The sequence below is a fragment of the Streptomyces sp. NPDC043878 genome (assembly GCF_056435735.1).
This window is the reverse complement of sequence record NZ_JBWKDW010000001.1, coordinates 325769-381273: the sequence shown is the minus strand read 5'-3', so window position 1 is coordinate 381273 and position 55505 is coordinate 325769. Positions and strand designations below refer to the sequence as shown.

Sequence of the window (55505 nt, the reverse complement as noted above, 5' to 3'; positions counted from 1 at the left end):
CGCACCCGGCACCTACACCTTCGTGACAGACAACGCCGGCAGGGTCACGCACGCCCTGTCCGTCGACGGGCCCGGTGTGCGGGACGCCAGGACCAGGAACATCCAGGGCGGCCAGACGGCGACGCTGACAGTGACCCTCAAGAAGGGCACGTACGACGTGTACTGTCCGGTCGACGGTCACCAGCAGCTCGGCATGGACCAGCACATCAGGGTCGGCTGAGACAACGCCGGTGTCCTGTGGCGCACTTCGCCGGGTTTGCCGGGCGCGGGTTGAGAGGAAGCTGAGAGATTCCTGTGTCAGGCTGACGCGCCCCACCGGCCGCCACGGCGAGACCGTGCGCGCGTCGGCTTCGCGCGGTCGCTTCCTGGAGGAAACACCCGATGAGCCTCACCGTGGTCGACGGTCTGCCCGCACACGTCCTGATCGTGCACTTCGTCGTCGTACTCGTTCCCCTGTGCGCACTGGCGGTCGTGGTCGCCGCGGTGTGGCCGAGTGCCGCCCGGCGCATGGGAGTGGTGCTGCCGCTGCTGGCCCTGGTGACGCTGGCGAGCGTGCCGCTGGCCTCGCACGCCGGGGAGTGGCTGGAGGAGCACGTGGCCGGCACCGCCCTGGTGCGCAGGCACGCCGAACTGGGCGACGGACTGCTCCCGTGGGCCGCGGGCCTGTTCCTGCTGGCGACCGTGGTCTGGTGGACGGCCCGCAGGCCGGCCGCGGCGGAGGCCGGTTCGGGAGAGCGGGCCGGAGGTGTCGCGTCCCGGCCCGCGTCGGTCGTCCGGGTCGCGGCGGCGGTGCTGTGTGTCGGGGTGGCGGCGGGCGCCGTCGTGGACGTGTACCGGATAGGGGACTCCGGGGCGAAGGCCGCCTGGCAGAACGGCTACTCGAAGACCGCCCGGGGCGACCGGAACGGCAACGGCTGACAGCCGCCCCCTCTCTCGGTCGCTCCCGGGAGAGGCCCCGCGCGGGGCACCCGAACCACCGGCCCACGCCGCCCGCCCCGGCACCCGGCGGCCCTTCACCCAGGCTGTGATCGTCCGTCCCGGCCGGGTTCCCGCGCGGGGGGCGCCGTCGGTTCGGCGCGGGCCCGAGCGGGGTGCGTGAGGAACAGGTCGGGCAGCGACCAGGCCAGGACGCACACCCATATGCCCAGCCAGCCGATGCTCAGCAGCCAGCCGCCGATCACGTCGGTGAACCAGTGCACCCCGAGATAGACGCGGGTCAGGCCGACCAGTACGGCCCAGCAGCCCGCGACGACGGCGAACAGGGTTCTTCCGCGCGGGGCGCGCAGGAGTATCGCCAGGATCAGCAGCCCGGCGGTGAGGGCCGCAGTGGTGGTGTGCCCGGAGGGGAAGGCCCAGCCGGAGGCGTGCACCTCCCAGTCCGCGCGGGGCGGGCGGGCCCGTGCGACCAGCGTCATCATGCCGTAGCGCACGGCCTGTCCCGAGGCCAGGCACAAGACGGCGAGGCCGGCGGCGAGCACGCGGTGGCGGGTGGCGTGAACCGCGAGGACGCCGGCCAGCAGGGCGAGGACGTACGGCACGGGGCCTGTCCCGGTGGCGGTGACGGCGCGGGCCAGTGCCACGGCCACGCCGGGGCGGTGGGCCACGGACCAGGCGTGCAGCCCGTGATCGGCGGGCAGCGGGCTTCCGTCGCCGACCAGGAACAGGGTCAGCACGCAGAAGCCCATCAGCGCTCCGACGCCGACGCTTCCCGCCAGATCTGCGACCTTGCCCCGGCTCATGACGCCACCGCCGCCGCACACGCTCGGGTGGTCATCCGCGCGCCTCCTTCTCCTTCGCCGCCCGCCGGGAGCGGTACACCTCGGCGGCCAGCGGAATCAGCGAGACGACGACGATCACCGCCACGAGGGGCAGCAGATACCGGTCCACATCGGGGATCGCGGACCCCAGCGCGTACCCGGCGAGGGTAAGGCCCAGGCTCCAGACGAGGCCGCCGGCCGTCTGCCAGACGGTGAACGTACGCACCGGCACCCGAAGGGCGCCCGCCATCGGGTTCAGCACCGTCCGCACCACCGGCACGAAACGGGCCAGCACGATCGCCTTCGCGTACCCGTACTTCTCCAGCAGTTCCTCGGCCCGCCGCGCCCCTTCGTGCAGCCGGGCCGAGGAGCTGCGGGCGAGCAGCGCGCCGCCTCCTCTTCTCCCGAGCACGTACCCGCACTGTGCGCCGGCGAGCGCACCCACGGCGGCGGCGGCCAGCAGCGGTCCCAGCGACAGCCGCACCCCGCTGTCGGCGGTGCCGGTGCACAGCAGCCCCGCAGTGAACAGCAGGGAGTCGCCGGGCAGGAAGAAGCCGATCAGCAGACCCGTCTCGGCGAAGAGCACCACACCGACGCCCAGCACCCCGAAAGCGGCCAGCAGTGAGTGCGCGTCCAGCACGTTCACAGCGAGCTGCGACGATAGGTGCATGGGTGTGTTCATCGTCGTGAGCCCCTCAGTCCGGACGCGGCGGGTGCGGCGGCACGGCACCCGGCAGATTGACTACAATCCTGTAGACGGTCTACTGAACTGTAGACGATAGCGGGGGGAGGGTCGTTCCCATGACCGACACCAACGACGAGCGGCGGCCGGCCGGCGAACTGGAGGCCGCCGTCATGGCCGCCCTCTGGGCCGCGGGTGCGCCGCTCACGCCGGGCCGCGTACAGCAGGAACTCGCGTCCGACCTGGCCCGTACGACCGTGACGACCATCCTGTCCCGGCTGCACGAGAAGGGCGTCGTCGACCGAGAGCAGCAGGGACGCGGCTACGCCTACTACCCGGTCCACGACGCCGCCGGGCTGACCGCGCGGCGCATGCACGGCGAACTCGACCGGGACGCCGACCGCGAGACCGTCCTCGCGCGGTTCGTCGCCCAGCTCAGTCCGGACGACGAAGAGGTGCTGCGCCGACTGCTGGAGGCCGACCAGGCATGATCCTTCTGCTGCTGGTTCCCCTCCTGGTGCCCCTGGCCGCGCCGCCGCTGGCGCGCCGTGCCCTCGACCGTCTGGCGCCGGTCACCGCGTTGTGGGCGCTGACCGCCGCCTGCCTCGCCCTGGCGGGGGCATGTGTGGCGGCTCTCGGGGCCGTCGTGCTGACCGCGCTGCTCAAGATCCCCGCGTTCGCCGCGCTGGGCGAACTCGTCCACCCGCTGCGCACCCCTTCGGACCTCGTCGTCGTCCCCGCGGCCGTGTCGGCGGCCGGTGTGCTGACCGTCGGCGTCTGGGCGCTCGGACGTTCGGCCGTACGACAGGTCGGCGCCTTCCGCGCCGCCCGCACCCAGGCCGACCGGCGCCCCGCCGCCGGTGACCTGTGCGTCATCGACTCGCCCCACCCCGACGCGTACGCGCTGCCGGGGCGCCCGCACCGCATCGTGGTCACCACCGCGATGCTGCGCAGCCTCGACGCGGCCGAGCGTGAAGCGCTGTTCGCCCATGAGCGCGCCCACAACGCCGGCCGCCATCACTACGCCCTCGCCGCGGCGGAACTCGCCGCCCACTGCCACCCCTCCCTGCGCGCGACCCGCGCCACCGTCCGGCTCGCCGCGGAACGCGCCGCCGACGAGGCCGCGGCCGCCGCTGTCGGAGACCGGCGCCTGACCGCCCGGGCCATCGCCCGCGCGGCCCTCGCCGGCCGGCACTCCCGCACCACCCGCCCGGCCTTCACCCCCGCCGCGACCACCGGTCCCGTCCCCCAGCGGGTCGCCGCCCTCCTCGCACCGCCCGGCTCCCGCCCGCGCGCCGCCCGCTGGACCGCCCTGCTCCTCGCCGCCTGCGCGACGCTCTCGGTCGCCACCGCGACCGCCGGCGTGCTCACCGTCCACCACGAGGTCGAGGTGGCCCAGGGCGAGGAGAGCCCCTGACGCCCACTGAAACTGCCCCCCGATCACGCCCGCCCCTCACGGCCGATCACGCCCGCCCCTCACGGCCGGTCCCGCGCGCCCCTGAGAGCCGGTCCCGCGCCCGTCCCTCACAGCCAGTCCCGCCGCTTGAAGATCACGTACAGGCTGACGCAGACCACCCCCATCAGGCCGATCGCGAACGGGTACCCGAACCGCCAGCTCAACTCGGGCATGTGGTCGAAGTTCATGCCGTAGATCGTCCCCACCAGCGTCGGCGCGAACAGGATCGCCGCCCAGGAGGAGATCTTCTTGATCTCCTCGTTCTGTTCGAACCCCGCCTCCGCCAACGCCCGCATCTCCGCGTTCTGTTGCTGGGTGACCAGGGTCGCGTTCACCGTGAGGATGTCCTGGAGGGCCTGGCGGAAGCCGTCGACGCGTTCGCTGGTGTGGGTCACGTGGTCGGCGACGTCGCGGAGGTAGCGCTGGAGTTCCTCGTCGGTGCGGTACTTCGCGAAGCCGGCCATGAGACCGTGCAGCATGCCGACGAGGGGACGCGTGGCGCGCTGGAACTCGACCATCTCGCGGGACAGTTCGTAGATGCGGCGGGAGACCTCGGGGTCGCCGCGGAACACCTCGGTCTCGATCTCGTCGATGTCGTTCTGGACGCCGGCCACGACCGGCGCGTAGCCGTCGACCACCGCGTCGAGGATCGCGTACAGCACCGCCTCCGGACCCAGGTTCAGCAGTTCCGGCGTCTCCTCCATGCGGCGGCGGACCGCCGACAGGTCGGGCGCCGCGCCGTGCCGGACCGTGATGACGAAGTCCGGACCCACGAACACGTGCAGTTCGCCGAAGTCGACCTCCTCCGGGGCGTCGAGGTAGCGGGCCGCGCGCAGGACGACGAAGAGGGTCTCGCCGTAGCGTTCCAGCTTCGGGCGCTGGTGTGCCTCCATCGCGTCCTCGACCGCGAGCGGATGCAGGTCGAACTCCGCCGCCAGCGTGAGCAGTTCGCTCTCGGTAGGGCGGGCCAGACCGATCCAGGCCATGCCGGAGGGCTGCTCGCGCAGTTCGCGGAAGGTGTCGGCGAGGGTGGCGGGGGAGGAGACCCGTACACCGTCCCGGTACAGGGCCGCCTGCACGATGCTCGGCGGTTCCGGCTCCGGTCCGGGCGCCGCGGTGCCGGCCGGCGGCGGCTCCTGGGACGGCGGGGACGGCGGGGCGAGGGCGCGGCGCCAGGCGGACTTCACGGGGTTCCTCGAGGTCGGTCGGGCGCGTCGCTCGGGCATGGCGGCTGCCTCTCGGTCTCGGTCCGGGCGCTTCGGTCGGTCGTCCCGGGGCGCGGGAGGTGCGGCACGCGCCGCACCGGTGGGGGCCCGCCGCGCCGGCGGCCGTACCCGCCGCGTCCCGCTCACCCGCTGGTCAGGCACCGCGGCCCGCTCCGGGCTGTGCGGCGGGACACGGTCTGGCCACCCTGGGCGTGATCACGGGCAGGATATACGGGATAAACGGGATCGGAGTGGTCGGCCGGGGCCGGATTCCGCCGGAGTCGCGGACAGAAGGTGTCCGCGAGCGGCACTAGCGTGCACGCATGACGAAGACGCCCGCGGCGGCTCCGCTGCTCGACGCCCGCGCGCTGAACCGCGCGACCCTGGACCGCCATTTGCTGCTGCGCCGCTCGTCGCTGTCCGCCCGGGACGCCGTGGAGCACCTCCTCGGCCTCCAGGCGCAGAACGTCAGGCCGCCCTACTACGCGCTGGCCGCCCGGCTGGACGGCTTCACCCCGGAGGAGCTGTCGGGTCTGATGGCCCGCCGGGAGATCGTCCGGATCGTCACCATGCGCTCGACGATCCACACCCACACCGCCGACGACTGCCTCACCCTGCGCCCGCTCGTACAGGCCGCGCGCGACCGGGAGCTCGGCGGCTTCCGCAAGGGCCTCGAAGGAGTCGACCTCGACCGGCTCGCCGTACTGGCCCGGGATCTCGTCGAGGACGAGCCGCGCACCATGAAGGAGTTGCGCGAGGCGCTGCTCACCGAGTGGCCGGACGCCGACCCGCAGGCCCTGGCCGTCGCCGCCCGCTGTCGGCTGCCCCTCGTGCAGGTCACCCCGCGCGGGCTGTGGGGCCGCAGCGGGCAGGTCGCCCTCACCACCGCCGAACACTGGCTCGGCCGTCCCGCGCGGCCCGCCCCGGCGCCCGACCCCACCGTGCTGCGCTACCTCGCCGCCTTCGGTCCCGCGTCCGTCAAGGACATGCAGACCTGGGCGGGCCTGACCCGGCTGCGGGACGCCTTCGAACGCCTCCGACCCCGGCTGCTCACCTTCCGCGACGAGCGGGGCGTGGAGCTCTTCGACCTGCCGGACGCGCCCCGCCCCGACCCCGCCACCCCGGCCCCGCCCCGCTTCCTGCCCGAGTTCGACAACCTGCTGCTCTCGCACGCCGACCGCACCCGGGTCGTGCCGCCCGCGTACCGGGGTCGCGCCTGGCAGGGAAACCAGGCGTACAGCACCCTCCTGGTCGACGGTTTCCTCGCCGGCGTATGGCGGCTGGAGGAGACCGCGCTCGTCGTCGAGCCGTTCGGCACACTCGGCCGGGTGCGGCGCGACGAGGTCACGGCGGAGGGGGAGCGGATGCTGCGGGTGATGCACCCCGGAGGGTCGTACGACATCCGGTTCGGGGCGGTGCTGCGACGCTGACGGCGGCCGGAACGGCGAGGCGCGGGCGCGGCACCAGGACGTGGACAGGGGGCGTTGCGGGCTGCTCGTGGTGGCTCGCAACGCCCCCTGGCTCATACCTGAGTGATACTCAGGAAACCTTCTGAGGCTATGAGTTGACCTGTGTGGTCACCAGGCTGGAGAAGGTGGTCAGCCGGGTGTAGACACCCGGGTAACCGGCCTCCGCGCAGCCCTCGCCCCAAGAAGTGATCCCTGCCAGGACGCCCCCGATGAGCAGGGGACCGCCGCTGTCGCCCTGGCAGGTGTCTACGCCACCGGATGTGTATCCGGCGCACACCATGTCGCTCGCGACGAAGTCGGAGCCGTAGGAACTGCTGCAGCTGGAGTTGGACACGATCGGCACGGTCGCGGTCCGCAGCTGGTTGGAGGAGTTGCCGCTCTCCGAGGTGGTGCCCCAGCCGATGATGCGGGCGGTGGTGCCGGCCGCGTACACGCCGGTCTGGGAGGAGGAGACGTAGGACGCCGTGGTGTACGGCATCGACGTCGACAGGGTCAGCACGGCCACGTCGTCGCCGTTGGTGGCGTCCGTGTAGTCGGGGTTGATCCAGATCCTGCTGACCCGGGAGACGGTGCCGTTCGTGCCGTTCAGGTAGGTGCGGCCGCCCACGACGCGGACGCTGCCGGTGGTCTCGCCGACCATGCAGTGGGCGGCCGTGACCACCTTGGTCGCCGACACCAGGGTGCCGCCGCAGAACTGGTTCTGCGAGGCGTCGGTGATCTGCATCATGAACGGGTACGTCGTCGTGGTGGTCGTCGAACCGCCCACGATGGGCTGGGGGGCGGCCACGGCGGTGGGGGCGCCGAGCAGTGCGGTCGCGGCGGCGGCGGCGGTCGCTGCGACGACGGCGGCGGTCCTTCTTGCGCGGGTGAGCCCGAACATGAGTCTCCTCAGTGTGGGTTGCCGGTGGGGGGACGCGCGGGTGGGGTGTGACCGGGAGTCGCGGGAACGACCCCCGTATGCCCGGGCGAGCGGCATGCCCTTACGCTAGGACCGGGTGCACCCTCGTCCCAATGAGGGAACCCCCTAAGGGAGTTGGGCAGGGTTAACCCTCGGTCGCGCTCAGTGAACCGGGGCCGGCGTCACTTCGGGTGGCGCCCCGCCGCCAGCCGGACGATGTCCACCCGGGAACGGATGCCGAGCTTGCGGTAGACCCGGGTGAGGGTCGCCTCGACCGTCTTGACGCTGATGAACAGCCGCCCCGCTATCTCCCGGTTGGTGGCGCCCTCCATGACCAGGGCCGCCACCTGACGCTCCATCGCGGCGAGACCGTCCAGCGCGTCGAGCGCGGGGGCGGGCGCCGGCGCGGGCTTCGCCGGGGCGGCCGCCGCGGCGGCCTCCACCTGGCGCAGCCAGGGCAGCGCGCGGCAGCGCCGGAACAGCCGGGCCGCCTCGTCGTACGAGGCCGGCCCGGTGCTGGTGCGCAGCGAGGCCAGCGCGAACGCGGCCCGCGCCTCCTCCAGGCCGTATCCCAGCTTGGCCAGCCGGTCCTGAACGGACGTCAGCTGCGCGACGGCGGCGTCCTCGTCACCGCGCGCGGCCCGCACGAGGGCCTCCGCCCGGTCCAGTACGGCCAGTACGCTCTCGCGTTCCAGCCGCAGCGCGTGTTCCCGTGTCACGTTGACGACGTCCTGGGCCTCGGCGAGCTCGCCGACGCGCACGAGGGCCTCGGCGAGGTCGCCGTGCCAGCGGCCGCGCGCGGGGTCGGTGATGCCGAGCGCGTGCTCCAACTCCCGTACCCGGCGCAGCGACCGGACCGTTCCCTCGGGATCCCCGGCGACCAGCTGGGCGTGGCCCAGGGCGGCGAGGGTGCGGGAGATGTACATCTGGTCGCCGTCCTCCTCGGCGTGCTCCACCGCTTCCCGGGCCAGCGCGAGGGCCCGGTCGACGTCCCCGCCGGAGGCCTCCGCGAGTGAGGTGAGCAGGGCGGAGGCCACCCGGCCGATGCCGGAGTCGCGGGCCAGGCGCAGGCTCTCGCGGGCCAGGTCGAGGGCCCGGCCGCAGTGGCCCGAGCGCAGTTCGGTCTCGGCGAGCAGGCGCAGGAAGTGCACCTCGCTCTCGACCATGCCGCGCCGGCGCACCTCGCGCAGCAGGGCGGTGACGGTGTTGCGGGCCTCGGCCAGCTGGTCGCTCATGATCAGCCAGCGGAAGCGGGTCGAGCCCGCGCCGTTGTGGTGGCACGCCACCTGCGGGTCCTGGGGTTCCTTCAGGGCCCGTTTGATGGTGGCGGGCGCGTCCGGGTGGCCCATCAGGGTCTCGGTCTGCGCCTGGAACGCGAGTGCGAGCAGTTCGGTGCGCCGGTCGCCTGCCCGGGCGGCCAGCTCCGCCGCGTGCGCGGCCTGCTCCCGCCCTTCGGCGAAGTCGCCCTCGACCACGAGTCCGCGCCAGGCGAGCTGGTAGTGGACCAGGGCGAGCAGCCGGGGATCGTCGCCGGCGTCGGCCAGGGCCTGCGGGAAGACGGCGTCCACGTCGCCGAGGGCCTGTCCGGCCGCCTCGATCACCACCATCCAGGCCCGCACCCGGTCCGCGGGGACGGTGGCCCGGCCGAGCACGTCGTGGGCGATGTCGCGGGCGAGATCGACCTCTCCCGAGGTGATGGCGTCCTCGGCGGCCTGCAACCGGCGCTCGTCCGGGGCCGGTGTGCTGTCGGCGGGGGTGTGCCGGGCGGCGAGCAGGCCCATCGAGGCGGCCACCGAGGGTGCCCCGCGGTCCCGGGCCAGGGTGGCGGCCTCGGCGAGCCGGGCGGCCACGTCGGGGTCGGTTCCGGTGGTCGCCAGGGCCAGGTGCCGGGCGCGTTCGATGGGGTCGGAGGCGGCGGTGGACAGCGCGGCGTGCGCGGCCCGCCGGTCCTGGGCGGGGGCCTCGGCGTAGAGCGCGGCGGAGATCAGCGGGTGCGCGAACCGTACGGCGGGACCCTCGGGCTCGGTCGCGAGCAGCCCGAGCTCGGCCGCCTGGGCCGTCTCGGCCTCGGCGTTGCCCCGGCCGGCCGCGTGCAGCAGGGCGACGGTGGGGCGGGCGCCCGCGCTGGCCACGAGCAGGGTGCGGCGGGCCTCGTAGGAGAGCATCTCCAGCCGGTTCAGCACCAGGGCGCGCAGCGAGGTGGGCACCGGCAGCGGCTCGCCCGGCCGGGGCGGGGTCGGGTTCTCGGCCAGCGCGCGGCCGAGTTCGAGGGCGAACAGCGGGTTGCCGCCGCTGGTGCGGTGGATGTCGCGGACGGTGGAGCGGGGCAGGCCGGTGTAGCCGCGGTCGTCGAGCAGCGCGGAGACCTGGGCGCGGGTGAGCGGGCCGAGCCGGACGGCGACGGTGTCGGGCGGGGACGCGCGTAGATGGCGGTCGTACTCCTGTCCCTCGGTCCGCACCGCGAACAGCATCTGGACGGGGGTGTCGCCGAGGCGGCGGGCGGCGAAGCCGAGCAGTTCCGCACTGGCCGGATCGAGCCACTGCAGGTCGTCGGCGACGACCAGGACGGGGCCCTTGACGGCGAGCGCGCGCAGCGCGGACAGCACGGCGAGGCGCAGCGCGAGTCCGTCGCGCTGGAGGGTGGACTCGCCGCGGCCGGTGAGCGCCGACTCCAGGGCCGTGCGCTGGGCGGCGGGGAGCTGGTCGGAGACCTCGCCGAGGCGCAGACCGAGGAGGTCGGCCAGGGCGAGGAAGGGCAGGTGGGATTCGGACTCGGTCGCCGAGCAGCGCAGCACGGTCCGCGCGGACTCGCCGTATTCCGCGGCCAATGACCGCAGGACGGTCGATTTTCCTATTCCGGCGGGGCCGTGCAGCAGCACGCTGCCACCCCGCCTGAGCTGGTCACGAGCGGCTGTGAGCAGCTCCTCCCGGCCGATGACCAGGTCGGAGTGGCACTTGGCAGACTCCTGGAAGTCCCGTCGCACGGTCACCGCTCCCCTCCCATGTCGTGTTACGGCCAAATTCTAGGCAACAACTCTTTGAAATTCGGACGGACGGCGTGGTGAGGGATATAACAAGAAGGTGAGGCATGGATAAATTCAATGAGTGTCTCAATGAATACCATCCAACTGTTGTGCTCATGCCAAATCCCTGAAGGCGCCGGAAAACCCGCCCGGCTACGGCAGCACCCCCGCCCGACGTGCGGCGACGACCGCCTCCCCGCGGGTCCGGGCCCCGAGTTTGCGCATCGCCGAGCGCAGATATCCCTTCACCGTCTCGGCCCGCACACCCAGCCGGTCCGCCGCCGCCGCGTTGGTGGCCCCCGCGGCCACGCACGCCAGGACGTCCAGCTCCCGCGGGGCCAGACCCGCCCCCGGCGCCGTCGCCGGCCCGCCCGCCAGCAGATCGCAGGCGCCCAGCAGCTCGGCCCGCAGCGCGGGGTCGGTCAGCCGGGGTGCCAGCGCCCGCAGGGCCGCATGGGCCTCCCGCACCCGCTCCAGCGCGGCCCCCGCTCCGGGAACACCGGCCGGCTCGGCCCGCGCGGCGGCCAGCACCGCCCGCGCCTCGTCGCGTACGGCCCGCGCCTCGTCCCGCAGGACCAGCGCCTGTTCCACGTCCCGCGCCGCCTGCATCGCGGCACTCAGCGTGCGGTCGCCCAGCGGCTGGGCCGTGCGCAGAGCGCCGTACAGCACACCGCGCACCCGCCGCCGTACGACCACCGGTACCGCCAGCACCGAGCGCAGCCCCTCGGTGGCGACGGCGGTGTCGTACTCGTGGCTGATCTGCCGTGAGGAGGAGTAGTCCGTCACCGCGCAGGGGCGGGCCAGGGCCACCGCCTTGCCGCCCAGGCCGTTGCCGGCGGTCACCGCGAGCGCGCTCAGCGCGGGGGTGGCCGTGCCGCACAGCTCGCTGATGCGCATCTGCGGCCGCCCGCCGTCCACCAGACCGCCGAAGGCGACCGGGAGCCCGGTCATGTGCCGCAGCCGGATCAGCGCGCCGCGGATCTCCACGGCTCCGGTTGCCCCGATCGGGTCTACTGCCACTGCCCCACCCCTTCTGTGCGGCGCACACCCCCGTACGGGGGTAGTGAGACCTGCATCACGGATTACACGATGGCAGAGAGCCGCCCGGCAATGGTCCGGCACCGAGCGGGCGTGCGGCGAGCCCCCGAGGTGGACGACCGAAGAGGAGTACAGATGACGACGGAGTCCTTCCGCAGCGCGCGGGATTTCCTGCTGGCCCACCGCGAGGACTGGACCGCGGCCTACGAGGGCTTCTCCTGGCCCCGGCCCCGGCACTTCAACTGGGCGCTCGACTGGTTCGACGTCATCGCGGCGGGAAACGAGCGGACCGCGCTGCACATCGTCGAGGAGGACGGCACCGAGACCGTGCGGTCCTTCGCCGAGATGTCCGAGCGCTCCGACCGGGTCGCGAACCGGCTGCGCGCGTGGGGGGTGCGCGCCGAGGACCGCATCCTCGTCATGCTCGGCAACCAGGCCGAGCTGTGGGAGACCGCCCTGGCCGCGATGAAACTGCGCGCCGTCGTCATCCCCGCCACCCCGCTCCTGGGACCCGCCGACCTGCGCGACCGGGTCGAGCGCGGTCACGTCCGGCACGTCCTCGCGCGCGCCGAGGACACCGGCAAGTTCGACGAGGTGCCCGGCGCCTACACCCGTACCGCGGTCGGCGGGGCTCCCGCGGGCTGGCAGGCGTACGAGGACGCGTACACGGCCCCCGCCGGCTTCACCCCCGACGGGCCGACCCTCGCCGACGACCCGCTGATGCTGTACTTCACCTCCGGCACCACCGCCCGCCCCAAGCTCGTCGAACACACCCACGCGTCCTACCCGATCGGGCACCTGGCGACCATGTACTGGATCGGCCTCAAGCCCGGTGACGTGCACCTGAACATCTCCTCGCCGGGCTGGGCCAAGCACGCCTGGTCCAACCTGTTCGCGCCGTGGAACGCGGAGGCGACCGTCTTCCTGCACAACTACACGCGTTTCGACGCCCCCCGTCTGCTGGCCGAGATGGACCGCGCCGGCGTGACCACCTTCTGCGCCCCGCCGACCGTGTGGCGCATGCTCATCCAGGCCGACCTGACCCAGCTGCGGACCCCGCCCCGCGAGGCCGTGGCGGCCGGCGAACCGCTCAACCCCGAGGTCATCGAGCAGGTCCGGCGCGCCTGGGGGGTGACCATCCGGGACGGCTTCGGCCAGACCGAGACCGCCGTCCAGGTCTCCAACAGTCCCGGACAGCTCCTGAAGACGGGCTCCATGGGCCGGCCCAGCCCGGGATACCGTGTCGAACTCCTCGACCCGGTCTCGGGCGCCCCCGGCGCCACCGAGGGCGAGATCGCCCTCGACCTCTCCGCGAAGCCGGTGGGCCTGATGACGGGCTACCACGGCGACGCCGACCGTACGGCCGAGGCGATGGCCGGCGGCTACTACCGCACCGGCGACATCGGCTCCCGGGACGCCGACGGCTACATCACCTACGTCGGCCGCGCCGACGACGTCTTCAAGGCGTCCGACTACAAGATCTCCCCCTTCGAGCTGGAGAGCGCGCTCCTGGAGCACGAGGCGGTCGCCGAGGCTGCCGTCGTCCCCGCCCCCGACGAACTGCGCCTGGCCGTACCCAAGGCGTACGTCGTGCTCGCGGAGGGCTGGGAGCCCGGCCCCGACACGGCGAAGGTGCTGTTCGACCACTCCCGGCAGGTGCTGGCCCCCTACAAACGGGTCCGCCGGCTGGAGTTCGCCCCCCTGCCCAAGACCGTGTCCGGCAAGATCCGCCGGATCGAGCTGCGTGAGGCCACGGCCGCCGGTTCGGCCGGCGAGTACCGCGAGGAGGACTTCCGGTGACCGAACTCCCGCACAGCGAGGCGCCGTTCGCCCGGCCGTCCTACGCGCACGGCACGAGCGGCACGCCGCTGCTCGGCGACACGATCGGGGCGAACCTGGACCGGGCGGTCGCGGCCTGGCCCGACCGCGAGGCCCTGGTCGACCTGCCGTCCGGCCGGCGCTGGACGTACGCGCGGTTCGCCTCGGACGTCGACCGGCTGGCCCGCGCCCTGCTGGCCGCCGGGATCGAGTCGGGCGACCGGGTGGGCATCTGGGCGGTCAACTGCCCCGAGTGGGTGCTCGTCCAGTACGCCACCGCCCGCATCGGCGCGATCATGGTGAACATCAACCCGGCCTACCGCACCCACGAGGTCGAGTACGTCCTGCGGCAGGCCGGGGTCCGTCTCCTCTTCGCGTCCCTGCGGCACAAGAGCAGCGACTACCGGGCGATGGTCGAGCAAGTGCGCCCCGGATGCCCGCAGTTGCGCGAGACGGTCTACATCGGGGACCCCGGCTGGGAGGCGTTCACCGGGCGCGGAACCCCCGACCTGGACGAGCGGCTGCGCGTGCGCGCGGGTGAACTGTCCTGCGACGACCCGATCAACATCCAGTACACCTCGGGCACCACGGGCTTCCCCAAGGGAGCGACCCTCTCCCACCACAACATCCTCAACAACGGCTATTTCGTCGGCGAGTTGATCGCCTACAGCGAGCAGGACCGGGTCTGCGTGCCGGTGCCGTTCTACCACTGCTTCGGCATGGTCATGGGGAACCTCGCCGCGACCTCGCACGGCGCCTGTCTGGTGATCCCGGCGCCGTCCTTCGACCCGGCGGCGACACTGCGCGCGGTCCAGGAGGAGCGCTGCACCTCCCTGTACGGCGTCCCCACCATGTTCATCGCGGAGTTGAACCTGACGGACTTCGCCGGCTACGACCTGAGCTCCCTGCGCACCGGCATCATGGCCGGTTCACCCTGCCCGGTGGAGGTGATGAAGCGGGTGGTCGCCGAGATGCACATGGCGGAGGTGTCGATCTGCTACGGCATGACCGAGACGTCCCCGGTGTCCCTCCAGACGCGCAGGGACGACGACCTCGAACACCGCACCGGCACCGTCGGACGCGCCCTGCCGCACATCGAGACGAAGGTCGTCGACCCGGCCACCGGAGTGACCCGACGCCGGGGCACGCCGGGCGAGTTGTGCACCCGGGGCTACAGCGTCATGCTCGGCTACTGGAACGCGCCGGAGAGGACCGCCGAGGTCGTGGACGCGGGCCGCTGGATGCACACCGGCGACCTGGCGGTGATGCGGGAGGACGGCTACGTCGAGATCGTCGGCCGCATCAAGGACATGATCATCCGGGGCGGGGAGAACATCTACCCGCGCGAGATCGAGGAGTTCCTCTACGCCCACCCCAAGATCGCTGACGTACAGGTCGTCGGCGTCCCGGACGAGCGCTACGGCGAGGAGGTCGTCGCCTGTGTCATCCCGCGCGATCCGGCCGACCCGCCGACCCTGGAGGACGTGCGCGCGTTCTGCGCGGGACGGCTGGCCCACTACAAGGTCCCGGCCGGGCTGCGCGTCCTCGACGCCTTCCCGATGACGGTCTCCGGCAAGGTGCGCAAGATCGAACTGCGGGAGGGGTACGGCCTGTAGGTCCGGCCGGTCCGCCGGTCCGCTCATGCCCGGCGGGTCACGCTCGCGCCCGGGCAGGTCACACTCGCGCCCGGGCAGGTCACGCTCGTGCCCCGCCGGTTCCGCTCACGACCGACCGGCCCCGCTCACGCCTCGCCGGGCTGACCCGGGCCCTTGGCGTCGAGTGCGCCGGCGGGGGCGTTGACGGGCCGTGGCGCACCCGTCAGATCGAGCACGAACAGGGGGATGCCGAGGGCGTCGGCGCGGGCGCGGGCATCGGCGGTGTACCCGGCGAGGCAGAAGCAGACACAGTCGACGGACTCCGTCATGGCCGCCAGCCACAGACACTCCACGTCCCTGAGCGGGACCGGGCGCACCGTCGGTTCCACCCGGGCCAGCAGGCCACGGGCGGCCAGCCCGACGCCGGACGGGGGGTACTGGCCGGCGCGGTGGACGTCCCGGTGGCCCAGCCACCGCAGGTACAGCGCGGCGGCCGTGACCGCGTCCCGCGCGGTGCGGATCGGTACGGGCCGGAAGGCGGGGCGCCGGCGCGGGGGCGGCGGGGCGCCGATGCCCGGCCCCCCGCCGGCCCTCGGTTGCCCTCCGGCCCTCGGCGGGGTGCCGGCCCTTGGTGGTCCACCGGCCCTCGGCCGGCCGCCGGTCCTCGGTGGGGTGACGATCGTCGGTGGGTCGCCGACCGGGTCCGTGTCCGGGCGGGGCCGGGCCACCGGTATGCGCAGGACCGTCCCGCACGAGCAGCCCATCTCCGGCCGGGGCCACTGGTCGCGGCGGCCGCAGGCCGTGCAGCGCACGACGACCCACTCCTCGTCCCAGGTCCGGTGGGTGACGGGTGTCGGCGGGGCGTGCCGGTCCAGCGGCGGGGCGACGGGCGTACCGCACGCGCAGGGATACGACGGTGGCGCGTAGAGCTGCTCGCGCCGACAGGCCGGGCAGCGCACCGGCACGCTCTCGGACATGGCCCCATCGTCCTCCACGCGGCCCCCGTCTGTCCGCGCTTTCCCGGCTCCGGTCCCCCTTGACGGTCCCCCTTGGCGGTGTGCCGCGGGCCTGATCCGGCAGGCGCAGCGGGCGTTCGACATCGACTTCCAGGTCAACCTGGAGTTCGAGAACCTCAACTCGCCCGAACTGGGCGTCTACGGCGTCGACCACGTCAAGGTCACCGAGGGCCTGGGCTGCAAGGCGATCCGGGTGACCGACCCGAACGAACTCGGCGCGGCCCTGGAGCAGGCCAGGAAGCTCGCCGCCGAGCACCGGGTGCCGGTCGTCGTGGAGGCGATCCTGGAGCGCGTCACCAACATCTCCATGTCGACCACCAACGACATCGGCAACGTCGTGGAGTTCGAGGAGATCGCCACCGAGCCCGGCCACGCGCCGACCTCGATCAGGACGCTGAAGGTCTGACGCCGGGGCGACCCGCGCGCCGCCACCGAGGGATGGCCGGTCCCTGACGGGACGGGCCACCCTTTCGTCGTCGTCGTCGTCGTCGCGGGGTCAGTCCGGGCCGGCGCCGCAACCGCTGCCCCGTCCGGACCGCCGCTCCCGCTCCCGTGCCCGTACGCGTACCCGTAGTTCTCGTGCGGGTCGGTGCCCTCCTCGCCGAAGCGGACGGCGGACGGCCCCACGCCATTCGCCGTCCGACGTCCGCGGGGTCCGCCCCGATGGGAGCGTGGTGGCCGGGTTCAGACGGTGTCGTGTTCGGACAGGCCCGGCCAGTCCTCCGGGCCGCCTCCCTGCCATTCGACGAAGTCGCTCTCCTCCACCTCGACGCGGTCGAGGTCGGCCATCCGGAGGATCTCGACGACGTCGTCGAGGTGGGAGGCGATGCCGAGGACCGTGTCCCCGGACGTGACCCGCCGGGAGCCGTCGAGGGCCGGTGGGTGCACCACGATGCGCGGATGCGGCGCCGAGAGTGCCATGTGTTCAGGGTGCTGCGGAGGCGGCGGTTCCGCACCCCGGGGCGTCCGCGACGCGCCCGGGCAGCGGTGAGCGCCGACACGGAACCGTCCGTGTCCGGCGCTCACCGGCCGTGCCGCTGCCGGCACGGCTTCGACCGCGGCGGCCGCGACGGGACCGGCGCCGTCCTTCCCTCAGGTCGAAGAAGGAGGCACCGGGCCCCTTCGCCACCGCACCGGCTCACGCGCCGCCGCGGTCTCATCCGGCCCGCGTCGCGCCGGCGACCACCCCGCATCCGGGTCGCACGACCCCGCGCGAGCTGCGCGTACGGCGTCCTGACCGTCCTGACCGTCCTGAGCGGACGGCCGGACGCGTACGCGGTCCGGGCCGTCACCGATCCCGCCGCCCGGGGCCGCCCCGCGGTGCGCGGGGGCTCCTCGGTGCGGGCACGGGCGGGGATCGGTGCGGTTGGTGCCGGGCGGCGCCGTCGCCTGGGCGCGACAGGACGGATGTCGGCGGCGGCGCCGCCCGGGGTCTCGGGGGTGAGGTCAGACCTGGGCGCCGGACAGGCGCTCCACGCCCCTCAGCAGGGCGGAGTGGTCGAGGCCGCCGTCGCCCTGGGCGCGCAGTCCGGCCACCAGTCGAGCGACCACGGCGCCGACGGGCAGGGCCGCGCCGACGGCACGGGCCGCGTCGGTGACGATGCCCATGTCCTTGTGGTGCAGGTCGACACGGAAGCCCGGCCTGAAGTCGCGGGTGAGGAAGTTGTCCTTCTTGCGCGCCAGCACGGTGGAGCCGGCGAGTCCGCCGCCGAGCACGTCCAGGGCCGCCTCCAGGTCCACGCCCGACTTCTCCAGGAAGACCACCGCCTCGGCGCACGCCTGGATGTTGACGGCCACGATCAGCTGGTTGGCGGCCTTCACGGTCTGGCCGGAGCCGTGCGGCCCGCACAGCACGATGGTCCTGCCCAGCGCCTCGAACAGCGGCCGGGCCTCGTCGAAGTCGGCCTGCTCGCCGCCGACCATGACGGACAGCACCGCCTCGACCGCGCCGGCCTCACCGCCGGACACCGGGGCGTCAAGGACGCGGATGCCCCGGCCGGCGGCGGCCTTCGCGAGGTCCACGGACGTCCGCGGGGTGATCGAGGACATGTCGATCAGCAGGGTGCCGGGCCGCGCGTGGGCCAGGATGCCGTCCGGGCCGTAGGCGACGGCCTCCACCTGCGGGGAGGCGGGCACCATCGTGACGACCACGTCGGCGTCCCGCACGGCCTCGGCGATCGAACCGGCCGCGGTGCCGCCGGCGGCGGTCAGCCGGTCCAGCTTGTCCTGTTCCAGGGTGTGCCCGGTGACGTCGTAGCCCGCCTTGATCAGGTTCTCCGACATGGGGGAGCCCATGATGCCGAGACCGATCCAGGCCACCTTGGGCAGGTTGTCGCTCATGAGAGTGCCTCTCTCGCTTCCGTGCCGCGGGTGACGGGGGCGGTGGGTGCCGGTGGGTGCCGCTCAGCGCGCGGCTCGGGCCTCGGCGGGCAGCCAGTCGAAGGCGTCCGCGCTCGGGCGGTCGCCCGGCCTGTACTCCAGGCCGACCCAGCCCTCGTAGCCGGCCTTCCGCAGCAGGCCGAGCAGGTCGGCCAGGGGAAGCGTGCCCGTGCCCGGGGCGCCGCGGCCGGGGTTGTCGGCGATCTGCACATGCCCGGTGACCGGCGCGTAGCGGTCGATCACCGACGGCAGGTCCTCGCCGTTCACCGCCAGGTGGTAGAGGTCCATCAGGAACCGGGCGTTGCCGAGGCCGCCGGCCCGGTTCACCTTCTCCACGACGCTTGCCGCGGCCGACGCGCTCACCAGCGGGTAGCGGGGGGACTCACGCCGGTTGAGGGCCTCGACCAGCAGAACCGCCCCGACCCGGTGGGCCGCCCGGGCCGCGAGGACCAGGTTCTCCAGCGCCGGCGCGTCCTGCTCGGCGGGGTCCACGCCCTCGACGCGGTTGCCGTACAGGGCGTTCAGCGCCGTACAGCCGAGGGAGTGCGCGAAGTCCGCGGCCACGTCGACGTTGGCGCGGAACCGCTCCGACTCCTCGCCGGGGACCGACAGGGCGCCGCGGTCGGGGCCCGGCAGTTGACCGGCGTAGAAGTTCAGGCCCGTGAGCCGGACGCCTGCGTCCTCGACGGCCGTTCTGAGCGCGTCCAGCGCCGGGCGTCCGGGCGTGGGGGAGTCGACCCAGGGCCACCACAGTTCGACCGCGGTGAAGCCGGCCGCGGCGGCGGCCGCGGGGCGCTCCAGGAGCGGGAGCTCCGTGAAGAGGACCGACAGGTTGACGCTGTAGCGCCGGTCTGCGCCTGTGCTCGATTCGGGACCTGGCATCGGGGCCGCGCTCCTTCCGTGCCGAGACGCGCTGGGCGTTCCGTGACTGCTCCGCGTTATTCCGCATTGCGGAAGTCAGCTTCTGCTTATTGGAAGATTGCCGTCGGCTGTCGGAGCTTGTCAAGAGGGGTCGGCGGAATGTGGCGGCGCGCGTTAGGTTGTGCGCGTGCGATTGAGAGTGGAGTTCACGACCGAGCCCTTCGACCTGGACGAGGCGCCCGCGCACGCGGTGGTGGCCCGTCAGGTCGTCGAGGCCGCCGAGCTGGACGCGGTGGACGTCGGCCCGTTCGGCAACACGGCCGAGGGTGGCGCCGACGCCGTGCTCGGCGCCGTGGACACGCTGCTGCGCCGGGCCCTGGAGGCGGGCGCCACCCGCATCTCGCTCCAGCTGAACGTGGTCGGCGAGGGCCCGCGGTGACCGGCGCCGCGGAGGAGCACTTCATCGCCGCCGTGAAGCCGCTGGTCGACGCCATGGGCGGGGAGCTGCTCGCGCCCGACGAGGCCGGCCCCGACGACGTGGTGCTCGCCTGGGAGGGCGCCGACGTCGTCGCCGTACGGCTGCCGCAGCTCGCCGACTCCCTCGACCACATCCTCGCCGCCATGGAGCGCAGACAGGGCAAGCCCCTGGCCGACCTGGACCGCAAGGCCAAGCAGGAGGTGGTGCGGATACTCGAGGCGCGGGGCGCCTTCTCCGTACGGCACGGTGTGGAGACCGTGGCGGGCGCGCTCGGGGTGAGCCGCTTCACCGTCTACAACTACCTGAACCGCGAGAAACAGGGCTGAGCGCGGCGGGCCGGGTTTGTTACCCGGAATTTTCAACAAACTGTTGACTCCGTGTCGCGGAGGGGCGTTAGCTGTGCGCAGCCCGTTCAGCACGAAGGCCGTTCGCGGCCACGGAGGCTCCCGTGACGTCGACTTCCACGCCCCCGGGTCTGGCCCGGTTCAACGCGCTCGGGGAGTCCGCGGCCCTGGCCGCCCTCCGCGAGGCGTGCGCCTCCACCACCTGGGCGAAGCGACTGCTCGCCGCCCGCCCCTACGCCACCACCGGGGAACTCCTCGCCGCGAGTGACAGCGCCATGACCGGGCTGAGCGACGAGGACCTGGCCGAGGCCATGGCCGGTCATCCGCCGATCGGCCGCCCCCGGCCCGGCGACCCGACCTCGGCCCGCGAACAGCGCGGCATGGCCGGAGCCTCCCCGGAACTGCGGGCGGAGATGCTCGAACTGAACCTGGCCTACCAGGAGAGATTCGGCCATGTCTTCCTCATCTGCGCCACCGGCCGGACCGGCGAGCAGATGCGCGACGCGGCCAGGGAACGGCTCGGCAGCACACCGGAGCGGGAGCGGGAGACCGTCCGCACCGAGCTGGGCCTGATCAACCGTCTCCGCCTGGCCCGACTCGTCGAGGAGGACGCCCGACCATGAGCACCGACACCACCGCCTCCGTGTCCACGCACATCCTGGACACCAGCGTCGGCCGCCCCGCCGCCGGTGTCGCCGTCCGCCTCGCGGCCCGCGCCGGCCGCGACGCCGGATGGCGGGCGCTCGGCGGCTCCGCGACCGACGCGGACGGGCGGTGCAGGGACCTGCCGGCCCCGCCGGAGGGAACGACCCACGTACGGCTCGACTTCGCCGTGGAGCCGTACTTCGACCAGAAGCAAGCCGATGCGCAGCAGGACGCCCCCGCGAATCGGGACAGGGGTGCCGACGCGGTGTTCTTCCCGGAGGTGGCGATCACCTTCGCCGTCGAGCCGGGCGAGCACTACCACGTACCGCTGCTGCTCAACCCGTTCGGCTACTCCGTATACCGAGGGAGCTAGCAGACACATGGCAGACAATTCCCGGACCGGCCGCCCCGTGATGCTGGGTCAGAACCAGTACGGCAAGGCCGAGAACCGCGTCGTGAAGATCACCCGGGACGGCGCCACCCACCACATCAAGGACCTGAACGTGTCCGTGGCGCTCAGCGGCGACATGGAGGAGGTCCACTACTCCGGCTCGAACGCCAACGTGCTGCCGACCGACACCACCAAGAACACGGTGTACGCGTTCGCCAAGGAGTACGGCATCGAGTCGGCCGAGCAGTTCGGCATCCATCTCGCCCGGCACTTCGTGACCTCGCAGGAGCCCATCAGGCGGGCCCGTATCCGGATCGAGGAGTACGCCTGGGAGCGGATCGCGACCTCGCCGACGGACGCCGGGCCCGCCCGGGGCGAGCACTCCTTCGTCCGCCAGGGCCGCGAGACCCGGGTCACGCAGGTCACCTACGACGGCTCGTCGTGGGAGGTCGTCTCCGGGCTGAAGGACCTGGTCGTGATGAACTCGACCGACTCCGAGTTCTGGGGCTACGTCAAGGACAAGTACACGACGCTCCCGGAGGCGTACGACCGCATCCTGGCCACCCGGGTCACGGCCCGCTGGCGCTTCAACTGGTCCGACGACCAGCGGGAGACGCCCGACTGGGAGGAGTCCTACGAGCGGACCCGCGAGCACCTGCTCCAGGCCTTCGCGGAGACGTACTCGCTGTCCCTCCAGCAGACCCTGTACCAGATGGGCTCGCGGATCATCGACCACCGCGACGAGATCGACGAGGTCCGCTTCTCGCTCCCCAACCAGCACCACTTCCTGGTCGACCTGGAACCGTTCGGCCTGAAGAACGACAACGAGGTGTACTTCGCAGCCGACCGGCCCTACGGCCTGATCGAGGCCACCGTCCTGCGGGACGGCTGCGAGGCGAGGATCCCGGTGGACCTCACCAACCTCTGAGGTTCCTCATTTCGGCACCCGTGGCCGCTTCGGCACCCGTGGCCGTTTCGGACCACATGGCCGTTTCGGCACCCGGGGCCGGGGGACCGGCCTCCCCGGCCACGGCACTCGAAACTCCCGGGGTCCTGCCGTGCCCTCCGCACCGAGCCCACTGAGTGAAAAGGACACATCATGGCAGCACCCCAGCGGATCGTGATCGAGAACTGTTCGATCGCGACCGTCGACGCCCACGACACCGAGTACGCCTCCGGGCATGTCGTCGTGGCCGGCAGCCGTATCGAGTCGCTCGGCGCGGGCAGGGCACCCGGGGACCTGGAGAACGTGGGACGCCGTATCGACGCCTCCGGGCACCTTCTCACCCCGGGTCTGGTCAACACCCACCACCACTACTACCAGTGGATCACCCGAGGCCTGGCCACGGACCACAACCTCTTCGACTGGCTCGTCGCGCTGTACCCGACCTGGGCGCGCATCGACGAGCAGATGGTGTACGCGGCCGCCCAGGGCTCCCTGGCGATGATGGCCCGCGGCGGCGTCACCACCGCCATGGACCACCACTACGTCTTCCCGAAGGGGGCCGGCGACCTGTCCGGCGCCGTCATCCGCGCCGCCCGCGAGATGGGCGTCCGTTTCACCCTCGCCCGCGGCTCGATGGACCGCGGCGAGAAGGACGGCGGCCTGCCGCCGGACTTCGCCGTCGAGACCCTCGACGGCGCCCTGGCCGCCACCGAGGCGACCATCGACGAGCATCACGACACCTCCTTCGACGCGATGACCCAGGTGGCCGTGGCCCCCTGCTCGCCCTTCTCCGTCTCCACCGAACTGATGCGGCAGGGCGCCGAACTGGCCCGCCGCAAGGGCGTACGGCTGCACACCCACGGCTCGGAGACCGTGGAGGAGGAGAAGTTCTGCCACGAACTGTTCGGCATGGGCCCGACCGACTACTTCGAGTCCACCGGCTGGCTCGGCGAGGACGTGTGGATGGCGCACTGCGTCCACATGAACGACTCCGACATCGACGCCTTCGCCCGGACGAGGACCGGAGTGGCCCACTGCCCGTCGTCCAACGCCCGGCTCGCGGCCGGCATCGCCCGCGTCCCCGACCTGCTCGCCGCCGGCGTGCCGGTCGGCCTCGGCGTCGACGGTACGGCCTCCAACGAGTCCGGCGAACTCCACACCGAACTGCGCAACGCGCTCCTCATCAACCGCCTCGGCGCCCACCGCGAGTCCGCGCTCACCGCCCGTCAGGCCCTGCGGCTGGGCACCTACGGCGGCGCCCAGGTGCTGGGCCGCGCCCGGGAGACCGGTTCCCTGGAGCCGGGCAAGCTCGCCGACCTGGTGCTGTGGAACCTCGGCACGCTGGCCCACTCCTCCATCGCCGACCCGGTCAGCGCGCTGGTCCTCGGCGCGGCGGCCCCGGTCACGGCCTCCTTCGTGGGCGGCCGTCAGATCGTCGAGAACAACCGTCTGCTGCACGCCGACGAGGACGCCATCGCCCGCTCCACCCGTGCGCAGGCCCGGCGGCTGGCGGAGATCGCCGCCAGCCTCTGAATCCCCCCGTCCCACCGCGCGAACTCCGCCGCACGGCAGGGCACTTGAACTCCGGTCGGGAGGGACGGCTTCCGACCGGTGGCCGTGGACCCGGACCGGGTGCGCGGCGGCCGTTGCCGGGGCGCGTGTGGACACACGCGCCCCGGGACGGTCCCGTCCCGGCGCGTCGCCGTTCTCGCGACCCCGCCTGCCCCACCTCCGTTCTCCCAGAGGTGGCCGCGGTGTACGCGGGAGTCGTCGCCCCGCCCCCGACCGTCGGGGCGGCCGTCGGCCTGACAGGCACGAACTCACCTTCCGCACCGGCGCCCGTCCGTCCACTGCCGGCCTCGCCACCTTCCTGCAGACCCTCGGGATCTGGCGGATCGGCCGAGGCGCCGCCCCTCGCGCCTCAGCCGATCGTGTAACGGTCCCCGTACACCCGCCACTCCAGCGGCGGGTCCAGGTCGAGGTTGCCCGCGGCGAGGAACACCCGCTGGGCCGTCTCGACCCGGGTCACGTCGCTGTGTGCCGCCTCCTGTCTCATCGCCCACACCCGGGCGTCGAGGAAGGCGTTCAGATACGCCGTCTCGTCGCCGCCGTCCGCCGGGGTGGCCGCGACGCCCCGGGCCCGGCGGCGGATGCCGCCGAAGCTGACGGCGTCCGTGCCGGGGCCGTGCATGACCATGGCGTCGAAGTAGGCGAACTGGCCGAGCGTCCCGAGGCCGTCCTTCTCGGCGCGGGCGACCGCCGGGTCGAAGTAGACCCGGTCCCGCAGGTCGCGCTGTGCCCGGCGGAACGCGGACGTGCCGGCGGCCTTGCGCCAGGCGGCGGGGAAACCCGGGTCCAGTCCCGCGTGGGAGTCGCTGCCGTCCACCGCGCGCAGCGCGGGCAGGAACCCGGCCAGCGCGTTGTCCGGGACGCGCTCGGTGTACAGCTCGACCAGGGCGAGCATGTCGCTCGTCCCGGAGCAGAAGCCGATGACGCCGCCGGTGTAGCCGCGGCCGTCGCCGATGTCCTCGATGTACCGGTACTGCGCCTTCCAGTCCAGCGACGAGTTCTCCGCGCTGGACACCAGCCGCATCGCGAGGTCCTTCTTGTCCGGGGCGCCGAGCCCGGCCGCGGGGGCCGCCTCGGCCGACGGCCACCGGGCGACGAGCGCGGTGGCGCCGAGGGCACCGAGGGCGGCGAGCAGGGTGCGGCGGGCTGCTCCTGCGTGCGGGATCGGCACGTCATCTCCGGTGGTTCTGGGGGCGTCGGGGTCGGCGGGATCATCTGGGTCCGGCGGCCGCGGTCACAGACCGAACAGGCTCGCGTCCGCGGCGAGTTCCTTGAACCGGCTGTGCGGGTCCGCCACCAGTCTGCGTTCGCGGAGGTCGAGCAGGCCGCCGACGGAGGTGAGCTCGGCGGCCACCGTGCCGTCCGCCTTGCGGATGCTCTGCTCGATCCGGAACGTCTTGCCGCCGGCCCAGTCGAAGACGCAGGTCACGTCCACCTCGTCACCGGCGAGCAGTTCCCGCCGGTAGCGGATGGTCGTCTCCAGGGCGACCGGGCCGACGCCCTCGGCGGCCAGCGCGGCCTGGCTGATGCCGGCCGCCCGCAGCAGCGACCAGCGGGCGTGCTCGGCGTAGTTGATGTACACGCTCTGGTTGACGTGACCCTGCACGTCGGTCTCGTATCCGCGGACGGTGATCCGCACGGAGAACGGCTCGCTCACGGTGTCCCCTTCTCGATGTCCGAGTCGATGGCGGCGGTCGGTGCCGGCGGTCGGTGCCGGCGACCGGCCCACCGATCTTGGCACGCGCGTCACGCCCGGCGCGGGGAAGCCAGCACATATCGAGCGCGCGTACGAGGGTCGGTGTGTTCGCCGGTCTGCCAGCCCGCCTTGTCCAGGGTGGCCGCGCAGGCCCGGAGCGTCTCGCCGTCCGGTCCGCGCACGGCGACGGCCTCCGGCTGCGGGGTCGCCCGCACCCGGTAGCCCTCGACGTCCCCGCCCGCGGGGAGGTGACCGGCCGCTTCCAGGGCGAGCGCGGCCGCCTGCACGAGATGCGTCCGCTCCCAGCCGCACGGCCGGTCCGTGGCACCGTCGGGGTTGGTCATCCGGCGCAGTTCGATCAGCCCCTGCCAGGCACTGTGGACCTCGCGGACCCGGGCGGGGCCCGTACCGGGAAGGTTTTCCTCGCCGCCGACGCGGGCCGTGAACACGCCGCTCGCCGCGGGCGCCGACTCGGGCGGCTGCGGGGTGTGCGCCGGCTGCTCGCGGGTCCGGTGTCCGGCCGGTGTCAGGAAGTGGTCGTGCGGCGGGCGCGGGTGCCGGAAGGCGAGCCCGTGCCGGACGAGCGCGGCGAGCTGTGCCTCGGTGCCCCGCAGACGGCCGGTGACGGGATCGGCGGCGTCGATGACACGCCGCTGCGCGGCGGTCGGCGGTCGTGTCACGGCGTGCTCCTCCCCGGCGGACCTGCCTGCTCCAAGGCCCGTCCGCGGTGCGGGGACCGGCCCTTGTCGAAGACTACGACGCCGCTGTGACATCCCCGCGGGAGCCGAGACCCACGCCTACGGTTCCGGCCGGTGGTTCCAGCCCGCGATCACCGGGCGCCCGTGCTCCGTGCCCAGCCGGCACACGGTGCCCGTCGCCAGCTGGAACAGCGCGCCCGCCGAGGGAGGCAGCCCGAGCCTTCGGGCGGTGAGGACCCGCAGGAAGTGTCCGTGCGCCACCAGCACGACAGCGCCCTCCGTGCTGCCGAGCGCCGCGTCCGCCCTGGCCAGCACCCGGTCGGCGCGCTCCCCGACCTGCTGCGGGCTCTCCCCGGGATGCTCGGGCGGCCCGGGTGTGACCCCGTCGGTGAACAGGAACCAGTCCGGCCGCTCGCGCTGGATCTCGGCGGTCGTGACGCCCTCGTACCCGCCGTAGTCCCACTCGACCAGGTCGGCGTCCACGCGGGCCTCGTGCAGTCCGACGAGCTCCGCCGTCTCGCGCGCCCGTCGCAGCGGGCTCACGAACACGGCGCCGACCTGGTGCGAGCGGATCAGCGGCACCAGCCGGCGTGCCTCCTCGCGGCCCTTCTCGGTCAGCGGGACATCGGTGGAGCCGGTGTGCCGCCCGGACCGCGACCACTCGGTCTCGCCGTGCCGGACCAGGAAGAGATCACCCATGTCTCACAGGCTACGAGGACCCTCCTGCCGGTACCCGCCGAGGAACCGCCCGATTCGTCCGATCGCCGCCTCCAGGTCGTCGGCGTGGGGCAGGGTGAGGATGCGGAAGTGGTCGGGGCTCGGCCAGTTGAAGCCGGTGCCCTGGACCACCTGGATCTTCTCCCGCAGCAGCAGGTCCAGGACGAACTTCTCGTCGTCGTGGATGCGGTGCACCTTCGGGTCCAGCCGGGGGAACGCGTACAGGGCGCCCTTCGGCTTCACGCAGGACACCCCGGGGATCTCGTTCAGCTTCTCCCACACCACGTTGCGCTGTTCGTGCAGCCTGCCGCCCGGGGCGGTGAGGTCGGTGATGGACTGGCGGCCGCCGAGCGCCGCCTGGATGGCGTACTGGGCGGGCGCGTTCGGGCACAGCCGCATGGAGGCCAGCATCGTCAGCCCCTCCAGGTAGTTGCGCGCGTGCTGCTTCGGGCCGGTGACCACCAGCCAGCCCGAGCGGAAGCCGGCGACCCGGTAGGTCTTCGACAGTCCGCAGAAGGTCAGGACCACCAGGTCGGGGGCGAGCGCGGCGGCCGAGTGGTGCACGGCGTCGTCGTACAGGATCTGGTCGTAGATCTCGTCGGCGAAGACCATCAGGCCGTGGCGGCGGGCGAGGTCGAGGATGCCCTCGACGATCTCCTTCGGGTAGACGGCGCCGGTGGGGTTGTTGGGGTTGATGATCACGACGGCCCTGGTGCGGTCGGTGATCTTCGCCGCCATGTCGTCCAGGTCCGGGTACCAGTCGGCCTGTTCGTCGCAGAGGTAGTGCACGGCCTTTCCGCCGGCCAGGGTCGTCACCGCCGTCCAGAGCGGGAAGTCGGGGGCGGGGATGAGGATTTCGTCGCCGTCCTCGATCAGCGCCTGTACGGCCATCGAGACCAGTTCGGAGACGCCGTTGCCGAGGAAGACGTCGTCGACGTCGACCTCCAGGCCCCGGTCCTGGTAGCGCTGGGCGACCGCCCGGCGGGCGGAGAGGATGCCCCGCGAGTCGGTGTAGCCGTGCGCCTGCGGGAGCATGCGGATCATGTCCTGGATGATCTCCTCGGGCGCCTCGAAGCCGAAGAGCGCGGGGTTGCCGGTGTTCAGGCGGAGCACGCTGTGGCCCGCCTCCTCCAGCGCGTTGGCGTGCTCGATCACCGGACCGCGGATCTCGTAACAGACCTCGCTGAGCTTGCTCGACTGCCGGAACTCCATGCGCTGCGCCCTCCGGTACGTGGTGTTGCTTGGTTTTACCAAGTTCGAGCTTGGAAAGTCCAACAACTTGTCTAGACTGCGCTCCATGTCACCTCGCCGAAGCTACGACCAGTACTGTTCCGCCGCCCGTGCGCTCGACGTCGTCGGTGACCGCTGGACGCTGCTCGTCGTGCGCGAACTCCTGGCCGGCCCGCGCCGCTACACGGACCTGCACGCCGACCTGCCCGGCGTGAGCACGGACGTACTCGCCTCCCGGCTGAAGGACATGGAACGCGACGGCCTCGCCACGCGCCGCCGGCTGCCCCCGCCCGGCGCGGTCTCCGTGTACGAACTCACCGCGCGCGGGCGGGACCTGCTGCCCGTGCTCCAGGCGCTGGGGGCGTGGGGGCAGCCCGAACTCGGCGAGCGCCGGCCCACGGACGCGGTGCGCGCGCACTGGTTCGCGCTGCCCCTGCTGCGGGCCCTGGAGGGCGAGGGGCTCGTCGAAGTCCGCCTAGAGGAGGGCGAGTTCCACCTCCGCGTCGGTGAGGCGGAGGGTCCCGTCTACGGCGACGGCCCCGCGCCCGCGGAGCCCGACGCCCGCCTCGTGCTGGATGTCGAGACGTGTACGGCCGTCGCCCGGGGCGAGGTGAGCGTGCGGGACGCCGTGCGCGCCGGCCGGATCGAGGTGACCGGCGACGGCACCCCGGCCAAGGCGCTGCGGGAGGCGTGAGAAGAGGCAGGAGGCCCGCCGGTGGCGGGCCTCCTGATGGGACGTCAGCTCCTGTGGAACAGGGTGCTCACGCCCCCGGTGGTACCCGGCGTGGCCGTCCCGAACCGCGGGTCAGGGCGTAGCCGCCGATTCCGGCGAGCGCGGCCAGAACGCCGCCGACGCCGGTCCACACCCAGCGGTCGGTCCACCAGCCGGACGACCAGCCGTCGTCCGGCTCGATGCTCGACAGCACCGCGGAGGACGAGTTCTTCTCCTCGGCCCCGGACCTGACCGCGACACCGGGGACCAGCGGCTCGGCCAGCGAACCGTCCACGGCCGCCGACCCGCCGATGTCCTTCGAGTCGACCCGCACCTCGGTGCCGACCGTCAGGCCCAGGTCGGACGTCGGGACGTTCACGACCGTGAGGCGGACGTAGTACGTCCCCGGCAGCGGATCGTCGGCCCACGGCTCGGACCAGGCGCGGACCGTGCGCAGGACGCACGCCAGCTCCACCGAGGACGTGCCCTCGGCGGCGGTGCGCGTCTGCGCCCCGTACTGGCAGGCCTGGCGGCGGCGCAGACCGTCGTAGACGTCGATCTGCCAGGTCTCGGCGGCGTGCGTGTCAGGCAGCTTCACCGTCGCCTTCACGGTGGGCCGCTGACCGGTGTCCGCCGGGAACGACCAGTACAGGTAGTCGCCCGCGGAACCGTTCGCCGTCGCCTTCTGCCCCTGGTCGATCTCGGTCGCCGTGCGGAACGACGTACCCGCGGCGGTCGGCGCCGAACTGTCGCCCGACGCGCTCGGCGACGGTGAGGAGTCGGCCGCCGCGGGCCCCGCGGCCAGGCCGAGCGCCAGCAGGGCCGCGCTCAACACTCGGGTGTGACGCATCAGTTGGTCCTCCAGACCGCGAACCGCCAGCGCGAGAGCCAGCCCCACAGGACACCGGCGAGGAAGCCGGTGAGGATCAGCGCGCCGAGCAGCCACCAGCCGCGGCCGAGGCCGAAGGAGGCCACGTCGCTCGCCTGGGACGGGCCGTCCACCACGTCCACGGTCAGCTCCAGCGGCAGACCCGGTGTGGTCTTCACGCCGGGCGCCGCCGAGAAGGAGTTGGTGACCTGGAGGCACACCGTCTCCGCCGCCGCGTCCTCGTCGTCGCTGTCCGCCTTCGGGTAGCGCAGACCCGTCGAGACGACGTCGGTGCGGCCGGTGCCGGCCGCCTCCCCGCGTACGATCTCCCGGCCGTGCACCGTGACCGCCCGCATAAGCACCCCGTAGTCGGGGTGGACGGCCCGGTCCGCGCCGACGCTCACCGAGGCGCGTACCTCCTGGCCCGGCTCGACGTCCACGCGGTACCAGCGCTGCTGCCCGAACTCCTCGCGGTCGGTGTACAGGCCCGACTTGAGCGTCGGCGCCTGCGCGCACGCCGTGGCCCCCTCGGTGGCCACCGGAGTCACCACCGGGTCGGCCGCCCGGTCCACCAACTGGTTGACACGGTCGGTGAGTTCGTCGGTGTGCTCGACCGAGGTGTAGGTGCCGCCGGTCGCCTCGGCGATGCAGCTGAGCTGCTTGCGCATGGTGGTGTTCGGCACCAGGCCGAGGGTGTCGATGGTGAGGCCGATGCCCTTGGCCGCGATCTCGCGGGCCACCTCGCACGGGTCGAGCGGGGCACAGGTGTCCTCGCCGTCGCTGATCAGCACGATGCGCTTGGAGCCGTCGCCGCCGTCGAGGTCGCCGGCCGCCTTCAGCAGCGCGGGGCCGATCGGTGTCCAGCCGGTGGGGGAGAGGGTGGCCACCGCCGTCTTCGCCTCGGTGCGGTTCAGCGGCCCGACCGGGTAGAGCTGCGCGGTGTCCTTGCAGCCGGTCTTCTGGTTGTCGCCGGGGTAGTTGGCGCCGAGGGTGCGTATGCCGAGTTCGACCTCCTCGGGTGTCGCGTCGAGCACCTCGTTGAACGCCTGCTTCGCGGCGGCCATCCGCGTCCCGCCGTCGATGTCCCGGGTCCGCATGGAACCGCTCACGTCGAGCAGGAGGTTGACCTTGGGCGCGGTCTCGCCGGTGGGTTCACCGGCGACCGCCGCGGCCGGGAAGGCGATCCCGGCCGTCAGGGCGGCGAGCAGGGCGCACACTCCCGCCGCCAGCCGTTGTGTTCTGATCATCGGCGGATCCTATTGATCAGAGGTGTCGGGCTCCAAAACGAGCCGTCACAACAGCGGGTTGGGCAGGTCGGCCCACTGGTCCCCGGGGGTCCCCGGCGACAGCCGCATCAGCGTCAACGCCTTGGTGGGCAGCGGCTCTTCGAGCAGCGCGAGCAGGTCGGGAGTGCGCGGCAGATCCCGTACGGCCGTTTCAAGCGCCGCCCGCAGGGCCGCAGCCGAACCGGCCGTGGCCGCCAGCGCGCCCGCCACCAGGGAGCCGAACAGCTTGCGCCGCAGGACCGTTTCGTCGTCCGTGACCAGACGGCCGGTCAGCTCGGGCACCGGCACCCCCTGCCGGGCCAGCCGGGCCGGGCTGACGCGGATGTCGGCCAGGTCGCGGTAGACCAGCCGCAGCGGCTCGCCCGCCGGGGACAGGACGACCAGCAGGTTCTGGCCGTGCGCCTCCAGGGCCACGCCGAGCTCCAGCAGCCGCAGTCCGACCGTGAGGGCGAGCCGGGCGAACCGGGCCAGCCAGCCGGGCTGGGCGGGCAGTCCGGTACCGGCGAGCGCGGCCACCGGCACGACCCGCTCGCCCGCCGCCGCGTACACCCCGGGCGACTCGCGCCACACCGCGGCCAGTTCGGGGGAGCCGGCCGTGGCCGCGCCCAGCGTGCGGGTGACGTGCAGCAGCCCGTCCGTGCGGGCCGCGAGCGCCTCCGCGAAGTCCGACAAGGCGGCGGACAGGACGATCGAGTAGACCGAGATGTCCCGCACCGACGACGTCAGCCGGGCGCTGAGCGCGGTCTTGACGTGCGGGCCGCCGGGCAGGGCGAGGGTGCGCAGCGACATCAGCGGATGCGCGGAGGGGCCCGGCTCGCAGGGCAGTTTGAGAACGTGCTCCACCTGCCAGGGATGCGCCGGCAGCAACAGCCGCGCACCGTCGCGCAGTTCCCCGGGCCACGCGCCGCTCACCACGCAGCTCCCGGCCGGCACCGGTACCAGACCGAGCCGGACCACCGGCCCGTGCTCCGGCCCGTAGGCGAGCTGCTCGGCGACCGAGAACCCCGGCCGGGAACGGCAGTTGGGGTGGTACGGGTGCCCGTCGACCACCCGCTGCTCCCACACCCAGTCGTCCACCGGCCACTCCCCGGCACCCTCCGCCCGTCCGGCCCGCGACAGCGCGAGCGAGGCGACGCTGTGGCCCAGTTCGGCGGCGAAGCCGGCGCCGTGCGCGACGGCCAGCGCGGTCGTCAGCCGCGCCGGATCGTCGTACGACACGTCGTCCAGCCGTACGGCGGCGACGTACGCGGCGGTGGCGTAGGGGTCCGCGGCCGGCCCGTGCAGACGGCGGCCGTCCGCCAGACGCACGGTGAGCCCGTCCCGGCTCCCCTCCCGGCCCGCCACCCACGGCAGGGGTTCATGGGCGAGGGCCCGCCACAGCCGGGTCAGCACCGCCGCCCGGGCACCGGGCAGCTCGGCCGCGTACCGTGACACGAGGGCGGGACGTACGGCGGCCAGTTCCTCGGCGACCTCGGCCTCGGCGGTGGGGGGACGGTGCACGGTCGGGCTCCTCGGGGACGGCTGCGATACCAGGTCGGGGGGTGACGGCAGACATACTGATCATCTCCGCCCGAACGGACCGTGGAAAACGAGTGAAACGCGTGGTTCTCATCCCCCCGCCCGCGGGCGACGCCGCGGTGAGCGCGGACGTCACCGAGCGTGCCGACGCATACGCGGCCGCGCCGCTGCTCAACTGTCTGCTGCGGGAGGTGGCCGAGCCGCTCTCACACGCCGGTGACCTGCGCGTGTACCGGCTCCCCGGCGGCCGGCTGCTCAGAGTCCGCGGAGAACGGCGGCCCGCCGCGCCGGAGCTGCGCACCGCGGACGGCTGGCGGCGCGTCGGTCACCCGGAACTCGTGAAACTCGTCGCCGGGGAACTGCGCCGGCACACCGGCCTGTCCAACCACGAACTGCCCGTGGAGATGGCGGACAGCCGGGACGCGGTGGCCGCGCTGCTCGCCGCCCGGGCCCGTACGACGGAACCCGACGACCTCTACCTGCGCTCCGAGCAGTCCCTCCTCACCGGCCACCCGCATCACCCGGCCCCCAAGGCACGCGGCGGCGGCCCCGCCGCCGGCTGGCTGCCGTACGCCCCCGAGGCGCGCGCGCACTTCCCGCTGGTACTGCTCGCGCTGCGCGAGGACGCGGTCACCGAGGAGGGCGACACCTCGGCCCTGGACGCCCTCGGCGAGGCCCCGCCCGGCTACCGGCTGCTGCCCGCCCACCCCTGGCAGCTCGAACTCGCCGCCCCGGAACTCGCCCCGGCGTTCGCGGACGGCCGGCTGCTGACCCTCGGCACCACCCCCTTCCCCGCCTGGCCCACCGCGGCGATCCGCACCCTGTACGTCCCCGAACGCGACCTCTTCCTGAAGTTCAGCCTCGACGTGCGGATCACCAACGACATCCGCCGCCTGTGGCGCCACGACCTGCTCGGACTCCGCCGCAGCGACGCCGCGGCGGCCGCCGCCCTCGCGGCCGCCGACGGACCGGCGGCCTGGCTGGGCGACCGCGGCTACCGCACCGCCGGCTTCGCCTTCGAGGCGCTCGCCGTCCTGGTCCGCGACGGCTTCCACGGCCACCTGCTGCCCGGTGCGACACCGCTGCTCGCGGCCGGCCTGGTGGAGGGCTTCACGGGCAGCCCGGCGGACGGCCGGCACGATCCGGGGGCCTGGTGGGAGGCGTATCTGGCCCAGGTGGTGCCGCCGGCGCTCACGGCCTTCGCCGAGCACGGCGTCGTACTGGAAGCGCACCTGCAGAACACACTGGTCGCCGTCGACGCCGACGGGACGCCGGTGCAGGCGCTGTTCCGGGACGCCGAGGGCGTCAAGCTGCTGCCGGACGTCTCCCGGGCGGCCGGCTGGGAGCGGCTGGTGTACTGCCTGGTCGTCAACCACCTCACCGAGGTCGCCGCCGCCCTGGCCGAACGCCACCCCGGCCTCGACCCCTGGCCCGCCGCCCGCCGCGCCCTGGCCCGCCACGACCTGCCCGAGACCGCCGCCCTGCTCACCTCGCCCACCCTGCCCGGCAAGACGAACCTGCTGCTGCGCTGGACGGGCGCGGACGGCGCCGACGCCCGCTACCTCCCCCTCCCCAACCCGCTGGCCGGCTGACGGCTGCCCCCGCCGGCGCGCTGACCGGCGGGGTGTGGTCCTCGCGGCACGGGACCCGACGTCCTCCCCGCCATCGGCGGCACTCTCCGTCCGCGTCACGCCTGTCCGGCGACCGTGACGGCGCCCGCTTCCCCCGGCCGGGCCGCGTCCACGCGGACGAGTCCCCCGTGAGAGCTACCCCCCGATGTCCCCCGCAGGGCGATGCCCCGGCCGCCGCCGTCTTCCGGGTGTTCCGGCAGTACCGCGGCCACCGGGCCGCAGGCCGCAGAAGAGGAAGACCATGCCGCGGACATCGCTGCCGGGCGCACGACAACTCACCAGAGCGGGTCATCTGTGCTCGGTGGAAGGGGAGTTGACCGGTCCTGCGCCGGTACGGCTGGCAAAGCGGCCCGGTCGTCCCGCCGTTGCCTCAGTCCTACGGCGTGACGTCCGGGGCGATCCCCGCCCGGTAGGCCAGGACGACGGCCTGGCCGCGGGGCGCGCGAAAGGCCGTGGACCGTGGCCTCTCGAAGTCGGCGATGATGACGGCCGTGTCGACGTCACGTTCCTGCGCGAGCCAGGCGGTCAGTCCCGCCGCTGCCACCCCGGCGCCGACCGCGAGTGAGTTGACGTTGTCGGCGCCGCCGGTAGCCAGGTCGGCCTCGGCTGCCCGGATGACTACCCGGCACACGGGTGACTCCGTGCGGAGTAATTGTCAAGACCTGTGGAGGGGGTGGGGATGCCGCTCGGGCTGCGCCGCGCCCGCCCCGAAGCTTCTTTACTCCGCTCACCGGACCGCTCAGGAGAAGTCCGCGGCGGTGATGCCGTCGGGGTGTCCAGGCGGCCACTCCACCAACTCGATCCGGTAGCCATCCGGGTCGGTGAGCCACGACGTCTTCGGGCCGCGGGGGCCGCCCGGGTACTGGACAGGTCCTGGCTCCAGGCCGGCGTCGGTCAGCCGCTCCAGGGTGGCGGCCAGTGTGTCCACCTGGATCGCGAGGTGGTCGACACCGCTGCCCACGTCGACGCGTCCGCCGACGGGGCGGTGGACCAGCTCGAGCGAGGCCGCCGGTTCGCCGGGGAACTTGAGGATCACGAGGTGACCCGCGTCGCCGCCCTGGACCCTGCCCAGCTCGACGTAGCCCAGGGCGGTGTAGAAACCGAGCGAGCGGTCCAGGTCGGTGACACGGTAGGAGACGAAGAGCGTCTTCACGCGGCCTCCTCGGGTCGACGCACCCGGTAGCGCAGGTGCGTGACGTCTCGATCGTCGAGCCGTCGGACGAGGTCGAGTTCGATGCGATCGCCACCGAGGTGGTCGAACAGTCGCCGGCCGTCCCCGAGGAGGACCTGAACCAGGTGGATCTCCATCTCGTCGATGTGCCCGGCTCGCAGGAGCGCTTGGGCCGCGGCAGCCCCATGGACCATGACCGGCCGGCCCCCGGCGGCCGCGCGAGCCTGACGGGCGCAGTCCTCGACGTCGGTGACGAAACGCGCGTGGCCGGGTGGCACGTCCCCGTCATCCACCTGGTGGGTGAGGACGAAGATCGGCACACCGTCGTGATGGTCGCCCTGCCAGCGCCCGGCGAGTTCGAAGGTCCGGCGGCCGGAGATCACCGCGCCGGTCGCCAGCGCCTCGCGATAAACCTGTCCGCTGGGACCATCGGATTCCCGGTCGTCGAGCCAGTTGAAAAGACGTCCACCGCCGCGTCCGAGCTCCTGGCCCGGTCGATCGTCCGGACCGGCGACGAAGCCGTCGAGCGACATCGACATGTACAGCCGAATCGGATTGCTCATTCTGGCTTCCATCTCTCCTCCACGGCATGCTCCGCTTCTCGCCCCATCGGGGCGGAAGTGTCAAGGTGGAAGACTTCAGGCAGCGGGCAAACTCATCGCCCTGGCGAGGCGTAAATCCAGAGCGGTCGATCAGTTGCGGTCATTCAGGCTGCATGAGCCTCAGGGCTTTTCGACGAGCCGACCGCGTTCGAACCAAGAGCACCTGGAGCACCTGGGCCGCCTGGAGTGCCTGGCGCGACCGGTACCGGCAGGCTCGCGGCGGGCCGCCGGGGAGGGACGCATGACGGCTGTCAGGCGCGGTCACTATGCTCGCTTCATGCCGGAGGCCGGAAGCAAGGGGGCGCACCGCCCTCACACCGCGTCGCAGCTGACCGTGGAACACAAGCAACACAACCGGTTGGACCTTGGAAGATGATGAGAGAGGTCGTTGCGACCCGCTACGTCGAACCCCTGCGCTCCGGCGGCTCCGTGCCCGGGATCGTCGAGGCCGACGACCTGGGCACGTACGTCGTGAAGTTCACCGGCTCCGCGCAGGGTCCCAAGGCGCTGGTCGCCGAGGTGATCGTGGGCGAGCTGGCACGCGCCCTCGGGCTGCGGTTCCCGGAGCTGGTGCTGACCCACTTCGACCCGGCGCTCGCCGCGCACGAACCGCACCAGGAGGTGCGCGACCTGCTGGACGCCAGTGACGGCCTCAACCTCGGCATGGACTACCTGCCGGGCGCCGCGGACTTCACCCCCGACATCGCGAAGACCTTCCCGGTCGATCCCCTGGAGGCGGGCAGGATCGTCTGGCTCGACGCGCTGACCGCGAACGTCGACCGCACGGTCCACAGCTCGAACCTGATGATCTGGCCCACCTTCGGGACCGTGCCGCCGCGCCTGTGGCTGATCGACCATGGCGCCGCCCTCGTCTTCCACCACCGCTGGGACGCCTCGGACCCGGAGAAGACCTACGACTTCCGCCACCACGCCCTCGGGCGGTACGGCCCCGACACCCGGGCGGCCGACGCGGAGCTGGCGCCCCGGGTGACCGAGCGGCTGCTGCGCGACATCGTCGCCGAGGTGCCGGACGCCTGGCTGCGCGGCGAACCGGGCTTCACCACGCCCGGCGAGGTCCGGGACGCCTACGTCCGCTACCTCGCCGCCCGCGTGCACGCCTCCGCGGCCTGGCTCCCCACCGACTTCCCCACCGGCGAGGAACTCGCCGCCGAGGAGGCCCGGCGCGCGGCGAGGACGCAGCAGGGCCGGCCGAACTGGCTCAAGCGGGTCCCCGACCTGCACGGCGAACCGGCGGCGGAACAGGACTGGTCGGTGCACCTGCGATGACGGAGCGGGCCGCGGACGCCTGGCGCGTCCAGATCGAGTACTGCACCCAGTGCCGCTGGTTGCCGCGCGCGGCCTGGCTCGCGCAGGAACTGCTGACGACGTTCGAGTCCGAGCTGACGGAGCTGTCGCTGAAGCCCGGCACCGGGGGCGTCTTCGTCGTCCGGGTGAACGACGAGGTGGTCTTCGACCGCCGCGAGCAGGGTTTCCCCGAGCCGACCGCGGTGAAGAAGCTGGTCCGCGACCGGGTGGCCCCGGGCAGGTCCCTGGGCCACTCGGAGCGGACGGCGGCGGACTGACGCAGCCCCTGCCCTCAGCCCCCCTTCCCTCGCCCCTCAGCACCCTGGGCCACACGGAGCGGACGGCGGCGGACTGACGCAACCCCCTCCCCTCAGCCCCCCTTCCCTCACCCCCGTCCCTCGCCCCTCAGCCCCTCGCCGCTCAGCCCCTCAACTGCTCGTACGCGGGCAGCGTGAGGAAGTCCGCGTAGTCCTCGTCGAGCGCGACCTCCAGCAGCAGGTCGTGGGCCTGCTGCCAGTGCCCGGCGGCGAAGGTCTCCGCGCCGAGCTCGGCACGGATGCTCCGCAGTTCCCCGGCGGCGATCTCGCGGGCCAGCTCCGGGGTGGCGGTCACGGTCTTCCCGTCGTGCTCGAACTCGACGCCCGCGTTGATCCACTGCCAGATCTGCGAGCGGGAGATCTCGGCGGTGGCCGCGTCCTCCATGAGGTTGAAGATGGCGACCGCGCCGAGGCCGCGCAGCCACGCCTCGATGTAACGGATGCCGACCTGCACGGCGTTGACGAGTCCGTCGTACGTCGGCCGGGCCTGGAGGGAGTCGACGGCGATCAGGTCGGCCGCCTTCACCTCGACGTCCCCGCGCAGCCGGTCCTTCTGGTGGGGCCTGTCGCCGAGCACCCTGTCGAAGCACTCCATGGCGATCGGGACCAGGTCGGGATGGGCGACCCAGGAGCCGTCGAAGCCGTCGCCCGCCTCGCGGTCCTTGTCCGCCCGGACCTTCTCGAAGGCCACCTTGTTCACCTCCGGGTCCCGGCGGGAGGGGATGAACGCGGCCATGCCGCCGATGGCGTGCGCGCCCCGCTTGTGGCAGGTGTGGACGAGGAGTTCGGTGTAGGCGCGCATGAACGGGGCGGTCATCGTGACGGCGTTGCGGTCCGGCAGGACGAACTTGGCGCCGCCGTCACGGAAGTTCTTCACGATGGAGAACAGGTAGTCCCAGCGGCCCGCGTTCAACCCGGAGGCGTGGTCGCGGAGTTCGTAGAGGATCTCCTCCATCTCGTACGCGGCGGTGATCGTCTCGATCAGCACGGTCGCGCGGACGGTGCCCTGCGGGATGCCGACATGGTCCTGCGCGAACACGAACACGTCGTTCCAGAGCCGGGCCTCGAGGTGCGACTCGGTCTTCGGCAGGTAGAAGTACGGTCCCTTGCCGAGGTCCAGCAGACGCCGGGCGTTGTGGAAGAAGTAGAGGCCGAAGTCGACGAGGGCGCCGGGAACCTGGCTGCCGTCGGCGTCGACGAGGTGCCGCTCGTTCAGGTGCCAGCCGCGCGGACGCATGACGACCGTGGCGAGTTCCTCGTCGGCCTTCAGGGCGTACGACTTGCCGGAGTCCGGGTCCGTGAAGTCGATGGTGCGAGTGTAGGCGCCGATCAGGTTGAGCTGCCCGAGGACCACGTTCTCCCAGGTCGGCGCGGAGGCGTCCTCGAAGTCCGCGAGCCACACCCGGGCGCCGGAGTTGAGGGCGTTGATCGTCATCTTGCGGTCGGTGGGTCCGGTGATCTCCACCCGACGGTCGTTCAGGGCCGCGGGCGCCGGGGCGACCCTCCAGGAGTCGTCGGCGCGGACGGCGGCGGTCTCCGGGAGGAAGTCGAGCGTGGAGGTGCGGGCGATCTCGGCGCGGCGCTCGGCACGGCGGGCGAGGAGCTCGTCCCGCCGGGGCGTGAACCGGCGGTGGAGCTCGGCCACGAAGGCCAGGGCCGCCTCGGAGAGGACCTCCTCCTGCCGGGGCAGGGGCTCGGCGTCGACGATGGCCAGCGGGGACGGCGCTGGTGCGGACATGAGCTGTCACTTCCTTCATCGGGCCTGGCATGGCACCGGGTGCCAGTCGGCCTGGGTGCGGCGGGCAGCGTCGGCGGAGCGGCCAGGCGCTTGATCAGTGGATAGTAGTTTCCTCATGGTGGAAGTTCAATGTTTTGTTGATGTCGAGATTCTCCGGGTCGAGGCAAGGCGGCGCACAGTGCCACCCCGTTCACTCAAGGTGGACCAGGTCGGCCTCGGTGTCGATGTCGTACGGCTGTGCCACGTCCGCGCACTCGACGAGCGTGATGGCTCCCGCGTGTCCCTTCAGGTAGGCGCGTGCCCCCCGGTCCCCGTTCGCGGTCTCCGCGACGCCCGCCCAGTGGGCCGCCCCGAACAGGACGGGGTGGCCGCGCTCGCCGTCGTAGGCGGCCGACACCAGCGAGTCCTCGCCCTCGCACGCGGCCAGCACCCGGCCCACCGCCTCCGGGCCGATGCCGGGCTGGTCGACCAGGCAGACCAGCGCCGCCTGTACGCCCGTTCCGGTGAGCGAGTCGAGCCCGGCCCGCAGGGAGGTGCCCATGCCCTGCTCCCACCGCGGGTTGTCCACGAGCACGTATCCGCCGAGGTCCGCCCGCTTCCGTACCGCGTCCGCCCGGGCGCCCAGGACCACGTGGACGCGCGCGCAGCCGCCCGTACGCAGGACGGCGGCCGCGTGTTCCACCAGGGGGCGCCCCCGGTGCTCGAGCAACGCCTTGGGCCGGCCGCCCAGCCGCCGCCCGCCGCCCGCGGCGAGGAGCAGTCCGGCGACCTGGGGTTCGTCGTGAGTCATGGGTCCTGCATACCCGACAGCCGGGAAGGTCCGGGTTCCGGCGGGCTGAATTTCGGTCCGGGCGGTGGCGCGGGCGCACCGGGTGGCGTTTACTGACCCGCGTCCCCCAGGCGCCCGGCCACTTCCACGCGGGCCGTCGGCGGGGATCACCGCGCAGGGCCCGGCGGCGCCGGGCGGTACCTGCGCACCGGGGTGTCTGAGGGGGCGGCTGTGTTGCGGAGCGTGGGGCAGAAGCCGGTGGCCGGCAGGGAAGACGATCCGAGGGTGGCGGAACTGAGGACCGCGGTGTCCCGGTTACGCCGTCAACTCGCCGCGCATCCCGCCGAGTTCCCCGACCGTGCGATCGCCGAGGACGAACTCGCCGCGCTGGCCGCGATGGCGGCCCACGGCATCCCCGAAACACCCCGGCTGCGCCGGTCGTTACTGCTGATCGCCGGGGCGATCGGGTCGGTGAGCGCGCTGTCCCGCGGACTGGCGGACGTACGCGAGGCGGTGGACCTGTTCAGGGAGCCACCGCGTCGCTGAGCCGTACCTGCCGCACAGCACGGTGACCGTGCGACGCTCGCCGGCCGCTGGAAGGGCCGCGACTGTGGGCGCCTTGGCGGTCTCCCAGGGCCGGGGACTGCCATGGCCTGCGGTCCCAGCCCGCGGGCCGGCGCCGAGCCGGGTTCCGGAGCAGGGATGCGACACATCTCCACACGGTCACCGCGACCGGCAGAGCGTGTTCCGAGCCGGCCCGACCGGAAGTGGGTCTCGCAGCGACTGCCGACGGCCGGCTGCCCGACCTGGATTTCGTGGCGGCAGGACCGAAAGGTGCGGCCTATCGGCGAAGGGGCTGGTCAGACCTTGATTGCGGTGGCCCGCCCGTTGCACGGCGTGGTCAGGTCCTCGGGATCCGAGGTGAGGATGGTGACGGGGCCGGGGCGGCGAGAGCGGTGGCGCTGGGCATCGCTTCGATGGCGTACTCGTGGCCGTGGAGGCCGGCGTCGGCCAGGAGGGCGGCGGCATGGCGGGCGAGAGGCTCGGTCACCGGCTCGATGACCAGGCGGCACAGCGTCCATTCCGGGGGCGGACGGTTGATCCGCGGGTGGACCACCTCGGCCGGGGCGGCTGTAGAGGTGATGACAACCTCGCTGCCGGGCACGCGAAAATCTGTCCTGGCCGGAGTAGACATTGGCTGATCGTGCGGTTATGGTTTCTCTCGTAGCCGAGATCGAGAAGGGCCCGGCAGAGATGAACTGCCGGGCAGCAGTACGCAGTTGCAGTGTGCATGGCGGTGCGGTGGTGGAGTTTCGAAGCCAGAGCAGGTGCAGGACGGCGACGGGACTGACGACCGGACCGGGTGGCCCGCAGTGATCAGGGGCCGCCACCAGCAGGACCGCGGTACCAGCAGCGCAGTTCCGAGTGGTTCCCCGGGTGAAGGCGTCTGGCTGCGGACGCGCGCACCGGGAGGTTCGGCAGTGGGGTTCCAAGCCAGAGTGGACGCAGGACGGGCGACGGGGCTGGCTGCCGAAGTGTGGCGCTTGTGCGAGGCCACCAGCAGTTCGCGGTACCGGTAGTTGGCAGTATCAGCAGTACGCAGTGCAGTACCCGATTGGTTACCGATCGGGCAGAGGGAAGAACGGAGGAGTGCCCCGCACCATCAGGATCGCCCGGGCGAGTAGTAGGTCCGGGTACCGCAGGACATCGACAGTGAGGTGGTCTCCGGTCACGCATTCGCGATCCCCGCATCCCCGGCAGCATCAAGGCCGGGCCCGCGGAAACAGAAGGCCGGCGCAGTACGAGGGCCGGCAGATGGTGTAGCAGTTCCTTCGGGGCCCTGGTGTCAATGGCACCAGGGCCCCTCCCCGTGTTCCGACGAAGAGGTGCGATGACAGCAGACGATTCCTACGGCCGTCTCGACGACGACGACTACCCCGCCTACACCACGGGCCGGGCCGCCGAGATGCTCGGCACCACCCAGGGCTTCCTGCGTGCCATCGGCGAAGCCCGCCTCATCACCCCGCTGCGCTCCCCGGGTGGCCACCGCCGCTACTCCCGCTACCAGCTGCGCATCGCCGCCCGCGCCCGTGAACTCGTCGACCACGGCACCCCCATCGAGGCCGCCTGCCGCATCGTCATCCTCGAAGACCAGCTCGAAGAAGCCCAGCGTCTCAACGAAACCCTGCGCCACTCCCGGCCCCGCGGCCGGGTCACCAGCTGAACTGCCCTCCTGATCCGGCACATTGCCATGTTCTGCGCTGATTGTCATAACATATGCGCATGATCGCCGAAGATGCCCAGCCACCGGCACCCGGCAGGGAAGGACAGCTCGGCACCGGCGCCGCGCCCGACGTTCCGCCCGGTGTCGCGGCTGGAACCCCTGCCGGTTCGCCGAACCGGCGACCGGCCCCCGCGGCCCGTCCCGGCGGCGGGGTGGAGCGCGCGGTCGCCGTCGTGAAACCGGCGATGCGCGGATGGCTGCACGCAGGCATGTTCCCGCTCGCCCTCGCCGGCGGCATCGTCCTGGTCGCGCTCGCGCGCTCGGCAAGCACCGCCGTGGCGTGCTCGGTGTACGCGGCGTCATCGCTGCTGCTGTTCGGCACGAGCGGCGTGTACCACCGCGGGAACTGGGGCCTGCGCGGGGAGGCTGTCCTGCGCCGACTGGACCACGCGAACATCTTTCTGATCATCGCCGGCACGTACACGCCGCTGGCAGTGCTGCTGCTGTCCGCGCGTCAACAGACGGTCGTGCTGCTGCTGGTGTGGACCGGCGCGGCGACCGGCATCGCGTTCCGCGTCTGGTGGATCAGCGCACCGCGCTGGCTCTACACCCTGTGCTACATCGCCCTGGGCTGGGCAGCGGTCTTCTACCTGCCCGACTTCGGGCGAACCGGCGGCACCGCGGTCGTCCTGCTCGTCATCACCGGCGGTCTGCTCTACACCGCGGGCGCCGTCGTCTACGGGCTGAAACGGCCCAATCCATCCCCTCGCTGGTTCGGATTCCACGAGGTCTTCCACGCCCTGACCATCGCCGCCTTCGCCGCGCACTACACCGCCATCCTCCTGGCAGCCACATGACGCCACACCGCCGCGCGGGGACGGGGCAGGCCCTGGCCGCACGGCGTCCAGAGGGGCTGTCGGCCGGGTGGCCTGCGGACCTGGCACACGGCGGGATCCGTGGTGCAATATGACCTGTCCGGTGCCGTAGTGGCATCGGTCACTCGCGCATCCGGCACGGAGTCCTGAGCGCCATCGAGTCGAGCAGCGAGGAGACACCGTGGCCGCAGGGAAGCCGGGCGGGGACGGTGAGCAGGCCTCTCGACCTCCCGCGGGCGGCAGCCCCGGGCCACGGGCGATGACGCTGGCAGGGACACTGGAGGCGGCGGAGGCCGCGCCGCCCGTGGAGTCGCTTGACGTGGTCGCGCGCATGCTCAGGGAGGACCTGGGGGCAGCGTCGGTGTCCTTCCTGATCACCGACTTCAACGGCAGCTCGGTCGTACGGCTGGGCGCCGCGGGCAGTGTCGAGACCGGTGAGCCGGCCCAGCGCATCCCGCTGCGGGGCACCCTGTACGACGACGTGATCCGCAGCCAGCGTCCCAGTGTCGAGGACGAAGGCGGCGGGAGGCTGGTGCGGGTTGTCGCCCCGGTGACCAACCGCGGGGACGCCATCGGACTTCTCGAATTGTTCCTGTCCGAGACGCCGAACGCGGAGGTGATGCGGGAGATCGGTGAGACGGCACACGCGCTGGCGTACATCGTCATCGCGAACCGGTCCTACACCGACGTGTACCAGTGGGGCCGACGCACTGTCCCGCTGAGCCTGGCCGCAGAGATCCAGCACCGGCTGCTCCCGACTTCGCTGGCATGCGAGGCGGCCCAGTTCGCGGTGGCCGGGGCACTGGAGCCGGCCGACCACGTCGGAGGTGACACCTTCGACTACGTGATCGACCGCGACGCCGTCCAGTTGTCCGTCACCGATGCCATGGGTCACGACGTCGCCGCCGCACTGCTGGCCACCCTGGTGGTGGGCGCCCTGCGCCGGGCACGGCGGGCGGGCGCCGACCTTGAGGAACAAGCCCGCCAGGCCGACCAGGCCATGCGCGAGTACGGCCACGAGGGCTATGTCACCGGTCAACTGCTGCGGATCAGCCTGTTGGATGGCCGAACCGAGTTCATCAACGCCGGGCACCCCTGGCCGATGCGGATGCGGGACACGGAAGTGCAGCAGATCGTTCCGAATGTCGATCTGCCGTTCGGCGTCCGCTCCCCGTACCCCTATCGGGTGCAGTCGCTGGACCTGCGACCTGGCGACCGGCTGGTGATGTTGACGGACGGCATGCTGGAGCGCAACGCCACGAGCCTGGATCTGGCCGACCTGATCGTCCGCACCCGTGCGCTGCACCCCCGAGAGGCCGCTCGCACCCTCATCGGGGCGATCGTCGACGCCAGCCATGGTCACCTGGAGGACGACGCGACCGTCATGTGCCTGGACTGGCACGGAACCGGACACTCCCAGCGGGACGCCGCCACCGGCGCGGACCTCACCGACGCCTCACCACCGGGACGGACGACCCCGGGTCGATGACCCGGAAGCCAGTCAGCGGCGCTCCGTCGAGCGTCGCAGGCTGCGATTCCTGTTGCCCCGCGGCTCCTTCGCCGGATGAGAACCCGGGAGCGCCCGGGGCCGGGTCCCGGGACAATGGCCGGCATGATGTCTCTGCACTCCAACCCCCTCTTCACTCGGCTTGCCGATGCCGAACGGATCCTCGTCGCGGGCGCGGGAGGCGGATTCGACATCTACTCCGGTCTGCCGTTGGCGCTTTCCCTCCTGCACCAGGGCAAGCAGGTGTACCTCGCAAACCTCTCCTTCAGCGCACTCGAGGGTCTTCCGATCGACGACTGGGTCGCCCCCGACCTGGTCGCGATCACTCCCGACTCTGCTGTGCACCAGAGCTACTTCCCCGAGCGGACCCTCGCTCAGTGGCTGCGTCAGCACGGCTACCCGTTCACCGTGTACGCCTTCCCCCGGACCGGGGTGCGTCCGCTGCGCGCCGCCTACCAGGCGCTGATCGAACTGCACCGCGTCGACGCTGTGGTGCTGGTCGACGGCGGTACGGACATCTTGATGCGCGGTGACGAAGCCGGGCTCGGCACACCGGAAGAGGACCTGGCCAGTGTGGCGGCGCTGGCCGCGCTGGACGGCATAGCGACCCGACTCGTCGTCTCCGTAGGCTTCGGCGTGGACGCCTACCACGGCGTCAACCACACGCAGGTACTGGAGAATATCGCCGCTCTGGAGCGCGACGGCGCGTACCTCGGCGCGTTCTCGATACCGCGCGCCACCCGTGAGGGCGCTCTCTACCTTGACGCGGTGACACACGCCCACGACCACACCCCGGAGCACCCCAGCATCGTGAACGGTTCCATCGCGGCGGCCGTGCGCGGCTCGTTCGGCGACGTCCAGTTCACGGAACGCACCCGGGGCAGCGAGTTGTTCGTGAACCCGCTGATGTCCCTGTACTTCGCCTTCGACCTTCCCGGCCTGGCAGCCCGCTGCCTCTACCTGGATCGGATCGAGGACACCCACCTGATGCGCCAAGTCCACTCGCGCATCGCCGAGTTCCGCGAATCCATGGTCACCCGTCCGCCCCGTCGCTTCCCGCACTAGTGACCAGGCCGACCGCGTACTGCCCAGTGACGTCGGTGCATCCGTTCATGAACGACGCCGGCGTCCTCACCACGGATCACCGGCTCTCGCCAGCCGCAGGGTTCGTCCTCACCTTCACGTGGCCCCCTGCCGTGCGGCGCAACGGCAGGGGGAGGACGCCGTGTTGGTGAAAATCGGGCAGCCGCCGTGACCGCGTGTGGAGGCGCTACTGCCGGTGCCGGGGCGTGGTCTGTCGTGGGGGCAGAGTCAAGGTGATCTGCCGGACGAGTTGCTGGAGGCATGCCAGGCAGGCGAGTGCGGGGAGGGCGGCTCCCGCGACACCGACGAAGGTCCTGTCGGACTGTGCTACGCACAGCATCATCGCAACGAGGGAAAACAGCAGGACGATGAACCATGAGTGCACTGCCCGGCGCCGGTGCAGGGCAGTTCTCAAGATCGACAGAGAGGCCACGATCCAGGGGCCGTACACGAGAAGAGGCCACCAGGGGACCATCCCGCTCCTCGTGCTGATCGGGATGGTCTGCAGCGGTGCGTAGGCCACCACGCCGCAGAAGACGCTGACCATCGCCACGATGACGGCAACGAAGGCGACGATCACGAAGCTGCCGGTCTGCAGCCACCTGCGCCGCAGTTTTTGCACGCGCCTCTTCCGGTGCCCGACAGATGTGTGCCGGATGCGCGGCAACTGTGTGGTGGCCTGAGCCATGTTCTCCAACGGGTCGGCGAAGTCGGCAGCGGAGGGCGACGTGCTGCGCTGCGGCGGCACCATGGCCGCCGGCTCCGCCGGAACAGCCTCCTGCAGGAGATAGGCAAGTTCTTCCACCGGGTCCCAGCCCGCCGGGCCCGGGGGCACCAGGACAGACTCCGCGTACGGGACGTCAACATCACCGGAGTTGCCGTGCCAGTCGCTACCCGGCCCATAGGCATATGAGTCGGAATACCATCCATGCGGCACACGGGAGAAGTTCGCATAGTCATCATTCACAGAAGGCCACCCCCGTCACACGCGGTCCGTGTGGCGGCCAACGATTCCCTGCCGGCTCCACCGGTGGTCGAATTCCCTCTGAGCCGCCTCGAGCAGTGCGAGAAACTCGCGGAGTAGTGACTCGGTGGCCTGAGCGTCGTCCCCATGTGTGGTGCCACGCGCCTCACACCCCAAGGGTGCAAGACCCAGTGGGTCCTGGAGGTTTCCTGTGCTCACATCCTGGTCAGCAGGTCGGTCATATTTTCTGAGGCTCTTGTGTGGCAAGTCGTGGAACGTTGCTTCAGCCATATGCCGCTAACGCTGCCACCTCCCTCGGCGATGTGCGGCAAATGAGTGGCCATGAATAAAGGAATGGTCATGAGGGGCGTATCTAAATCAATGAAATCCCTATCTCACTGCGCACGTTATGAGTCGAGCAGTTTGTCGTCTCAAATCCCTCGGCCCCAGGCGGCAGGGCAGGGATCCTCACCCGGCGCAGGCAACGGTGGGAGCATCCGGGGTGTCGACCCCACGCGACCGCCGCCATGCACGCGGTCCGAACGGCTGCCCTCTCCGCGACCTCACCCCTGTGTGGCGCACCTGCGGCAGTCCCATGCGGCGGTCACCTGTCTGGAGTCGGACATGTGCATCCGGGTGAACTCGGGCAGCGGAAACGTCCCTTCTGAGGGGTGCCTCGCGGTCGGCCTCCATGCTGGTGGGCCGACGATGAAAGGTGCTCCCATGCGGAGTCGTGCTGTGATCGCCACTGTTGTGTCAGCGGCCGCCGTAGCGGCGGCGGCGGTTGTCGCCGTGGCCGCAGGCGCCGAGTTTCCCGTTGCCGGGACGGTCTCCTGGTGTCTGTCTCCAGCTGCCGCGCAGCACCTGGAGGTGGACGGTGTCGTGGTATCGGCCGGGGCCCCGGCCGTACTCGACTCCTCTGGGCCGACGCCGTGCGTGCAGTGGCCGATGAAGGGCCACATCAGCCTCGATGCGTCGTCGGGGTCGTGGGCGTCGGATGGGAGTGTCTCCTTCACCAGGGCAGCGGACGGACGCGGTCTGCGTCTCAGCCAGGCCCACGGTGATCTGGCGCAGCGGACGATGGCTGTGGAGGCAGCGGTCGCGGACGATGCGGCACAGACTGTCGATCTCTCCACGTACTCGATCGACATGCGGGACATCACGGTGACCATGCCGTCTCTCAGCTCCCCTGGTTCTGTCGAGGCGAAGCCTGTTGCCACCGTGCTCACCGCGGCGGGTGCGGCTGTGTTCACCAGGGCGTTCGGTGCACCGCCGGTGCCTGCCGGGGAAAGCCCGGCCACCGTCGCGGGTCGTGTCGACGTTGTTCCGGCCGTGGGCTGACCGCGTGTTACGAGGCGTCGGATCGAGGCTGGCGGTTGCGTGTGCCGGCTGACGCGCGAGGCCACCGGGGGAGGGGTCCGGTGCTGGCATGGGCTCGTGATCTGGGCCTGGTCGTCGACGGCGGCGAGGAAGAACGCCTGGCCGCCATGCGGCTGGAGGAGTTCGCGTCTTTGATCGTGCCGGAAGCTGACGCGGCGGAGCGGGACCTGACCGCGCAGTGGGCTGCGTTCATCTGCCTGGTCGATGATCGATTGGACCGGAGCGGGCTCGGCTCCCGGCCCGGTGAGGTGCGTGCGCTGTTCGAGCGGCTGCTGGGAGTACTCACCGCGGGCGACAGTGCTGACGTGCGCAGTGGGCCCGCGGCGGCCCTGGACGACTTGTGGCAGCGTACGGCTTCGCGTATGCCCCCGCAGTGGCAGGAGCGGTTCGTCGCCGACTACCGCGACTTCGCCGCGGCCACCTGCGAAGAGGCCGCAGGCCGCAACCACCGGACACGGCCGGCGCTTGGCGACTACCTCGCGCTGCGCCGCCGCACCATTACGGCATTGCCGATGGCCGACGTCGTGGAGTGCACCGCCGACGCTCCCTGGCTGGACCTGCCTGGCGCGGACACCAGGCTGACGACGCTGCGTACGGCCGCAGCCGATGTGGCGGGCTGGACCAACGACCTCGCGTCGGCCGGGGACGACCTGCGGGCGCGGCAGGAGAACCTGGTCACCGTATGGGCTCGTGAGTACGGCTGCTCCATGTCCGCCGCGCGTGCGCGTGTGGTGCGGATGCGGGACGAGCGGCTACGGGACTTTCACCTGCTGGCGGCCGCGCTGACCGCGAGTGAAGCGGTGCCTGCCCCCGACCGGGTCGCGGTGCGGCGCTATGTGAACGGGCTGCAGTCCTTCCTGTCCGCGACGCTGCTCTGGCTCGGCGTCACCGGGCGGTTCGAGGAGCGATGGATGCCGGACCGCCGCGGCGCGCCCACCCCACTGGACTGACCCTCCGCCCGTCCGTCCCGAAGGACCGAAACGCTGATGAGACCGCTCGCTCACGAGCAGCTGCCCACCAGGTGGCCGGAGTCACTTGTGCCCGCCGGGCTTCAGGCCGGACAGAACCGGCTTCTGGCATGCCTGTCGAACCGGGTCGGACCCGACGGCGCGGTTCGCGACGCCTGCCGCAGCCGGGTCCTCGAATCCGCCCTCACCCTGGCGCTCGTGGTACGGCACGGGAAGCGTCATGAAGCCGCTCGCTTCCGCATCACGCGCTACCTGGAGCGCCACCGGCACGGCGGCGACCCGCTGGAGGCGGCCCTGGCCGACACCGCTCTGCGACCGGACGACGCACCGGTGACGCACGAGGTCCGAGCGGGGATCGCAGCCCAGGTGCCGGAGTTCGCCGGGGCCCGCAAACAGGCCCTGCTCGACGCTGTGTTCCTCATCCTCGGCGCGGACCCCGCCTCAGCCCCCGCCCTGGACCGCCGGGGCCCGGATGCCTTCGCCATGCAAGCGCTGCACCCCTGGGCCGCCGTGCAGGTCACCGCAGTCAAGGCCGTCCTCGGCCGGGCCGCCGGCAAGGCTCCGCCGAGCGCCGATGATCTCGCCCTGCTGGCATCAACCCAGCGGCGCGGCACCGTGTGGGAGGGGAACCTTCTCATCCATCTCCTGGTCCTGCACGCCCTGGCAGATGTGCCGGGCATGCGGACCACGGTCGACGAGGGTCTGGCCACCGCCCTCACACACCAGCGTGACGACGGCGGCATGCCGTTCGTCACCGACACCGACACCTGGTCCACGGTCACCGCAGGACTCGCGCTCCACACCGCCGGCGCACCGCACCATGTCCTGCACCGCATCGGCCGGCACCTCGCGCATGTTCAGCACGAAGACGGCAGCTGGTCGTACACCGACCGCGCGCAGCTGCCCGACACGGACTGCACCGCCGTCGCCCTCGAATTCCTGCACCAACTCGACCCCTACGCCTACCGCGATGCGATCCGGCGTGGCCTGGATGCCCTGCTCGCCGTGCGCGGCGCCGACGGAGGGTTCCCCACCTACGGCGCGGGCACTCCCTCCGAGGCGTGCATGACCGCCGCGGCCGTCAACGCGCTCAGCACACAAGGCGGCCTGTACCGCGGCATCATCCAGTCGGCCCTGCACTTCCTGGCAGACAGCCAGCACGCGGACGGTACCTTCCCACCCGGCTGGAGCAGGAGCCGCCTGCACACCCTCTTCCGGGCGTACCTCGCCGCCAACCACTGGTCCCGGACGCCTCCTCCTTTCCTCCGCGCCATGAACGAGCGGATCCTCTCCCTGGTACTCGCCGCCCAGCGGGCTGACGGAGGCTTCGGCCAGCAGGAGGGGAGCAGGAGCGACGCGATCAGCACCTCCTACGGCCTGATCATCCTCACCGGCCAGGGCGACCTCACCCCGGTAGCCCGCGCCACCCGCTACCTGCTCACTCAGTCGTGCCACAACGGCGGCGCCGGCATCTCGTCGCCACCCGACATGCTGGGCCCTCGCCCCTTCCCCTATCACGTGCCGGTACTCGCCGACGCCTCCGCCCTGCTCGCGCTGGGCCACCTCAGCCGCCGCATCCGGCCTTCTCGACCTGCTGTGCCGCAGCCGACGGCACAGCAGCTCCACACCCGTCGGCACCCGTCCAGCCCAGCATCCGACGCTGTCGGCCACTCCGCGGAGAACGCCACATGAGCCCTTGTCAGGCCCCTACCGCCATGGATCTGACCATGCACCACATGGCTCAGACCCAGCCTTCCATTTCCCAGACCATCGGAGTGCTCCTCCACCTCGAAGGCACCCCACCCACGGTCGACGAATTCCGCAGTCACATCGCCCGCCACCTGCACGTCGAGCCTCGACTCACCCACTATCTCCACGGCCCCGGGCTCAAAGCACGCTGGCGCCACGACCCCGCCCCCGACCTGCACAGACGCGTCTGTGAACGCCGCATCCCGACCGGCGACGCCCACCTTGACGCAGCCCTGCACGACCTCATCTCACATCCGCTGCCCGACCAGGGGCCCCTCTGGGACGCATGGCTGCTGAGCGGCTACGCCCCAGACCACTACGCGATCTGCTGGCGAGCCCATCACAGCACCCAGGACGGCATGGGCCTCATCGGCACCCTGCACACGCTGTTCGGCGCTGCGACGCCACCCGCCGTCCGAGCCGTCGCCCGGCCGACTCCCCGGACCTACCTGCGCACGGTACGCGGCACGCTCGCCGCCTGCGCCGCCAACAACATCTGGAACGATCACGCGCGACCGCTCGACGGCACTCGCGTGGTCAACTGGGCGCACCTGCCCACGCAGCGGCTGCGCGGCCCGGCGACCCAGCGCCGCGGCGACACCAACGACGCCTTCCTGGCCGTCCTGAGCGGAGCCCTGCGCACCTGGTCTGCCGGCAACTGGCCTCAAGGCGTCGGCAGGCCCCTGCCCGCCCTCACCATGGTCAACCTGCGCCGAGCCGAGGAGAACCGACGGCCTGGGAACCTGATCACGTTCGCCCCCGTCCCGCTTCCGTGCGACGACCCAGCAGCCGATGGCCGTCTCGACCGGGTCATCGAGGCCACCCGCGGTACCAAGGATCCCGCCCAGCTCAGGGCCATGCGCACACTGATGGACCTCGCCCCCAATCAGACTTTTCACCGCGCGGCCGACCTCCTCACCACACCCGACCGGGCAGCGATCACCACCTCATACGTCGCGATCCACCGGCCGCTGCGCTACGGCCGCCACCCCGTCACCCACGTCCAGCCGTTCAGCTGGCTCCCCCGCAACCAGCCGGCGTCCGTCGTCGCCTGCAGCTACAACGACACGACGAGCGTCTGCTTCGTCACCGACGCAGCTCTTCCCGGACTCCACCGGCTTGCCGAGCTGTTCAGCGAGGCCGCGGAGGAACTCTCCCCGACCACGTGCGGCGGACAGCCGAAACCGCAGGGTCAGCGCAGCGGGCCTGAAGCGCGGCGAACCCCGCCCGCAGAGGTCAGCGAGGACACCTCAGCCGTCGTCGACTTCGCGTTCATCAAAGAGCTGCTGGTGCACCACGCAGCCCTGCCCGCGGAGCCGATCGCTCAGGACGCGACCCAGACGCAGGCCGGCATCGACTCCATGGCCGTCACGGTGCTGTCCATGGCCCTGGAAGACCAGTTGGGGCTCGTCATCACCGAACACGACCTCGCCCAGGCCCCCACGGTCGCAGACCTGGTCGACCTGGTGGCCCGGCGTGCCGCTCCCCAGCCCGGCTGACGACCACGTTCATCCTGCCGCCGGCAGCAATCACCGCACTCGGCAGCCCACCAAAGCCAGTTCAGCCACCACAAACGGGTGACTCAGCCGAAACGACCGCTTGCACCCCCCGCCGCCTGTCTACCGTGAGCCGCGTGAGTTCACCTGACGCCCTGCCCCCACCGCCCCTGCGGGCGGCCCGACTGATCGGCCTGGGCAGCTGGCTGCCACCACGCCAGGTCACCAACTCGGAGCTGTGCTCACGCCTGGACACGTCCGCAGAGTGGATCCACACGCGCATCGGCATCACCACACGACACATCGCCGACCCTGCCACGGCGACCAGCGACATGGCGGTGGAAGCAGGTCTGCGCGCTATGAAATCAGCCGGAGTGGACCACGTCGACGCTCTGGTCCTGGCCACCACCACACCCGACCACCCTGTACCCGGCACCGCGCCGGCGGTGGCCCACAGACTCGGCCTGCACCACGTACCCGCATTCGACATCGCCGCCGGCTGCTCTGGATTCGTCTACGCGACGTCCGTGGCAGCGGCACTGATTCAGGCAGGCACCGCCCATACCGTCCTGGTCGTGGGAGCGGAGACCATGTCGGCCGTCATCGACCCCGCCGACCGCTCCACGGCGCCGATCTTCGGCGACGGAGCGGGCGCGGCCGTGCTGGAGGCCGGGCGGGCAGGCGAAGCCGGGACCCTCGGGCCGGTCGCCTGGGGCAGCGACGGCGAGCACGCCGGCGCCATCTGCGTCCCCGCAGGAGGCTCCCGCCGCTTCCCGTGCGCCCCGCCGGGCGACGAAGCGGGCCGGTACGTACACATGCAGGGCAACGTCGTGCTCCGCCAGGCGGTACGCCGCATGACCCAGGTAGCCCGGGACGCGGCCGCCGCGGCTGGATTGACCGTGCGGGACATCGACCGTCTGATCGTCCACCAGGCGAACGCGCGCATCAGCGCTGCGGTTGCCGAGGCTCTGGACATTCCGCCCGAGGCGGTGCCGTCCAACATCGCGCGCGTCGGCAACACCTCCGCAGCCTCCATCCCCCTGCTGCTGACCCATGCCACCACGAAGGGACAACTCACCGCCGGCCAACGAGTCCTCGTGGCCGCCTTCGGCGCCGGATTCACCTGGGCGGCCACCACCCTCGTGTGGCCCGCCGGTTTGCACGCCCTCACCTGACCCACGCCGCCAGACACCCGCTGGGAGCCGCCGGGCGGCTTGAGCATGCTGTGGGTCACCTGGACAGAACGGCCGCTCCGGGGAACTCCGCCATCAGCAGCGCGTTCTCGCCGCCCTGCCCGCCCTGCCCGCCCTGCCCGCCCTGCCCGCCCGTGAACGAACCGAGCCATGTGCTCCAACGGTGTCATGGCGCTCAGGTTCCGAACGGGCGTCGCGGTGGTTCAAGTGCGTGCCGTGCCGGTCTTCGTAAGCTGCGACGGCAGGGAGAACACCCGGGCTGTTCCTGAAACGGCTACACACCAAAGACGAGAAACTCGTGAAACAAGAGAATTCCGGCCGCGTGGCCGTCATCTCAGGTACCGGCGCCGACATCCGGACACGCCGTGCTCCACTGGAGCCCACGCGCCGCTGATCAGCCGGTTCCACGCCTTCCGCGCGCCGAGCCCGGACGCGGCTGGGCGCCCCGCAGGGCTGACGCGAAGACAACCATCCAATTTCTTTGGACCCCTTTAGTGCGTAAGCACAATCAGCTCCTTGATCGTCGAGGAGCTGACTTTCTGAAATCCGGCGGTCGGACAAGGCTGCCGTGGAAAGCGGAGACATGATGGGCAAGAGTCCTTACAACTATGTCGTGGTGGGAGCGGGGACCGCGGGATGCGTGATTGCCTCCCGGCTTTCGGAACGCCCCGGTGTGCGGGTGTTGCTGCTGGAGGCGGGAGCCCGGGACGCAACCGAGACGATGGCATCGCCCTGGGGCTTCCTGGGGTTCGACCCGTCATCCCTCTGGCTGGGCGCCTCGACCGTGCAGGCCGGTACAGGCAGGGCCGCTGACGTGCTGCGCGGCAAGGCACTCGGCGGATCGTCGAGCATCAACGGCCTCTACCACCTGCGCGGACACCGCTCCGGTTACGACGAATGGCCCGGCCTCGGAGCGCCAGGCTGGGGTTTCGACGATCTGCTGCCCTATTTCCGCCGCAGCGAGAGCACCCGCGACCGTGATGCCTCCGTGCGGGGCACGGACGGGCCGGTCGTGGTCGCCCCGGTCCCGGAACCCCATCCCCTGGCCACGGCGGGCATCGACGCCGCGGTGGAGGCTGGGTTCGCACGCGCCGATGACATCGGCAGCGGGCTGGAGACCGGGTTCGGGTGGAGTGACATGAATCTGCCCGGCGGCGCCCGCCAGAGCGCGGCCGACGCCTACATTCGTCCGTTCCTCGACCGGCCGAACCTGGACGTCGTCACGGACGCGACCGTGCGACGGCTGCGCACCACCGCGGGCCGCTGCACCGGCGTCGACTACACCACCGGCGGGGAGGACCTGTCCGTCGACAGCGCCGAGGTGGTACTGACCGCGGGAGCCATCGGTTCCGCACACCTCCTGATGCTGTCGGGGATCGGCCCGGCGCAACACCTTGAGGAACACGGCATCGACGTCGTCGCCGACCTGCCGGGAGTGGGCTCCCATCTGCAGGACCATCCGATGGCGGGCGTGGTGTACGAGGCCATCCAGCCCGTCCCGTTCGTTCCCGCCAACCCGCCGGCCGAAATGATGGGCCTGCTGTACAGCGACCCCGCGGCGGCCCGGCCGGACCTTCAGGTCTACATCGTCGCCGCCCCGCTCCCGTCGGCATGGGGCCAGCCGCCGGCCAACGGCTACTCCATCGCCTTCGCCGCGATGGCTCCGCACAGCAGCGGCACCGTGCGCCTGGCGGACGCCGATCCCGGCAGCGCTCCCGTCGTCGACCCCGGCTACCTGAGCGACGACCGTGACATGGAGATCATGCGCAGGGGCCTGGCCCTGGCACGCCGCATCGGGGAGGCCGACGCGTTCGCCGACTGGCGCAAGCAGGAAGCGGTGCCGGGCTCCGGGACGAGCGGCGAGTCCGTGGACGAGTTCATCCGCAAGGCCACCGGTCCCTACTTCCACTTCACCGGCACCTGCCGCATGGGAACCGACGCCGATGCCGTCGTCGACCCTGCGAACCTTCGCGTGCACGGAGTAGCCGGACTGCGGGTCGCCGATGCCTCGGTGATGCCGTCCATCCCCTCGGCCAACACCAACGCGACCGTCTACGCCATCGCCGAACGGGCCGCCGAACTGATCGACTGAGCCTTCGTCAGCGCCCACGGCGCTTCCACAGCGCGCTCATCCCCGACGCCCGGACCGGGGGGGGGGGGGGGGGGGGGGGGGGGGGGGGGGGGGAGGGGGTGGGGGGGGTGGGACGAACGCGGCGGGCAAGAGAATAGGGGGGGCAA

At 72.1% G+C, this 55505-nt stretch carries 52 protein-coding genes and 2 pseudogenes (1 of these 54 cut by a window edge); 29 read left to right on the top strand and 25 right to left on the bottom strand.

Annotation, left to right across the window (positions count from 1 at the left end):
- Both AC07AZ_RS01660 and AC07AZ_RS01655 read left to right on the top strand, forming a co-directional pair.
- Positions 1–220 carry the 3' portion of a cupredoxin domain-containing protein gene (locus AC07AZ_RS01660; RefSeq protein ID WP_478842649.1) on the top strand. It extends 224 nt beyond the left edge of the window, so only the last 220 of its 444 coding nucleotides appear in the window; its start codon lies beyond the left edge, outside the window; the stop codon is at positions 218–220.
- A 161-nt stretch (positions 221–381) separates the two neighbouring features.
- Positions 382–918: a DUF2231 domain-containing protein gene (locus AC07AZ_RS01655; RefSeq protein WP_478842647.1), complete on the top strand. Its 537-nt coding sequence runs from the start codon at positions 382–384 to the stop codon at positions 916–918.
- A gap of 95 nt (positions 919–1013) precedes the next feature.
- On the opposite strand, the gene AC07AZ_RS01650 is transcribed toward AC07AZ_RS01655, so the two are convergent.
- Positions 1014–1739, bottom strand: coding sequence for a phosphatase PAP2 family protein (locus AC07AZ_RS01650; protein WP_478842645.1), 726 nt, complete (start codon positions 1737–1739; stop codon positions 1014–1016).
- Positions 1740–1770: 31 nt separating this feature from the next.
- Complete coding sequence (locus AC07AZ_RS01645) at positions 1771–2439, bottom strand: DedA family protein (protein WP_478842643.1); 669 nt, start codon at positions 2437–2439, stop codon at positions 1771–1773.
- A 119-nt stretch (positions 2440–2558) separates the two neighbouring features.
- On the opposite strand from AC07AZ_RS01645, the gene AC07AZ_RS01640 reads away from it, so the two are divergent.
- Complete coding sequence (locus AC07AZ_RS01640) at positions 2559–2930, top strand: BlaI/MecI/CopY family transcriptional regulator (RefSeq protein WP_478842641.1); 372 nt, start codon at positions 2559–2561, stop codon at positions 2928–2930.
- On the top strand, positions 2927–3856 hold the full coding sequence (locus AC07AZ_RS01635) for a M48 family metalloprotease (protein ID WP_478842639.1): 930 nt from the start codon (positions 2927–2929) through the stop codon (positions 3854–3856). The genes AC07AZ_RS01640 and AC07AZ_RS01635 overlap by 4 nt, the downstream gene beginning before the upstream one ends.
- A gap of 107 nt (positions 3857–3963) precedes the next feature.
- On the opposite strand, the gene AC07AZ_RS01630 is transcribed toward AC07AZ_RS01635, so the two are convergent.
- The gene (locus tag AC07AZ_RS01630; RefSeq protein ID WP_478842637.1) at positions 3964–5121 is read right to left on the bottom strand and encodes a magnesium and cobalt transport protein CorA; all 1158 of its coding nucleotides are present in this window, start codon (positions 5119–5121) and stop codon (positions 3964–3966) included.
- A gap of 302 nt (positions 5122–5423) precedes the next feature.
- Here AC07AZ_RS01630 and AC07AZ_RS01625 point away from each other — a divergent pair, with 302 nt between their 5' ends.
- Positions 5424–6530 (top strand): winged helix DNA-binding domain-containing protein, encoded by a 1107-nt coding sequence (locus tag AC07AZ_RS01625; RefSeq protein WP_478842635.1) that lies wholly within the window; start codon positions 5424–5426, stop codon positions 6528–6530.
- 127 nt (positions 6531–6657) lie between these two features.
- Here AC07AZ_RS01625 and AC07AZ_RS01620 read toward each other — a convergent pair whose 3' ends face one another.
- The 3 genes from AC07AZ_RS01620 to AC07AZ_RS01610 form a co-directional block, all read right to left on the bottom strand.
- Complete coding sequence (locus AC07AZ_RS01620) at positions 6658–7449, bottom strand: S1 family peptidase (RefSeq protein WP_478842633.1); 792 nt, start codon at positions 7447–7449, stop codon at positions 6658–6660.
- A gap of 200 nt (positions 7450–7649) precedes the next feature.
- Positions 7650–10457 (bottom strand): helix-turn-helix transcriptional regulator, encoded by a 2808-nt coding sequence (locus tag AC07AZ_RS01615; RefSeq protein ID WP_478842631.1) that lies wholly within the window; start codon positions 10455–10457, stop codon positions 7650–7652.
- Between the two features lie 186 nt (positions 10458–10643).
- Positions 10644–11441: a helix-turn-helix transcriptional regulator gene (locus AC07AZ_RS01610; RefSeq protein ID WP_478843417.1), complete on the bottom strand. Its 798-nt coding sequence runs from the start codon at positions 11439–11441 to the stop codon at positions 10644–10646.
- Positions 11442–11663: 222 nt separating this feature from the next.
- On the opposite strand from AC07AZ_RS01610, the gene AC07AZ_RS01605 reads away from it, so the two are divergent.
- Both AC07AZ_RS01605 and AC07AZ_RS01600 read left to right on the top strand, forming a co-directional pair.
- Positions 11664–13328: an AMP-binding protein gene (locus AC07AZ_RS01605; protein WP_478842629.1), complete on the top strand. Its 1665-nt coding sequence runs from the start codon at positions 11664–11666 to the stop codon at positions 13326–13328.
- Positions 13325–14962, top strand: coding sequence for an AMP-binding protein (locus tag AC07AZ_RS01600; protein ID WP_478842627.1), 1638 nt, complete (start codon positions 13325–13327; stop codon positions 14960–14962). Before AC07AZ_RS01605 ends, AC07AZ_RS01600 begins: the two co-directional genes overlap by 4 nt.
- Before the next feature lie 125 nt (positions 14963–15087).
- Here the strand turns inward: AC07AZ_RS01600 and AC07AZ_RS01595 are convergent, their stop codons facing one another.
- On the bottom strand, positions 15088–15918 hold the full coding sequence (locus tag AC07AZ_RS01595; protein ID WP_478842625.1) for a hypothetical protein: 831 nt from the start codon (positions 15916–15918) through the stop codon (positions 15088–15090).
- 88 nt (positions 15919–16006) lie between these two features.
- Between AC07AZ_RS01595 and AC07AZ_RS01590 the strand changes: the two are divergent.
- Positions 16007–16363, top strand: a pseudogene (locus AC07AZ_RS01590) (thiamine pyrophosphate-dependent enzyme); the annotation flags it as partial.
- A gap of 278 nt (positions 16364–16641) precedes the next feature.
- Here AC07AZ_RS01590 and AC07AZ_RS01585 read toward each other — a convergent pair.
- The 3 genes from AC07AZ_RS01585 to AC07AZ_RS01575 form a co-directional block, all read right to left on the bottom strand.
- The gene (locus tag AC07AZ_RS01585) at positions 16642–16878 is read right to left on the bottom strand and encodes a P-loop NTPase family protein (protein WP_478842623.1); all 237 of its coding nucleotides are present in this window, start codon (positions 16876–16878) and stop codon (positions 16642–16644) included.
- A 525-nt stretch (positions 16879–17403) separates the two neighbouring features.
- Complete coding sequence (locus AC07AZ_RS01580) at positions 17404–18297, bottom strand: 2-hydroxy-3-oxopropionate reductase (RefSeq protein WP_478842621.1); 894 nt, start codon at positions 18295–18297, stop codon at positions 17404–17406.
- Positions 18298–18360: 63 nt separating this feature from the next.
- Positions 18361–19218 carry a TIM barrel protein gene (locus tag AC07AZ_RS01575; protein WP_478842619.1) on the bottom strand — a complete coding sequence of 286 codons (858 nt, stop codon included), beginning with the start codon at positions 19216–19218 and terminating at the stop codon, positions 18361–18363.
- Positions 19219–19384: 166 nt separating this feature from the next.
- On the opposite strand from AC07AZ_RS01575, the gene AC07AZ_RS01570 reads away from it, so the two are divergent.
- The 6 genes from AC07AZ_RS01570 (at position 19385) to AC07AZ_RS01545 (ending at position 23534) form a co-directional block, all read left to right on the top strand.
- Positions 19385–19636, top strand: coding sequence for a YkoF family thiamine-binding protein (locus AC07AZ_RS01570; protein ID WP_478842617.1), 252 nt, complete (start codon positions 19385–19387; stop codon positions 19634–19636).
- Complete coding sequence (locus AC07AZ_RS01565; RefSeq protein WP_478842615.1) at positions 19633–20001, top strand: helix-turn-helix domain-containing protein; 369 nt, start codon at positions 19633–19635, stop codon at positions 19999–20001. The genes AC07AZ_RS01570 and AC07AZ_RS01565 overlap by 4 nt, the downstream gene beginning before the upstream one ends.
- Before the next feature lie 122 nt (positions 20002–20123).
- The gene (uraD, locus tag AC07AZ_RS01560) at positions 20124–20642 is read left to right on the top strand and encodes a 2-oxo-4-hydroxy-4-carboxy-5-ureidoimidazoline decarboxylase (RefSeq protein WP_478842613.1); all 519 of its coding nucleotides are present in this window, start codon (positions 20124–20126) and stop codon (positions 20640–20642) included.
- Positions 20639–21037 carry a hydroxyisourate hydrolase gene (uraH, locus tag AC07AZ_RS01555; protein ID WP_478842611.1) on the top strand — a complete coding sequence of 133 codons (399 nt, stop codon included), beginning with the start codon at positions 20639–20641 and terminating at the stop codon, positions 21035–21037. The genes uraD and uraH overlap by 4 nt, the downstream gene beginning before the upstream one ends.
- Before the next feature lie 7 nt (positions 21038–21044).
- Entirely contained in the window at positions 21045–21983 is a 939-nt protein-coding gene (gene pucL / locus AC07AZ_RS01550; protein WP_478842609.1) for a factor-independent urate hydroxylase, read from the top strand.
- A gap of 171 nt (positions 21984–22154) precedes the next feature.
- Positions 22155–23534 carry an 8-oxoguanine deaminase gene (locus AC07AZ_RS01545; protein ID WP_478842607.1) on the top strand — a complete coding sequence of 460 codons (1380 nt, stop codon included), beginning with the start codon at positions 22155–22157 and terminating at the stop codon, positions 23532–23534.
- A gap of 388 nt (positions 23535–23922) precedes the next feature.
- On the opposite strand, the gene AC07AZ_RS01540 is transcribed toward AC07AZ_RS01545, so the two are convergent.
- The 5 genes from AC07AZ_RS01540 to AC07AZ_RS01520 form a co-directional block, all read right to left on the bottom strand.
- A complete protein-coding gene (locus tag AC07AZ_RS01540; RefSeq protein ID WP_478842605.1) occupies positions 23923–24741 on the bottom strand; it encodes a chitosanase in 819 nt (272 codons plus the stop codon).
- A 63-nt stretch (positions 24742–24804) separates the two neighbouring features.
- Positions 24805–25227, bottom strand: a complete 423-nt coding sequence (locus AC07AZ_RS01535; protein ID WP_478842603.1) for an acyl-CoA thioesterase — start codon at positions 25225–25227, stop codon at positions 24805–24807.
- Between the two features lie 89 nt (positions 25228–25316).
- The gene (locus tag AC07AZ_RS01530; protein ID WP_478842601.1) at positions 25317–25946 is read right to left on the bottom strand and encodes a hypothetical protein; all 630 of its coding nucleotides are present in this window, start codon (positions 25944–25946) and stop codon (positions 25317–25319) included.
- A 117-nt stretch (positions 25947–26063) separates the two neighbouring features.
- Entirely contained in the window at positions 26064–26663 is a 600-nt protein-coding gene (locus AC07AZ_RS01525; RefSeq protein WP_478842599.1) for a histidine phosphatase family protein, read from the bottom strand.
- 3 nt (positions 26664–26666) lie between these two features.
- Positions 26667–27893 carry a pyridoxal phosphate-dependent aminotransferase gene (locus AC07AZ_RS01520; RefSeq protein WP_478842597.1) on the bottom strand — a complete coding sequence of 409 codons (1227 nt, stop codon included), beginning with the start codon at positions 27891–27893 and terminating at the stop codon, positions 26667–26669.
- Positions 27894–27978: 85 nt separating this feature from the next.
- Between AC07AZ_RS01520 and AC07AZ_RS01515 the strand changes: the two genes are divergently transcribed.
- A complete protein-coding gene (locus AC07AZ_RS01515) occupies positions 27979–28605 on the top strand; it encodes a winged helix-turn-helix transcriptional regulator (RefSeq protein ID WP_478842595.1) in 627 nt (208 codons plus the stop codon).
- A 67-nt stretch (positions 28606–28672) separates the two neighbouring features.
- Here AC07AZ_RS01515 and AC07AZ_RS01510 read toward each other — a convergent pair whose 3' ends face one another.
- The 3 genes from AC07AZ_RS01510 to AC07AZ_RS01500 are packed head-to-tail and all read right to left on the bottom strand — an operon-like array spanning position 28673 to position 32277.
- Positions 28673–29473, bottom strand: coding sequence for a hypothetical protein (locus AC07AZ_RS01510; protein WP_478842593.1), 801 nt, complete (start codon positions 29471–29473; stop codon positions 28673–28675).
- Complete coding sequence (locus tag AC07AZ_RS01505) at positions 29473–30738, bottom strand: VWA domain-containing protein (protein WP_478842591.1); 1266 nt, start codon at positions 30736–30738, stop codon at positions 29473–29475. The genes AC07AZ_RS01510 and AC07AZ_RS01505 overlap by 1 nt, the downstream gene beginning before the upstream one ends.
- 45 nt (positions 30739–30783) lie before the next feature.
- Entirely contained in the window at positions 30784–32277 is a 1494-nt protein-coding gene (locus tag AC07AZ_RS01500) for an IucA/IucC family protein (RefSeq protein WP_478842589.1), read from the bottom strand.
- 92 nt (positions 32278–32369) lie between these two features.
- On the opposite strand from AC07AZ_RS01500, the gene AC07AZ_RS01495 reads away from it, so the two are divergent.
- Positions 32370–33887 (top strand): IucA/IucC family protein, encoded by a 1518-nt coding sequence (locus tag AC07AZ_RS01495; protein ID WP_478842587.1) that lies wholly within the window; start codon positions 32370–32372, stop codon positions 33885–33887.
- A 415-nt stretch (positions 33888–34302) separates the two neighbouring features.
- Here the strand turns inward: AC07AZ_RS01495 and AC07AZ_RS01490 are convergent, their stop codons facing one another.
- The 3 genes from AC07AZ_RS01490 to AC07AZ_RS01480 form a co-directional block, all read right to left on the bottom strand.
- Positions 34303–34557 (bottom strand): hypothetical protein, encoded by a 255-nt coding sequence (locus AC07AZ_RS01490; protein ID WP_478842585.1) that lies wholly within the window; start codon positions 34555–34557, stop codon positions 34303–34305.
- 108 nt (positions 34558–34665) lie between these two features.
- Complete coding sequence (locus AC07AZ_RS01485) at positions 34666–35079, bottom strand: VOC family protein (RefSeq protein ID WP_478842583.1); 414 nt, start codon at positions 35077–35079, stop codon at positions 34666–34668.
- Complete coding sequence (locus tag AC07AZ_RS01480; protein ID WP_478843415.1) at positions 35076–35660, bottom strand: dihydrofolate reductase family protein; 585 nt, start codon at positions 35658–35660, stop codon at positions 35076–35078. The genes AC07AZ_RS01485 and AC07AZ_RS01480 overlap by 4 nt, the downstream gene beginning before the upstream one ends.
- Positions 35661–36071: 411 nt before the next feature.
- On the opposite strand from AC07AZ_RS01480, the gene AC07AZ_RS01475 reads away from it, so the two are divergent.
- The gene (locus AC07AZ_RS01475) at positions 36072–36986 is read left to right on the top strand and encodes a HipA family kinase (protein ID WP_478842581.1); all 915 of its coding nucleotides are present in this window, start codon (positions 36072–36074) and stop codon (positions 36984–36986) included.
- Positions 36983–37282, top strand: a complete 300-nt coding sequence (locus AC07AZ_RS01470) for an Rdx family protein (RefSeq protein ID WP_478842579.1) — start codon at positions 36983–36985, stop codon at positions 37280–37282. The genes AC07AZ_RS01475 and AC07AZ_RS01470 overlap by 4 nt, the downstream gene beginning before the upstream one ends.
- A gap of 142 nt (positions 37283–37424) precedes the next feature.
- Here AC07AZ_RS01470 and aceB read toward each other — a convergent pair whose 3' ends face one another.
- Complete coding sequence (aceB, locus tag AC07AZ_RS01465; protein ID WP_478842577.1) at positions 37425–39059, bottom strand: malate synthase A; 1635 nt, start codon at positions 39057–39059, stop codon at positions 37425–37427.
- A gap of 190 nt (positions 39060–39249) precedes the next feature.
- Positions 39250–39849 (bottom strand): nucleotidyltransferase family protein, encoded by a 600-nt coding sequence (locus tag AC07AZ_RS01460; protein ID WP_478842575.1) that lies wholly within the window; start codon positions 39847–39849, stop codon positions 39250–39252.
- A 210-nt stretch (positions 39850–40059) separates the two neighbouring features.
- On the opposite strand from AC07AZ_RS01460, the gene AC07AZ_RS01455 reads away from it, so the two are divergent.
- Positions 40060–40374, top strand: coding sequence for a DUF5955 family protein (locus AC07AZ_RS01455; RefSeq protein ID WP_478842573.1), 315 nt, complete (start codon positions 40060–40062; stop codon positions 40372–40374).
- A gap of 314 nt (positions 40375–40688) precedes the next feature.
- Here AC07AZ_RS01455 and AC07AZ_RS01450 read toward each other — a convergent pair.
- A pseudogene (locus tag AC07AZ_RS01450) lies at positions 40689–41023 on the bottom strand (DNA-binding protein).
- Between the two features lie 696 nt (positions 41024–41719).
- On the opposite strand from AC07AZ_RS01450, the gene AC07AZ_RS01445 reads away from it, so the two are divergent.
- From AC07AZ_RS01445 to AC07AZ_RS01430, 4 genes are all read left to right on the top strand, one after another.
- A complete protein-coding gene (locus tag AC07AZ_RS01445; protein ID WP_478842571.1) occupies positions 41720–42052 on the top strand; it encodes a MerR family transcriptional regulator in 333 nt (110 codons plus the stop codon).
- 59 nt (positions 42053–42111) lie between these two features.
- Positions 42112–42909, top strand: coding sequence for a PAQR family membrane homeostasis protein TrhA (gene trhA / locus AC07AZ_RS01440; protein ID WP_478842569.1), 798 nt, complete (start codon positions 42112–42114; stop codon positions 42907–42909).
- A gap of 277 nt (positions 42910–43186) precedes the next feature.
- A complete protein-coding gene (locus AC07AZ_RS01435; protein ID WP_478843413.1) occupies positions 43187–44416 on the top strand; it encodes a PP2C family protein-serine/threonine phosphatase in 1230 nt (409 codons plus the stop codon).
- A gap of 123 nt (positions 44417–44539) precedes the next feature.
- Entirely contained in the window at positions 44540–45499 is a 960-nt protein-coding gene (locus AC07AZ_RS01430; RefSeq protein ID WP_478842567.1) for a DUF1152 domain-containing protein, read from the top strand.
- A 205-nt stretch (positions 45500–45704) separates the two neighbouring features.
- On the opposite strand, the gene AC07AZ_RS01425 is transcribed toward AC07AZ_RS01430, so the two are convergent.
- Positions 45705–46484, bottom strand: coding sequence for a DUF2637 domain-containing protein (locus tag AC07AZ_RS01425; RefSeq protein ID WP_478842565.1), 780 nt, complete (start codon positions 46482–46484; stop codon positions 45705–45707).
- Positions 46485–47219: 735 nt separating this feature from the next.
- Between AC07AZ_RS01425 and AC07AZ_RS01420 the strand changes: the two genes are divergently transcribed.
- From AC07AZ_RS01420 to AC07AZ_RS01395, 6 genes are all read left to right on the top strand, one after another.
- Entirely contained in the window at positions 47220–47822 is a 603-nt protein-coding gene (locus AC07AZ_RS01420; protein WP_478842563.1) for a hypothetical protein, read from the top strand.
- Between the two features lie 80 nt (positions 47823–47902).
- The gene (locus AC07AZ_RS01415; protein ID WP_478842561.1) at positions 47903–48811 is read left to right on the top strand and encodes a terpene synthase family protein; all 909 of its coding nucleotides are present in this window, start codon (positions 47903–47905) and stop codon (positions 48809–48811) included.
- Positions 48812–48847: 36 nt separating this feature from the next.
- A complete protein-coding gene (locus AC07AZ_RS01410) occupies positions 48848–50521 on the top strand; it encodes a prenyltransferase/squalene oxidase repeat-containing protein (RefSeq protein ID WP_478842559.1) in 1674 nt (557 codons plus the stop codon).
- Between the two features lie 44 nt (positions 50522–50565).
- Positions 50566–52077, top strand: a complete 1512-nt coding sequence (locus AC07AZ_RS01405) for a wax ester/triacylglycerol synthase domain-containing protein (protein WP_478842557.1) — start codon at positions 50566–50568, stop codon at positions 52075–52077.
- 134 nt (positions 52078–52211) lie between these two features.
- Positions 52212–53249: a beta-ketoacyl-ACP synthase III gene (locus AC07AZ_RS01400; protein WP_478842555.1), complete on the top strand. Its 1038-nt coding sequence runs from the start codon at positions 52212–52214 to the stop codon at positions 53247–53249.
- A 604-nt stretch (positions 53250–53853) separates the two neighbouring features.
- Positions 53854–55359, top strand: a complete 1506-nt coding sequence (locus AC07AZ_RS01395; protein ID WP_478842553.1) for a GMC family oxidoreductase — start codon at positions 53854–53856, stop codon at positions 55357–55359.
- Positions 55360–55505 lie beyond the last annotated feature (146 nt).

Coding starts and splice junctions, on each gene's coding strand:
- AC07AZ_RS01655 (WP_478842647.1), top strand. CDS start 382: ATGAGCCTCACCGTGGTCGACGGTCTGCCCGCACACGTCCTGATCGTG.
- AC07AZ_RS01650 (WP_478842645.1), bottom strand. CDS start 1,739: ATGAGCCGGGGCAAGGTCGCAGATCTGGCGGGAAGCGTCGGCGTCGGA.
- AC07AZ_RS01645 (WP_478842643.1), bottom strand. CDS start 2,439: ATGAACACACCCATGCACCTATCGTCGCAGCTCGCTGTGAACGTGCTG.
- AC07AZ_RS01640 (WP_478842641.1), top strand. CDS start 2,559: ATGACCGACACCAACGACGAGCGGCGGCCGGCCGGCGAACTGGAGGCC.
- AC07AZ_RS01635 (WP_478842639.1), top strand. CDS start 2,927: ATGATCCTTCTGCTGCTGGTTCCCCTCCTGGTGCCCCTGGCCGCGCCG.
- AC07AZ_RS01630 (WP_478842637.1), bottom strand. CDS start 5,121: ATGCCCGAGCGACGCGCCCGACCGACCTCGAGGAACCCCGTGAAGTCC.
- AC07AZ_RS01625 (WP_478842635.1), top strand. CDS start 5,424: ATGACGAAGACGCCCGCGGCGGCTCCGCTGCTCGACGCCCGCGCGCTG.
- AC07AZ_RS01620 (WP_478842633.1), bottom strand. CDS start 7,449: ATGTTCGGGCTCACCCGCGCAAGAAGGACCGCCGCCGTCGTCGCAGCG.
- AC07AZ_RS01610 (WP_478843417.1), bottom strand. CDS start 11,441: ATGACCGGGCTCCCGGTCGCCTTCGGCGGTCTGGTGGACGGCGGGCGG.
- AC07AZ_RS01605 (WP_478842629.1), top strand. CDS start 11,664: ATGACGACGGAGTCCTTCCGCAGCGCGCGGGATTTCCTGCTGGCCCAC.
- AC07AZ_RS01595 (WP_478842625.1), bottom strand. CDS start 15,918: ATGTCCGAGAGCGTGCCGGTGCGCTGCCCGGCCTGTCGGCGCGAGCAG.
- AC07AZ_RS01585 (WP_478842623.1), bottom strand. CDS start 16,878: ATGGCACTCTCGGCGCCGCATCCGCGCATCGTGGTGCACCCACCGGCC.
- AC07AZ_RS01580 (WP_478842621.1), bottom strand. CDS start 18,297: ATGAGCGACAACCTGCCCAAGGTGGCCTGGATCGGTCTCGGCATCATG.
- AC07AZ_RS01575 (WP_478842619.1), bottom strand. CDS start 19,218: ATGCCAGGTCCCGAATCGAGCACAGGCGCAGACCGGCGCTACAGCGTC.
- uraH (WP_478842611.1), top strand. CDS start 20,639: ATGAGCACCGACACCACCGCCTCCGTGTCCACGCACATCCTGGACACC.
- pucL (WP_478842609.1), top strand. CDS start 21,045: ATGGCAGACAATTCCCGGACCGGCCGCCCCGTGATGCTGGGTCAGAAC.
- AC07AZ_RS01545 (WP_478842607.1), top strand. CDS start 22,155: ATGGCAGCACCCCAGCGGATCGTGATCGAGAACTGTTCGATCGCGACC.
- AC07AZ_RS01525 (WP_478842599.1), bottom strand. CDS start 26,663: ATGGGTGATCTCTTCCTGGTCCGGCACGGCGAGACCGAGTGGTCGCGG.
- AC07AZ_RS01520 (WP_478842597.1), bottom strand. CDS start 27,893: ATGGAGTTCCGGCAGTCGAGCAAGCTCAGCGAGGTCTGTTACGAGATC.
- AC07AZ_RS01515 (WP_478842595.1), top strand. CDS start 27,979: ATGTCACCTCGCCGAAGCTACGACCAGTACTGTTCCGCCGCCCGTGCG.
- AC07AZ_RS01510 (WP_478842593.1), bottom strand. CDS start 29,473: ATGCGTCACACCCGAGTGTTGAGCGCGGCCCTGCTGGCGCTCGGCCTG.
- AC07AZ_RS01505 (WP_478842591.1), bottom strand. CDS start 30,738: ATGATCAGAACACAACGGCTGGCGGCGGGAGTGTGCGCCCTGCTCGCC.
- AC07AZ_RS01480 (WP_478843415.1), bottom strand. CDS start 35,660: ATGAGCAATCCGATTCGGCTGTACATGTCGATGTCGCTCGACGGCTTC.
- AC07AZ_RS01475 (WP_478842581.1), top strand. CDS start 36,072: ATGATGAGAGAGGTCGTTGCGACCCGCTACGTCGAACCCCTGCGCTCC.
- AC07AZ_RS01470 (WP_478842579.1), top strand. CDS start 36,983: ATGACGGAGCGGGCCGCGGACGCCTGGCGCGTCCAGATCGAGTACTGC.
- aceB (WP_478842577.1), bottom strand. CDS start 39,059: ATGTCCGCACCAGCGCCGTCCCCGCTGGCCATCGTCGACGCCGAGCCC.
- AC07AZ_RS01460 (WP_478842575.1), bottom strand. CDS start 39,849: ATGACTCACGACGAACCCCAGGTCGCCGGACTGCTCCTCGCCGCGGGC.
- AC07AZ_RS01445 (WP_478842571.1), top strand. CDS start 41,720: ATGACAGCAGACGATTCCTACGGCCGTCTCGACGACGACGACTACCCC.
- trhA (WP_478842569.1), top strand. CDS start 42,112: ATGATCGCCGAAGATGCCCAGCCACCGGCACCCGGCAGGGAAGGACAG.
- AC07AZ_RS01435 (WP_478843413.1), top strand. CDS start 43,187: ATGACGCTGGCAGGGACACTGGAGGCGGCGGAGGCCGCGCCGCCCGTG.
- AC07AZ_RS01430 (WP_478842567.1), top strand. CDS start 44,540: ATGATGTCTCTGCACTCCAACCCCCTCTTCACTCGGCTTGCCGATGCC.
- AC07AZ_RS01410 (WP_478842559.1), top strand. CDS start 48,848: ATGAGACCGCTCGCTCACGAGCAGCTGCCCACCAGGTGGCCGGAGTCA.
- AC07AZ_RS01405 (WP_478842557.1), top strand. CDS start 50,566: ATGGCTCAGACCCAGCCTTCCATTTCCCAGACCATCGGAGTGCTCCTC.
- AC07AZ_RS01395 (WP_478842553.1), top strand. CDS start 53,854: ATGGGCAAGAGTCCTTACAACTATGTCGTGGTGGGAGCGGGGACCGCG.